The organism is Paenibacillus alkaliterrae (assembly GCF_021532375.1).
Lineage (GTDB): Bacteria > Bacillota > Bacilli > Paenibacillales > Paenibacillaceae > Pristimantibacillus > Pristimantibacillus alkaliterrae.
The window spans coordinates 1-57671 of record NZ_JAKGAP010000044.1 but is presented as its reverse complement, the minus strand read 5'-3'; the positions used below and the strand labels follow the sequence as shown (position 1 = coordinate 57671).

The window sequence follows — 57671 nt, the reverse complement described above, 5'->3', positions numbered from 1 at the left end:
CCGTTCATTGACGGCGCCCCAGTTGGATACGACAAACCCTTCATGCCCCCACTCCTCCTTCAAAATTTCCGTTAAAAGACGGTTGTTCTCGGAAGCAAATGCGCCGTTCACTTGATTATACGCGGACATGACCGTCCAAGGCTGCGCCTTGACGACAGCGCCCTCGAAGCTGGCCAAATAAATTTCGCGCAGCGTTCGCTCATCAACGACGGCATTAACCGTCATCCGGCGATGCTCCTGGTTGTTAACGGCAAAATGCTTAAGCGAGGTGCCGACGCCTTGGCTTTGTACGCCGTTAATATGAGCTGCCGCCATTTCGGATGACAAATACGGATCCTCGGAGAAGTATTCAAAGTTTCGACCGCATAGCGGAGAACGTTTGATGTTCGCTCCAGGCCCTAGAAGGACGGATACGTCCTCCGCTTGGCATTCCTCGCCGAGGGCAACGCCGACCTGATAAACGAGATCCGCGTCCCACGAGCATGCAAGACCTGCCGCGGATGGAAAGCAGGTTGCCGGAACGCTGTCGAGCAGTCCGAGATGGTCGCCGCTTCCGCTTTGTTTGCGCAGGCCATGCGGACCGTCCGTGACCATCACGGACGGAATGCCCAGTCGTTCCACGCCTTAGGGGCGTCCGGAGAAGCTCAACGAGTTTGCGAAGGATATACCGGAAAACTTAGGGGTGCTGTCCAAAAGCAGCTATCTGAGAAGTCAAAAAAATTTAGCGATAGCCGGCATCACGCTTGCGACGCGGGCGGCAATGGAGGGCGGCCTTCATTCGGAGGTGGCCTATACGATGAGCGATCTGTACATCCAGCATCTGGAGGAGCTGAAGGATATTCAAAGCGTAGTGAAGCATCGCACCGAGGCGATGCATGCTTTCGCGGAGAGAGTACGGCAAAACCGCGCGGGCCGTTACTCGAATAAGATCATGGCATGCCAGACGTACATTTTTAACCACATTTATGAGGAGATATCGGCTGCGGAGCTGGCGGAGAAGGTCGGGTTAAACGCCAATTATTTATCGCAATTGTTCAAGAAGGAAGTCGGCATGCCCATTCATGCTTACATCGTAAGAGAGAAGATAGAGGAAGCGAAGAAGCTGTTATCGGACCCCGCTCTTACCTTATCCGAAATTTGCGCATGGCTTAACTTTTACGACCAGAGCCATTTTACGAAAATATTTCGGAAGCTGACCGGCGTAACGCCGAAGCAGTTTCGATTGTACCCGAACGGGTAACGGTATGGAATGGAAAGTAACGCATGAATAGGGCCTGGCTTTCCAAGCTTTACGATTATAAGCATCAAGGTGAATGGAGAAATTCTACCTCGATTTGAACAACTTCCGAACGGCTGCCGGTCCGAACCGGCGGTCCCCAGGTGCCAAAGCCGGACGATACGATGGCATGCAGCCCGCCTTTTTTTAAATAACCCCAATCCAGCTCGAACAATCTTCTCGTAATGAGATGATTAGGCATCATTTGGCCGCGATGCGTATGGCCGGAAACGGAAATGTCGATGCCGTTCTCCGCAGCCTTTGCGATGTCTGAAGGCTGATGATCCAGCATGATGAGCGGAAGGGACCTGTCAAGCGGCGCAATAAGCTCATCAATGGGCAGCCTTTGATCGTTAGCGAAGCCGCCAGAGGCTTTGTCCTTGCGTCCAATTAAATAAAAGCTATCGCGGATAAGCGCCGTTTCGTCCATAAGGACACGAATGCCGATGGCATCCATGGCAGCTATGAATTGCGGAACCTTCCTGCCGATATATTCATGGTTGCCCGTAACCGCATAAACCCCGAGAGGCGCCTTTAGCCTGCCAAGGACATCAGACATGTTTTTGTGTAGAAAGGGCTCGATATCATCATCCAAAATATCGCCCGGCAGCAAAATAAGATCCGGCTTAATTTGTTCAACTTTATCGACTAACCGCTTCAGATGCTTGTTGCCGACGATCGTGCCCAGATGAAGGTCGGAGGCCATAGCGATGCGCAGCTTACTCATTTGTCCTGCTTGCTTAGCGACTTGCACGCGGTAGGTTCGGATGATTGGACTCCACGCATTCCAGGTTCCCCGCAGCAGCAGAATCGCCAGCAGAAGAAGTGCTGCGCTCCCTACCCCGACAATATAAATAGTTTTCTCCGCGCCTGCTGCCTTCAGAATAAGAGCAATAAGATTAGCAGCCGGCAAAACAAGCACTGCATACTCCAGTAAGGCAAACCAATACGAGCCAATCAGCTTAAGCGCTTCCGCCAGCGGTCTTAACGGTGTTCCGTAGGCTGCGCGGCCTATCAAATACGCATAGGCAATGACGCTCACAGCTATCGCGTACACTCCCGCGCTGCTCCAATGAAATAGTGTAGAAAGCAGCAGCCAGCCGTTCCATCCAATATAGAAGGAAATGCCGCTGTATACGAGCAGAATAGTAAAGAAAATGGCTATAAACCGCGGTTTCATTTATCAACGCTCCCTGACTTATCATTTTCTTACAGTTAGCTGAAACTACTATATCATAATGAGAATATCACATCCAAATGTAAGCGATTAGTAGGAATAGATTGCTATTCTCGAGCCAGTTATTTACCATAAGAAAGACAGGGAATCTTATTACGTGTCTTCATCCTATTATCCGTGTTATGGGGCTGGACCGTCGACAAACGTACGCCTGATTTTTATGACTGGCTGGGAAGCTGCCATATGCTTGGTCGGGGTCTCTATCATGCTTTGGGCTCCAAGGTCGTAATTATTGTAAAATAGGAGGAATGGGTGAATGACAAATCAGGTTATGGCTGAGAAGCAATATGGGCTAGCGGTTCGATTTATGAAGGAGAACGCGAGAGCTATTGAAAGGGCGCTGTATGAATTCGAATACGAAGCTGGCTCCTCCGATGAGGTTCTGCGACAGCTTGCTGCTTATCAGAACGCGGATGGCGGTTTCGGACATGGGCTGGAGCCTGACATAAGGCTCGCCGCATCCTCTGTGCTGGCTACTACGGTCGCACTTCACCATTTGATTGGGGTGAAGGCAGCCAGACAGTCGCCGATTGTGCAAGGTGCGATTCGTTATTTAATCGAGAATTACAACACCACGCAAAATACTGGCTGGGATATCGTGCCGCCGGATGTAGAAACGGCGCCGCGGGCTCCTTGGTGGAACTATAATGCATCACATGACGGCTGGGGCAATCCCGCGATCGAGATCGTCGGTTTCTTTTATGCCTATTCGGAGCTTGTGCCTGCGGCTTTGCTCGATGAGCTCACACAGCATGCGATTACTCACATTAATAAGAAATCCACGAGGAAGGATTTTCACGAGCTGCTCTGCTGCTTGCGCTTCGCAGAGCTTGTGCCAAATTCCGTGCTGCACGCGGTCAAAGAGGCATTGGATGAAATGGTTAACAATTGCGTATCGACCGATCCAAGCCAGTGGGAAGGCTACTGTCTGACGCCTGTGCAAGTTGCCGAGTCGCCAGAATCCCTCTATTATAATCAGCTGAAGGAAAGCGGGGAGCAGTATATGGGTCATCTGCTGACCAAGCAGCAGGAGGATGGCTCCTGGTCTCCGCCTTGGAACTGGGGACAATTCGAAGAGGTATGGCCGCAGGCTGAGCAGGAGTGGAAAGGCGTGCTCACCTTAGAGGCGTTGCGCAGGCTGAAGGCCTATGGCATCGTTTCGTCTTAGAAAAGATTAAATCGGTAATCATGAATCAAATGAAATGGAGCGAACAAGAAGATGAAATCGCTAGTAAATTTATCGCAGACCGATAGAAGAAATAAGCAAATGGCTGGGGCATTCGTCCGTAACAAAAAGAAGGAAGGAGCCGTTTGTCCCCATTTGAGCTGGCGAGCGTAAGTGGACCAGTCGATTGCCCTGATTTTTTTACATATTTTGTAATACCGTTATAATCAAACTGACGTTTAGACTCTGTTGAGCAGTTTGCGATAACCGTAGAACCTGCAATGGATAGATTTTGGAGAGTGATATGTCGTCCTTTATTTCTCTTTCCGATAATACTACCGATATTATAAAATGGACTATCAGATCGGATGAGGAGCTCGGTTGCTATCCAACTCATATCATCTGAATCTCTGCGCAAATATTTACTTAAAGAGGATCCAATTCCTTTTGCCTTAGTATTTATGGTATCAATGAAACCCAACCTTTTTTCCATTGCGGTATGCATTGGCTACTTCCTTTATTACCTTATCAATAACTTCTTCCTTGTTTTCTTGGTTTGGCGACGCATATGAAGCATCATTTGACGATACCCAAATTACACCCTCAACCTTCTCGTGCAGAGACATCATGACCTCTGGACCTGTTTCAATCTCTTGAATGATAGAAAATTTCTCCGAAGCTGTATATTTTTTTTACCCATGAAAAATGCTCACCTTACAGTATGAGGTTTATATTATTTTATCTGTCTACTGTATGGGGAGCATATCACTTTTGGGAAAGCGCTTTTATGCGTGCTTCTATATTATTTAATATACGATAGTCTGGCAACAGCATCATGCTGATGAATCGATTCCTCGTTTTTGCATGCTACCGTGAAGGATTGAATATATGGTATTTCAATCAAATCGGCCGCGACAAGTCGAACCATATCCTCGACAAATCGCGGATTCTCATAAGCGCATTCAGTTACTGCTTTCTCGTCTGGGCGCTTGAGAACAGGGTACAGCAAACTGCTTGCATTTGACTCGGCGGCATTCAGCAGTTTAACTTTCCAATCGTCGGAGAGGCGCAACGGATCAGCGATCTCGGCAGTCATGGTTATATATCCTCGTTGATTGTGTGCACTATATTCGCTGATCTCCTTAGAGCAAGGGCAAAGTGTCGTAATGGCCGCGGTTAGTTCGACTTTTACTTTACATTCTCCCGAAACATCATACGTGACAGAAATAGCTGTATCAGCATACATAAGCCCTGTCTTCTTAAGGCTAGGGGATGAACGTTCAAAAAACCATGGAAACGAGACCTCCAATTGCGAATGTTCTTGATTCATTATTTTCGCCAAATCCGATGTGAACTCGCATAGGTCAGGAATTTCAGTTGTCAAACCTTTACGGTAATATATGTCCAGTTGCTCCGTTAATCGACTCATATTGATTCCTTTAGAATTCCGTCTCAAACTCGTCGTCAGGCGAAAATGGCCCGTTGTCGTCTGAAGCGATGGTTCCATATTGGAGAGGACAGCAATCGGATGCTTAATATTGCTGATGCCCACAGCATCGATGTCAAATAAATAATCGCGTGTTTGGTTCTGTAGATCTGTCATACTGGCTTTATCAATCGGCTTAGAGCCGTGAACGGGAGGTACGGAACCAAATAAAACCAACCGTTCCTCCTTAGTAGGCATTGCAGGAAGGGAAATCATGTCTATGCTCCTTATCAGATGTATCGGCAATTAATAGTAATGATTACTATTTAAACTTAATTATACGCCTCAGCTCCTTATGTGTCAAAAGCAAGAATCAATTGAATATGAAGAATGCATTTGACGCTTTAAGTGTAACCTGCTATATTTTTTAATTGTAATAATTACGAATAAATTTAAAAATCCGTATTTATTCCTATATCCTTTACCGGAGCCCAAAATCTATGTGAATATTTATGGCTGATCATTGCAACTTTGGGAAGGATGGTATGAGGAGCCGTATGCCTTAATTGGGCACGTACGGATCTATGAGGGGCGTGAGCCGTGAGGCTCACGTCTACTCGACCAGAGTGAAATCTGACTGAATGGCTTTAAAATACAAATTCCTGTCACCATCGTCGTCATACGCAACCGAACGAACAAAAAGGATTGGCTCGCGATTTTGTGTACGGACCGCTCATTGCCTGAAGACGAGATCATTAGAATCTACGGCATTCGATGGGACATCGAAGTGTTCTTCAAGTGCGCTAAATCCTTGTTGCGTCTGCAAAAAGAGTTCCAAGGTCGATCGTATGATTTGCTAGTTAGCCGTACGACGATTGTCTTTTCTCGGTACATTCATCGACAAAGCAAAGATCAGCGCACATTAGGCGGCTTGTTCTATTTACTTTGTGATGAAGTCAGCCAATTAGATTGGGCTATCGCCTTAAAGCAACTCATCGAACTAATAGACGATTTTGAAGGAAAGGTGTGTTTGCATGACGTGGTATGAACAAAGCTTTGGCGTGGATTATTTGACGGTTTATAAACATCGGGATGCTGAGCAGGCGAAGAGAGAAGTGGGCCACATGATAGAATGGCTTCAACTACCGAGTCAGGCTAAGATTCTTGATTTATGCTGCGGAATGGGGCGTCATTCGATAAGTCTGGCAGACTTCGGGTTTGATGTGACGGGCGTGGATTTATCTGAGATCCTTTTGACGAAGGCAAGAGAGAGCGATGCTCAATCACGAATTAATTGGCTGCAAGGCGATATGTGACGTGTTCCATTGGAGAACGAATACTTTGACGCTGTTGTTAATCTTTTCAGTTCATTCGGCTACTTCGAGAAAGAATCGGACAACAAGCAAGTACTATTAGAAATTGAGAGACTGTTGAAGCCGCAGGGGAGATGGATTATTGATTATTTAAATCCTGAGTTTGTTATTAATGACGGAAGAGAATCTGCCGCCTCGCATCTATATGGAGCAAGTTCAGCTATTCCAGTATTCTGATTTTGAACGTATGCTGCATCATACTTCGCTTGTTGCAGACCAGGTTGTAGGTGATTATAAAGGCTCGCCCTATGACGCATCTTCTTCTCCGCGTATGATTCTACTTGGCCGTAAAATTTGATTATGTGCGTGCACATATTCAACTTTGAATCAATAAAAGATGAATATGTGCGCACCTCATTTTGGTGTTGACAAGAAAATGACAGGCAAGTATATTGTTAAATAGTAATTATTACGATTAAAGGCCGTTTTTTCTTTTCTTTTAATCGTAATGTTTACGTATTATAAAAGGGGAGGGGAGCATACAATCTTGGGATGAACGATAGGCCAGATATTGGGGAAACGGGAGAAGTGAATTTGGAGGTCATTCTAAGCTTGAAGCCTCAGCTCGTGTTTGCCTATACCAACCGCCCTGATCACACGCTTGAAGATAAGCTGGAGCCTGCAGGGATACAGGTCATTCGAATGAACAATTATCTTCCTGATCAAATGGACAGGGAGACGGAGCTGCTGGGTAAAATATTTCAGAAAGAAGACCAAGAACCAGATTTTTATCCTGGAAGCATGAAATTGAACAATTGCTCTCTGACCGTGTGAAAGAGATTCCAAATGCAGAGAAAAAGAGTGTCCTTGCTTTATCTGTCGGATTCCTGAATTCAAGCGGTGGATATCGAATCTTCCCGAGTCAGTCAAAGGATGGAGGGGCCGGAGTTGGAGAAGGCTATGCCACGGTACTTGCAGGGGGGGAATAGATGCGGGAGATCTTCAGTGGAATTCAACAGAGGAGTCCACCACAAACACTTCTGGAACACCTGAAGAGGTATTTAACGAAGAAAATATTGAAACGGTTTACAGTGTGAAGGTTGACATTATGTAAGGGCCAGCCGGCCTGAAGATTACATCCATGCATCCTGTCTAATCCTGAGAGGAGTATATCAACATGTATTATGGCGTTCGTTTTGACATGGATTATAAGGGACTATGGAATGAGGGGATGAAGGACTGGGATGGACAGATTCCGCCGAGGATGATCGATGATTCGCTCGAAGAATCATTCTGGGAATCATTCCTTGCGGGAAAATCTAAACCGGATGATTGGATAACGGGCATCCGGGAACAACTGCTGTCTCTGATTACAGAGGAGGATCATGTGCTGGAAATTGGTCCCGGCTGGGGCAATTATACCTTTGATGTAGCAGCAATTGCCCGTACGCTGACCTGTGTGGACAGTTCTAAGAGTGTACTTCGCTACTTGTCCACGCAAGCGTTGGAGAGAGGTTATGGAAATTTGTCATTTGAGCATGCGAAGTGGGAGGAGCGTGCTTCGGATTCCGTTTATGATGTGGTCTTCGGTGTCAATTGCTACTACCGGATGCAAGACATTGATAAAGCGCTCATCCATATGAATCAGTCAGCAAAGAGGCTGGCTGTAATCGGTATGACGAGCGGTCCTGAGAAACCGCATTATTGGGATATTCATCAGGAGCTGGGCTGCTCGGTTAAGTTTCATCGAAGGGATTATATTTATTTGACCAATCTGTTATATCAGCTGGGAATTGATGTGAATTGCAAAATATTGAATTTGCAGAAAACCTATGCCTATAAGAATGAAGAAGAACTGATTCAAGATAACTTGAATGCAATTATGGACAAAAACTATGATCGAAATAAAGCGATTGATATACTCAACCGATATGTCAATCGAGAGAACGGGAAAATTGAATATACTCATGCATTCAAGGCAGCGATCCTATACTGGAAGCCGATCAAATGATACTGAGCCGTATTCGAGATCACTCGCTGTGGTTCCCTCTCGTTCTGTTCTTGCTTGCATCGGCGCTCATTGCAACCATTACGCTTGCGGTTATGCTGGGACCTGTACCGATAGCTCCCAAAACAGTGTGGCTGATTGCATTCTCTCATCTTCCTGTCACCGATCACTTGATAGCTGAAACTTGGACGAAGGCAGAAGGACATATTATATGGAATATTCGTTTTCCCCGCGTTCTTCTGGGGATGATTGTCGGGGGCGGATTAGCTGTCGTTGGCGCAGCTATTCAAGCGCTTATTCGCAATTCACTGGCAGACCCTTACATTCTGGGCGTATCCTCTGGTGCTTCCGTTGCCGCTACTCTTGTCATTATTTTTGGTGCTTTTTCCTTCTTTGGTGCTTATTCGCTCTCCTTGTCCGCCTTTCTAGGGGCGCTTGCAGCTATGGGGCTAGTCTTTCTGCTTGCTCGAGTTGGGGGGAGGATCTCTACCGCTCGTCTGCTGCTGTCGGGCATAGCGGTTTCTATGATAATGTCTGCCGCTACAAGCTTTATTGTGACGATGGCTCCTGATGAACAAGGCATTAGGACTGCCATGTACTGGATGCTAGGAAGTTTGACAGGCGCCAAATGGAGCTATCTTACTATACCGGCATGGATCGTCGTCACAGGAACGATTCTTCTTATTATGAATTATCGCTCAATGAATTCGCTCTTGATGGGTGAAGAGGCAGCTGTGACATTAGGAGTAAATATGAATACCTTTCGAATATTCCTTGTATTGACGACTGCGCTACTAACAGGAACAATCGTCGCGGTCAGCGGATCAATTGGATTCGTAGGATTAATGATTCCGCATATTGTCCGCTTAATGGTAGGTTCTGATCATCGCAGGGTTCTTCCGGTCAGTTTATTCGCAGGTGCAATTTTTGTTATCTGGACAGATGTGGCAGCCAGATTGCTGCTGGCACCGGAGGAATTGCCGATTGGGATTGTAACCGCACTTTTTGGAGGTCCTTTCTTCATCTGGCTGCTCCGCAAAAGCTCCTATTCGTTCGAAGGAGGTGCAAAATGAACGTAGATGTAAGCAAGCTGAGCTATAAAATTGATCAACAATCTATTCTTCATTCCATCTTCTTGCAAGTGCGCAAGGGCGAGCTTGTCGGCTTGGTTGGGCCCAATGGAAGCGGCAAATCGACGCTTCTCAAAAATATGTACCGCGTCCTGCAGCCCGATGAGGGTATGATTTCGATTGATGGTTATCTATTAAGTGAAATGACTTACAAGGAATCTGCACGAAAGGTATCCGTCGTTAGCCAGGAAACGGCAGCAGCATTCGATTTCAAGGTACGGGAGATCGTCCTCATGGGTCGTCATCCGCACCAATCCATGTTTAGAGCAGATACGGCAGGTGACCTTTCCATCGTTCAGCAGGCGCTTGCCAAGGTGGGGATGGCGAAGGCTGCTGAGAGGAGCTTCCATACGCTGTCTGGCGGCGAGAAGCAGCGTGTGCTTATCGCTCGTGCTTTGGCACAGCAGGCAAGCTTTCTTATTCTAGATGAACCGACTAATCATCTGGATATTCGGTATCAACTGCAAATCATGGATTTGGTGAAAAACCTTAAGCTTACTGCGATTGCTGCTTTGCATGACTTGAATATTGCCGCATGCTACTGTGATCGTATTTATATGCTAAAAGAAGGCTATGTCGTAGCTTCTGGAAAACCAGAAGATGTACTGACGACAGAGAGACTGCTCGAAGTATTTGGCGTGCAAGCCGTTGTGTCCCCGCATCCAATAACAGGCAGACTTAGCATAGCCTATATATCAGAGCTGTTTCACGATGCTGTGTCAGTCGATAAAAGGGCAGAGAAGAGGGAAGAAACTAGTGACGCGAACGCAATGCACCTTCTGTCAATACAGCTATGAAGAATGGTACGGGGATTCCCGAAACGGCGTTCCTTCAGGAACCGCGATCACGGAGCTAGCTGAAGGATAACGGACTCATCGCAGTAGAATTGATTATCCCGCCTGTAGCTGATGAATGGCGTTTCGTACAGAGAAAAAGAATTGTTCCTAGCAAGCTCGCAGTTAAGACAGTAGAAGGAGAAACTTCGCTGTCACGTCAGCTGTTCCGCTATTCAGCTGCATTTGCAACGTTTGAAGGTACTAAATTCACGATTATTGCTGCTCGCAAATAATTAGTTTGGCATATGTCTATGCAAGATATCATGCACATTATAGATCATGAGGAGAATGAACAATGTTTAATTGGTTGCGCAGTTTGAGCCGCAGGAAAAAAAGTAAAGTAAGCGTACTGCTATTGGTGTTCGTTTTCATGCTTTCTGCATGTGGAGGCGAATCTTCATCTGAAGCTGAAAATCATGCTCCGGACAAAGAAAATACGTCAGAGACTGAACGTAAAGCGGTGGAAATTGACAATCTCGGGGTCAAGCATGTATACGCGGAACCTCCCAAAAGAGTAGTTACGTTAAACCAGCATGCAACGGAGGTCATGCTTAAGCTGGGATTAGAGAAGACGATGGTTGGAACGGCATATTTGGACGATGAGATTTTACCTGAATACAGCGAGGCCTATCAACAGGTGCCTGTCTTGTCCGACGAGTATCCATCTAAAGAGGTGTTCTTTGCTGCCTCGCCTGATTTTGCTTACGCAGGCTGGAAGAGCGCTTTTACCGAGAAATCACTCGGAACAAGGGATGAGCTGGAACAGGCTGGCATCCATACATATGTACAGCAATCCTCGAACATGCCATCGCCAACCTTGGAAGATGTATACGCAGACATTTTAAATATAGGGCGCATATTCCAAGTGGAAGAGAAGGCACAGGATGTAGTAGAAGGTATGAAGGAGCAGCTTTCAGAAATAAAAAGCAAGATTGGGGAGGTAGAAAAGGCCCCGGAAGTATTCGTCTATGACAGCGGAGAAGAGAAAGCTTTTACAGCAGCCAATACATATTTGACCCATTTATTGGATATGATTGGCGCACATAATATTTTTGATGATGTGGATAAGGGCTGGGTGGAAGTGAGCTGGGAAGAAGTCGTGAATCGGAATCCCGAGTTCATCGTCATTATGGATTACGGTAATACGACAGTGGAGCAAAAGAAGCAGCTATTGCTGAGCAAGCCTGAGCTTGCCGATGTTCCTGCTATAAAGAATGAGAGGTTCATCGTCCTTCCACTTTCAGCAGCGGCAGAAGGCATTCGGGCACCGATCGCGCTCCAGACGCTGGCTTCCGGATTATATCCGGAGCGGTAAAGAGCTAGAACGAATGAGTATAAAGATGCCGAGCGATTACTTATCGCCGGCATCTTTATAAATCTCGCGCATCACATGTCGAAGCTCCGGGATGATAATACGGGATGCAGCGAGTTTGACTGCACCACTGGAGCCTGGCATCGAGAATATTGCTTTATCCGCATACACCCCGCCTATTGCACGGCTTAGTATCGCTGCCGTTCCTATATCTTCAGCAAAGCTTAAATATCGGAACAGCTCTCCGAATCCATGCATCTCTTTGGTCAACAAATTCTTAACGGCCTCATAGGTCGTATCCCGCTTGGCAATTCCTGTACCGCCATTTAGCAGAATCGCCTCCACGGCAGAATCATCCACCCCTCTTCGTATAGCAGATTGAATTTTTATATAATCATCTTTTACGATTTCATAAGCTGAAATGCTGTAATCTGCTGCTTCTAGAAGCTCACGAAGCAAGGCTCCGCTCGAATCTGTCTGTTTGGTCCGAGTATCAGATACGGTAATAATCATACAGCGGACAGAAGAAGGAGATTCCTTGCGATGCTGCTCTACCGAATTCATCATTCTTTTCATTCTCCTTTGCCCTCTAGGCGGTTCTCCAACACTTTATTTAATGCTTGCCAGCCCATAAGCGCACAGTTATGACGGGCCCTTAGAGTATGAACACCAGCCAATGACAATGCATCATGCAACAGATCAGCTGCAGGCTCGGGAGGTGCCGCCCCCTCCTTAATCATTTTGGTGAAAGTCCCAATCAATTGTTGTGCTGTCAAGGTCGACTGTCCTTTGACGGCTGTTGTCATCATTGAACAGGATGCCATACTGATGGAGCAGCCTTCTCCTTCGAATGTAATATCGGAAATGGTATCGTTTTGAATATTAACATACAGCACCATAACATCACCGCAAGTCGGGTTTTTGTAGGGCAGTCTGATCGTTCCTTCCCCATCTAGCTTACGCTTGTTTCTAGGGGTCTTGTAATGATCTAATACGAGCTGTTGGTACAGTTTATCAAGCATAGTGTCCACCCCTTGTTTAATGAAGAAAAGACAAAGGCCCAATACCTGTTACAGGTACCGGGTCTCATGGCTAGAGCCTTTATTTCACGGCGGTCGCTACACATCCGGCAAACTGTTTGTTAAACCATTCCGTATCCAGATTTCTGCCAATGATGACGAACTCGCTGAGCCGCTTCTCATCGGATCTCCAATCTCTATCCGGATAGGAGCTGAAGAGCATATGAATTCCTTGGAATACGATACGCTGCTTAACGCCTTGTATATTCAGAACTCCTTTATAACGGAAAGTGTCCGTTCCGTGATCCTCCAGCCATTCCTGAAGGAATGTTTCCAACTTCTCCATATCAAGAGGCTGTTCCTCGCGGAAGAAGATGGAGAATACATCATCATCGTGATCATGATGCTCTTCGGTCAGGAAGCCTGGTTCAATTTCGAGCTTTTTCGCCAAGTCAAAAGCGTCAATACCTAGAATTTTGTTGATATCAATCTGAGATTGACGGGTATGATGCAGTTTGGCTGCAGGGTTCATAGCGATGAGACGCTGTTCCAGCTTTTTAAGATCTTCAGGGGAAACCAGGTCCGTTTTGTTTAGCAACAGGACATCAGCGAAGGCAACTTGCTCTTGCGCTTCATGCCCGTCATCCAGATGCTGATCTGCATGCTTGGCATCTACAACCGTTACAATGGCATCCAGCTTATAAAATTCTGCCATTTCTTCATCGACAAAGAAGGTTTGAGCGACAGGTGCCGGATCAGCTAGACCGGTTGTTTCAATTAATACACGATCAAAGTTAGCTTTGGCGGAGTTGCCGGAGCCCTTTTTGGCATCCATCAGCTCACCAAGAATACGAATCAGATCACCTCGAACGGTACAGCAGATGCAGCCGTTATTCATTTCAAAAATCTCTTCGTCGACACCTACGACCAGCTGATTGTCGATGCCTACCTCTCCGAATTCATTCACGATGACGGCAATTTTCTGACCATGGTCAGCTGTGAGCACATTATTGAGAAGAGTCGTTTTGCCTGCTCCCAAAAATCCAGTTAATACGGTGACGGGTATTCGATTATCGACTTGACCAATTGGTTGCGACATGGGGGGGAACACTCCTTTTCGACTTTTAATTGTAATCATTACTATTAATGAGTATAGAAGGTTGTTTTTCATTTGTCAAAATAGGATGAATTAATGAAGAAGCCGTTCCCATTCCCCACAATGTAATAATTACGATTAGTTGCATGATTAGCATACTACAGATGCTAATCTGAGGTAAAGACTATGTATTGACAGAAAGCTGGATAGAGCGTATATTTTTTGAATAAGTTAATAGTAATAATTACGTTTAATAAAGAGGAGAAATGATTAATGAACCACCCTATACCTATATATCTGCTGTCCGGCTTTCTGGGAAGCGGTAAGACGACCTTGTTGAAGCAGCTGCTTGATGACCTGAAAGAAAAAGGCAAGAAGCCAGCCGTCATTATGAATGAAATAGGGGATGTGAATATAGACGGTCACCTTGTTGATGCCAATATACCTATGGAAGAAATGCTGAGCGGATGCATCTGCTGCACAATCAGCGGCGATCTGGGTATGACCATTCTGAATTTATGTCGTGACCATCAACCTGATGTTATTGTAATTGAATCTACCGGTGTTGCAAATCCAATTGAGATTATAAATAGCGTGACTGAAGCGTCGCTGCTTGTCAAAGTACAGCTGGAGTCGCTGATTACGGTAGTTGACGGTTTTTATCTGAATGAATTAATCAGTAAAACAAGAGGCAAAACGCTTCGATTGATGGAGGACCAAATTCGGTGCGCAGGCTTGCTCCTGATTAATAAAGCAGACAAACTTGAAAAGCGTCAAATGATTGAGTTGGAACAATATGTTCGACATTTGAATCCTTATTCCCCGATTATAGAAACCGTGCATTGCCAAGGGGCGCTGGGTTTGCTTAGACGGATGGATAATCCATTCCAAATGATAAATGCGGACAAGCAAGAACACTTGAATGACAAGAGCTGCTCCGGTGAGTATAATGCCCATAATCATAACTGTTCTCATCACGACCACGATGACCATCATGAACATCACGTCCACCATGATCATCATGATCACTTAGAATCCCATACGCATTATCATTCTTATGACCATGTAATGGTATATACCCATTACTATAGCGGGCCCATGCAAAGGGAATCATTCGAGGAAATGATAAGAACGTTGCCTGTTGAAGTGTATAGAGCGAAGGGGCTAGTTCGTTTTCTGGATGGAAAGCTTTATTTATTTCAATATGCGTATCGAGAGCTTGAACTTTTAGCAATAGCGCCGCAAGCAAGTGTGCCTGAGGTAGCTGTGTTCATTGGCGAGAATTTCTCCAGAGCAGAAGTTGAATCAGCTGCCGCCGGGGTGTGCGGTTGACGAACGGAGAAAAGGCTGATAAAGTATACAAAGCGTAATGATTACTATTTAAAACTCGTGGAGCGTTTAAGAAATCAGATGGTTTTTGATTATTCATAGTAATAATTACGATTTACACGGAATACTTTGAGAGGCGTGAGGTATTGTGAACAGTCGGAGAGGTGAATTTGTTCAAGCCATGGCTAGACATGGTCTTCGAATAACGGAACAACGCAAAATGTTGGCTCAATTATTCGCTGAAGCTCACGGATTCCTATCAGCCAAAGAGTTGTATCAGAGAATGGCTATTACCTATAAAGGCCTTAGCTTTGATACCGTATACCGCAATATTAAGCTGCTGACAGAATTAGGCGTACTAGAAATGTTTCAATTTGAAGAAGGAAATAAATTCAGGATAGGATGCTTCGATCACCGCCATCATCATCATCATATGATCTGTCTCTCCTGCAGCAACGTATATCCGCTCGATTATTGTCCAATGCAAAACCTGGAGATTCCAGAATCTTTTCAAGTAGTGAAACACAGCTTCGAAATCTATGGCTACTGTGTTAGTTGTCAAAGGGATGAAGAGATAACACCAATAAGAAGTATGCTAAGTCCTTATCTTAAGGAGGAACAACCTTGCTGCTAGCTTCAATGAGCGGAGTCGATTTTGGTTATAACGAAGTACCTTGTCTGGAAAATGCAAGCTTGGAGCTCTACTCTGGTGAATTTGTTGCGGTAACAGGTCCAAACGGCGCCTCCAAAACAACCTTGCTAAAGCTTGCGCTGGGTCTTCTTGAGCCATGGCGGGGAGATATTTATTTATCCAAGCATAACGACCAGAACAAAAAACTGGTTATTGGCTATGTTCCACAGCAGATTGCAGCTTTCAACAGCGGGTTTCCTAGTACGATATTAGAATTCGTACGATCAGGCACCTATGTGAGAGGCTCATGGCTGCGTCGGCTGCGAGCAGAGGATCACATGCTGGCTGAACAGGTGCTTAAGCAAGTCGGGATGTGGGAGCATCGCAATCGTAAAATCGGTGAATTATCCGGGGGGCAGAAGCAGCGAATTTGTATTGCACGCGCATTAGCTCAGCAGCCAGACCTGCTCATTATGGACGAACCGACTACCGGTATGGACAGCGGCAGCAGATTGGGATTCTACAATCTTATGCATCATCATGTAAAGGCACATGGACGCACCATTGTCATGGTTACACATGGGCTATCAGAAGTAGAGTCTTATCTCGATCGTATTATTGAACTAGAGAGAAAGGAGAATGGAGGGTGGAAATGCTGCACTACGACTTCATGCAGAGGGCATTTTGCGCCGGTAGTATAATCGCGCTTGTCGCTTCAGTTCTGGGAGTCTACCTCATGCTAAGACGTCAAGCACTAATGGCAGATATGCTTTCTCATGTGTCGCTTGCAGGTGTTGCAGGAGGGGCATATCTGCATATGAATCCAACACTCACCGGAGTTGCAGTTGCAGTAGCAGGAGCGGTTGCTGTTGAGTATGTTCGAAGATCGTACAAGACCTACAGCGAGATTTCTGTGGCCATTATTATGATTGGCGGATTATCAACCGCAGTTGTGCTTATGAACTTGAATAAGGGAATTAACAAAAGCTTCTCTTCTTATTTATTCGGTTCCGTAGTAGCTGTTAATCAAACGGAATTGTTTCTTATGCTTGGGGTAGCAGGCATAGGAGCTTTATTTTTTATCCTTTTTCGCAGGCCTTTGTATCAGATGATCTTTGACGAAGATACGGCAAAGACCAATGGTATTCCAGTAGAGTGGATTTCTTTGCTGTTCAGTGTATTGACGGGCATGATTGTGGCTGCAGCAATGCCTATAGTGGGCGTATTGTTAGTATCCTCACTTATTGTGCTTCCAGCGGCACTTGCCATTCGTATCGCTCCAAGCTTTACAGCTTCATTGTATATTGCAATGGTGATCGGCTTGATTGGTGTGCTGTCCGGCCTAACGGCATCCTATGAACTAAGTACGCCGCCTGGAGGTACCATAGCATTAATGCTTCTCATTATATTAATAATCGGTGTAGGTTTGAAAAACACGGCAACAAAGCTCAGTAAATTACGAAACAAGTCGAAACTTGATTCTACGGAAGCGTCTGTCAGCTCAGACGCAATTCCTCGTTTTACACATTCATCATTCAATCATCCAACAGGGGGACAAGAAAATGAAAGTTTGGTCTAGCAAATGGGTACACCTGACAACTGTAACGGCAGCAGTGGCAATGATCGTTGCAGGCTGCGGCAATAATAATCAGGCAGTTAGCGGAAATACGAACGGTGAGAGCAGTGGGAAAATAAAAGTAGTTGCGAGTTTTTATCCAATGTACGAGTTCAGCAAACAAGTAGGAGGAGAGTATGCTGATGTAGTGGCATTGGTGCCAGCAGGTGTGGAACCCCACGACTGGGAGCCAAGCGCGAAGGATATGGCTGACATTAAGGACGCAGATGTGTTCGTCTATAACGGAATGGTTGAAGGCTGGGCGGAGCAGTCACTGGAGAGCGCGCCGAACGACAAGCGAATTGTGGTGGAAGCCATTAAAGGCATTGAATTAATGGAAGGCGAAGATGAGCATGAGCACGAAGGGGAAGAACATGCGGAGGAAGAGCATGAAGAGGAAGGCCACGAGGATGAAGAGCATGGGCTCGATCCGCACGTATGGTTAAGTCCCGTGCTTGCGCAGCAGGAGGTACGGAATATTCAAGAGGCATTTGAAAAGGCAGATCCCGAGCATAAGGAAGAATACAAAAAGAATGCAGACGCCTTTATTGAGAAGCTGAAGACACTGGACGAGTCTTATAAATCAGAGCTGCAAGATGTGAAGCGAAATGAATTTATTACTCAGCATGCTGCATTTGGCTACTTGGCTAAGGAATACGGGCTCATTCAAGTGCCAATTGCAGGTCTATCGCCTGAACAAGAGCCGTCACCAGAGCAAATGGCAGAAGTAGTAGAGTTTGCTAAGGAGCATGATGTGAAGATTATTTTCTTCGAGACACTTGTTGATCCCAAAATCGCTCAGACGATCGCAGATGAAATATCGGCTCAGACCGCTGTCTTGAATCCGATTGAAGGACTGACAGAAGAAGAAATAAAAGATAATGTCGATTACATTACAATCATGGAGCGTAATTTGGAAGGTCTAAAGAAGGCTCTTAGCGAGTAGTTTGGTCCTATCGGAAGGGGAGATTGAAAGTTGGGCACTTGGAACTTAACAGGTACGAAGCATCATCTCCTGCTGTGCAATGGAGGAAGCTGCATGCTTCAAGGCGCTGAAGGGCTGACTCAAGCAATACGGGAAGAGATTTCTCTTCATCACGCAGATTCCGAAATTCACACCACTCGCACGCTGTGTAACGGAAGATGCGAAGATGCTTGCACGGTCGTTCAATATCCTGCGGGGCTGTGGTATAAGAATCTAACGCCTTCGCTAGGGAGGCAGCTTGTGCGTGAATTGCTGAATGTGGAGTCAACGCTGCAACGAAATCTTTCTTATGTTTGCGAGCAAGATCAGCTTGTTGCTACGGGACTTGCAGCTTTAGGTACTAATAAACAGCCTCACAGAGCTTCTGCAAAGAGTCAATAAGTTAAAAAATACACTATGGATTGGCAGATTGATAAATGAAGTACCAGCAAATTGGACTGTCCTTAAGTTGCCTAAAGGCGACGAGGGATAGTCTCTTTTGTTTACACAAAGACAAACAGAACGACACCATGAAATGGTTATCGTTTTTCCTCACTATACGTTCCCTATGCCTTAAGCTCTGACGAGGATGAGGAGGTGGATAGCGATGGCAATGGATCCGGACAAGGCAAAGCCGACCGTCAGCCTGCTCAGCTTCTCCCTCCGTTAACGCTGGGACAAATGCTGCCCGTTAAACAAGCAAAAGTGCGCGAGCTGCGCACGCTGCCTCCGGCACGGTATACGGAAGCGACGCTATTGACCCAAATGAAAAAGCACAGCTTGGGCACGCCGGCAACGCGGGCCGACATTATAGAGAAGCTGCTGGGGACGGACACGATGACGCGATCGCAAAATAGGCTGATGCCGACCGGCAAAGGCAAGCAGCTCGTCGAATTGGTCGTGAATGCCATAAGTAGATGGAAATTCGCGACGGAAAAGCGGGCAAATTCGCGCAATGCAAGCCGTGCAATGTAATTGAAATGTTCGGGGACAAACAGGGCGGCAGAGCGAACGATAAGCAGAATAAGAAGTTAATCGAGCAGTACAGCGATAATGCTTCGTTATCCAATAGCTTAGCCGATAAGCTGAAAGCAGCGCTGGAGAAAAATTCCAATCATTAACTCTATGAAAAGAAAAGAGAAGCAAGGCCACCGCGGCTGCTTGTCGTTTTTAGTATATAACTAAGTAACACAATAAAGGCTCCTAACCTCGGTCATTCATCCAAGAGACAGGTAGTGCACAGTCATATGCTATGGATGAAGCTTCAGGAGAGGGGATTAACGGCATTGAGCGAACATAAGGGAAGGCAGCTTGCGAGCAAATGGACGAAAACGGCGGTTCTACTGTCGCACTCCAGCATTGCCCCGCATATACCTCCAACAAAGAGATTTACAAATAATAATTTAAAAAGCATGCTGGATACGCATCAAATGGTTGTCGTGAAGCCGGTGGTGGGTGCTGGCGGGCATGGTGTTATAAAGGTTACTAGCAGCTCGGACGGGTACGCTTATACTTATTATTCGCACACGAAACGGTTTGCTAGTTTTGCAGCGTTAATAGGCGCACTCAATAAACAACGCAAAGGTCGGGCTTATCTCATTCAAAAAGGGATTTATTTAGCCACGGTTGATGGCAGGCCGATAGATTACCGTGTGAAGTATGTGAAAACGGCGACCGGCTGGGTATATCGCTCGATGGTAGGCAGAATTGCCAGACAAGGGCTGTTCGTCACGAATTTGTGCCGCGGGGGTAAGATGGTTACGGCAGCGCAAGGCATTAGCCGCTCTTTGACTTCGGGTCAAGTAGCCGCAAAAAAATCCAAAATGAGAGAATTGACGGTGTTGTCGACCGAATTATTGGAGAGCAGATTTCCGGGTATCGGTCAGCTAGGCTTTGATTATGGCATTGATAAGCAAGGGCATATTTGGATTTTCGAAGTAAATACTCGTCCGCAATGAGCCCCTTTCGGGGGCTTTTTTCATTCCGGTTACGATTGGATCAATATATTCCATTAATAGATTTATAGATTCTAATTAAAGTTTTTTATTGCTTTTTGTTCCTAAGGGGGTTGTGGATAACTGTATCCACATTATCCACCCTGGTAATCCTACCCATTTGATGAATATACACATGCTGTTCACACCGTATCCACAGTGCCATGTGTATAACTGGGACTGTTGTCCATTCTTATAGTGCCATGCTACTATGAAAAAGCAATAATCAATGAATGGAAGAAAGGGTGTGTAGTATGGAGCTACTATCTGACGAAATGCTGGTAGACACTTATTATGCAGCTATTCAATTTGAATTAGAGCCAGAATTTATTCGAATGCTTGCGATTGAATTGAAGCGCAGACGTGTCAATCCCGAAGCCTACCAAATTACCGCATAAAGCATGTTATAAACCGTTAGCAAGCGATTGCTAATCCCACTCCTTAACCGCAGCCTCAGTTATTTGCTCACAGGTCGAACAATAAAGCAGGTGTTTGCAGACATGATTATTTTGCATATTAGCGTCGTCTTGGCGCTGTTCAAACTCGATCTGCTCGTAAGGAGCGTAAGGTCCTGCATAATCCGACATTCGGCCGCCATCCATAACTGTTCCGCCACAGAAGGAGCAGCTGCCATGCAGCGATTGAATTCCGTTACAAACCGGACAAAACATAAGGGTATCCTCCTCGGCCCGCCATGCATATGAATGCAGTAGGTGAATGCAATGGCTTTGCCTAGGTTAGGATACCCTTATATTTATTTTTTAAAATTATTTCTATAGCTTCATATTGCTGCTGTGTCCGGGAGAAAGCTTCGCGCTCGGATCGACGTATACCTTCGCATTGTTAATGGCCGTTGGCGCTTCACCGAAGCCGACAGCAATAAGCTTCAGCTTGCCGGGATAGGTCGTAATATCGCCCGCCGCAAAGATTCCTTCAATGTTCGTTGCCATACGCGTATCAACGGCAATGGAGCCGCCTTGAATATCGATCCCCCAATCGGCTATGGGACCAAGCGATGAAATGAAGCCAAAGTTGACGATGACGGCATCTGCCTCAAGCTCTGACGTTTCCTTCGTTTTGACATCGCTTAACGTTACTTTGTTAATGAACTCATCGCCATGAAGAGCCGTAATTTCTTTCGGAGTCAGAACGTTTACCTTTGAATTCATAAGGTTCTCTACGCTATGCTCATGTGCCCGGAATTTATCCCGACGGTGAATGAGAGTTACGTTTTCGGCTATCGGCTCCAGCATTAGCGACCAATCGACCGCTGAGTCGCCTCCGCCGCTTATTAAAACCTTTTGCCCGGCAAACTGCTGCAAATCACCGACAAAATAATGAAGATTCTTCTTTTCGTACTTAGCTGCTTCCGGCAATTCCAGACGGCGGGGCTCGAAGGCGCCAACCCCAGCCGTTATAATGACGGCTTTCGCGTAATGAACGGATTTGTCCGTTTTAATTTCAAAGAGGCGCTCGTCATGCTTGATGACATTTGTGACCTTCTCCTCCAAACATATTTCCGGCTTGAAATGCTCGAGCTGCTCCTTCAAACGATCGACTAATTCCTGTGCGGTAACTTTAGGAAAACCGGCGACGTCGTAAATATATTTTTCAGGATAAAGCGCTGCAAGCTGTCCTCCCAGTTGGGGCATGCTCTCGATAAGCTTGACCGATGCTTGGCGCATTCCGCCATAGAATGCAGCGAACAAGCCTGCAGGACCTCCTCCGATAATGACGATATCGACAGGGTTCAACGATGTTTCAGGGTTAGACAATGCTGCCACCTCCACGTAATAAGCTTTACGGTTTTAATTATAAACTTTCATGCCAGAAGAAGGAAATAATTAATTTGTATAGACTTCTAAACAATTTCGTATAATTTGCCCTTGAACTTTCCGTGAAAACTATGTAATATTTCTGATGTATGTTGCGAGTGAATCATTGATAAAACGGCTTCAAAAGGACACACTGAACTTATCATCATTATTTTTCGGTTTAGCTTGTGTAATATTTCACAATATAAATAGACATTAGGAATGGATGGGATTATTCGATGAGTAACATACCTAAAATTGTTATTCTTGGGGCAGGCTACGGTGGAATTTTAACCGCACTTCGCTTGCAAAAAGAATTGAACTACAATGAAGCGGACGTAACGTTGGTTAATAAACATGACTATCATTATATTACGACACATCTTCACATGCCGGCTGCCGGTACAGACAATCCGGAAAATGCCCGCGTCAGCATCTCCAGGCTGATCGATGAATTTAAAATCGATTTCGTTAAATCGACAGTCGTGCAAATTCGCCCGCAGGATAAGAAGGTTATTCTTGAGGACGGTACGCTGTCTTACGATTATTTGGTAATCGGCCTAGGCGGCGAGCCGGAAACATTCGGGATCCCGGGTCTTGGCGAGCATGCGATGAACATTCGCAGCATAAACTCGGTTCGTCTGATCCGCGAACATATTGAATACCAATTCGCCCGTTACAAGCGCGAGCCGCATCGCACCGACTATTTGACTTTCATAGTCGGCGGAGCAGGCTTCACGGGTATCGAATTCGTTGGAGAGCTTTCCGATCGTATTCCGGAGCTTTGCAAGCAGTTCGACGTAGATCCGGCGCTCGTCAAAATTTATAATATTGAAGCTGCGCCTACCGCGCTTCCCGGCTTCGATCCTGAGCTTGTGGAATACGGCATGGACGTCTTGACGAAGAAGGGCGTTACGTTCCGCATTGGCACGGCTATTAAGGAATGCTCGCCAGAAGGCGTAGTTGTCGGCGAAGGCGAGGAAATCAAATCTTCAACGGTTATTTGGACAGGAGGAATTCGCGGAAACCGCCTGATCGAAGAAGCCGGCTTCGAAACGATGCGCGGCCGCGTAAAGGTTGATGAATTCCTACGTTCGCCTGGCAATGAGAACATATACATCGTCGGCGATAACTCGCTGATGTTCAACCCGGAAGGCCGTCCCTATCCGCCGACTGCCCAAATCGCCATGCAGCAAGGCGTCGTTTGCGCGCATAACCTTGTCGCTTCGATCCGCAATCAGCCGCTGAAGGGCTTTACATTCAGCAACAAAGGTACAGTGGCATCGCTCGGCAAAGGCGAAGCAATCGGTATCGCTTTTGGCAAGAAGTACAAGGGCCGCACAGCAGCATGGCTGAAAAAATTGATCGACCTCCGTTACCTGTTTATTATCGGTGGCATCCCGCTCGTTCTTCGTAAAGGAAAATTTCTATAATGAGACACTGCAGCGTACAAGTCCGCGGCTTGCTAACGAGAGATGAGCTTGACCGTTACAACGCGTTGATGGAAGTCGGTTCATTTCTGGAATCGCAAAATCGGTATGACTTGGCTTATACGGTGCAAAAAGAAGTGGACCTGCTCATTCAGCCTGCGATTGAGCGGTTGAAGGATAAAGGTCGCGAACGCGACAGAGCTACCCAAGAGTATTTGGAAGCGAAGCGGCTCGGTTTAGATGAGGAAGACGATTAGGTCATAATAAAACGGGAAAACCGTCTCGAAAATAGAAAAAGGCTTTCGCTTAGCGGCGTTTTATACGCTGCTCATCTGCGAAAGCCTTTTTCTCCTATTATGAAAGTTACAATTATATTTGCAGCATGGCAGCAAACTTCTCTTCATTAAGCAGGTTGCCCACGTAGAAGTCTCCGAAATCTGCGTAGCGGGCGCTGACTTCGTCAAAGCGCATTTCATAGATCAGCTTTTTGAATTGAAGCGCGTCGTCCGCGAACAGTGTAACGCCCCATTCCCAGTTGTCGAAACCAACGGAGCCGGTAATGATTTGTTTCACCTTGCCGGCGTACTGGCGACCGATCATGCCATGGCTCCGCATTAAGGATTTACGCTCGTCCATCGCAAGCATGTACCAGTTATCATTGCCGTCGCGGCGCTTGTTCATTGGATAGAAACAAATGTGACCCGCTTTCGGCAACGTTGGCTTCAATCTGGCGATAATGTCCGGATTTTGCAGCGGATCGGAGCCCGGCTGCGCCATGTAGTTGCTCAGCTCCACAATGCTTACGTACGAATGTACCGGGTAAGTGAAGCTGGCGAATGTCGTTTTGTTGAACGCCGTTTCGATCGCGCTGAGCTCCTCCAAGCTTTCGCGCAAATGCATGAACACGAAATCAGCTTTCTGGCCGACGATGGAATATACCGCCGTACTGCCTTGTTTATTTTCCTCCGTCTTCGTCCATTGCTGCAAGAAAGATTGCAGCTCATCCAGTGCACGGCTGCGCTCGCTTTCATCGGCCAAGCGCCATGCCGTCCAATCTATGCTGCGAAAATCATGCAGGGCATACCAGCCCTCCAGCGTTTGTGCTGCTTCACTCATTTGGATAAATGCTCCTTTCAAGCTTCTTGATGATGCTGAGATCATTGTATCGCAATGTGACTAAGCGGAGCAAATGGCGGTCTTGTGACATTTATCCCTAGCGGATTGACTTCCATAGCACCATTATTTAAACTAAGAAACGAGAGTCTGAAAGGAGAAGTTAGGATGCTGCAATTAATGATAGCGACGGTGCTGTTTCTGGTCATGATGTTCGGCATTGGATTTATTTTGAATATGCTGCTCAAAACAACATGGTTTCCGATATATTTATTTATAATTGTACTTATTCCGCTTGGCATATGGGCTCCTTGGGATGATTCGGCAACAGCTACGATCGAAAACTTCGCTCACTATACGATAGTCGATTACATACCGGTCATCGGCGCGCTTGCCGGCGCATACGTAAGCGGCTGGGCCATTCAAGCGCTGCGCAAGGGCGGCTACAAAATGTTCTAATAAAGAAATCCCTCATTCGGGGGATTTTTCTATTTTTCGACTCGTCCGGGAGCGGCGTTTTTATGCTAAAATGATAGAGAGAAAGCTAGGGATGGAGTCGATGCAATGCGCATCAATAATATATTGCAATATACAGAGCATCATCGCTACTACATATTCCGCGATTTTTCGCTAAGCAGCCTTGACTATAAAATGTTGTCGCTAATCTATCAGCCGATGATTGGCGCTTTTGCCGTCGCATTCTATCAACAGCTGTATCACGGAATAGCGGAGGGATGTTCCGGTTATTCGTCTTTAGAACCGCAGCGCAAGCTGTTTCTTGGACTTGGGCTGGAGATGAATGAGAAGAGCCGAAAGCATTTGATAGAGCAAGCGTCTAAGCTTGAAGCGGTCGGCTTGCTGCAGACGTCGCGGTTAGGCTTGCCGGACAATGCGGATGTCATATATGAGTACGAGCTGTCGCAGCCGCTTTCACCGGCCGAGTTTTTCCGAAATATGCATTTGACGATGCTGCTGAGGGATAAGGTAGGCAAATATGCCGTAATCTCGCTTCGGGAATCTTTTGGCGCTGTCGAGCCGGACGAGCTGGCAGGCGCCGGGCTGAACAAAGAGAATATTTCGGTGCCTTTTTACGAGCTGTTTAAGCTAAATATGCAGTCGGTTGACGAAGAGCTTGAACAAGCGCTGACCGAGGTTGCTCCGTCGCGGCAAGCCGCAGCGCGGCCGGCGCTGTCTACCGCGGGTATTCCATATGGAGAAATTATATTGAGATTTCCGCGTAATTCGGCGAACCGCCGATTCGTTGAACGGCTGAGAGGCGACGAGGAGCAGCTGGCACAGGTTAATTATGTCGCTTACAAATACAGCCTGACCGTTGCGGACATTTGCAGGCTTCTCGATGAGGACGGCATTTTCGGCGATAGCGGCGCTTTGAACGTTGACGAGCTTCAGCTTCGGGCAAACCAGTTTTATCGTCAGGATAAGAAGCGGGAGGGCGACCGGCAGCGGACGATGGCTAAGACGCAAGTCATGGCAAACGAAGCTCCGGCCGAGTCGGATGAATTGACCGAGGAATATGAAGTGAAAGAGCAGCATTATTTGCAAGTGCCGAACCAACTGCTGGGACGCTGCGATATCCAGCAATATAATATGCTTATGCGGAATGAGCCTCATACGAGGTTTTTGCAGCGCTTTTTCCCCGGTGCGGTTCCGGATTGGATTGAACGCGTGTTTGAGCGGATCGATTTGAATTATAAGCTGGCGGCACCGGTTATTAACGTACTTATTCATTATGTTATCGGAACGAATGATGCACAGCGTGTGACGAAGACGTTTCTCGATGCAGTGGCGTCGAACATGCTTGTGAAGCAAATAGATAGTTTCGAGAAGGCTGTCCATTATGTAAGAGAGCAAGCGCAGGTTGAGCAGGACAAGGAACGGCGGAAGGAAGCGGCATCTGGCTACAGCGGTTCGGGCGGCAGCGCTTATGGCGGAAACAAGGGGACTGGACGCAGCCGCGGCACATCGCGCAAGCCTTCGATTCCGATCGTGCAGGACGGTCAATCTGGCTCCGCGGTATCGGCCGATGAGCTTGAGGAGCTGCGTAAGCTGGCACGCAAATTAGACGGGAATAAATGAGGAGGGGTGAGCAGACAATGGAATCATTGGGGGAAATGCTGAAGGCATGGCCGACAGGACGGGCGATAACGGAGCAGGCGGAACAGAAGCTGACGGAGCTGCTCGCAGAGCCGCTTGTCGGAAAACTGCGCGAGAAATATCCGGAGCTGGACGAACACACGATTAAGATTAATCTTAGTCGCGTTTATCAGTACGTTACCGAATATCGCAGCTGCTCCAATTGTCCCGGTCTTGAGAAATGCCCGAATGATTTTGAGGGTCACTATACGCTGCTTAGCTGCGATACGGTGAATGGCTATACGCAGCTGAATGATCGAAAGGCAGCGTGCAAGAGGTTTATTGCCCGTCAGAAGGAGGATCATATACGCAGCCGCATTCGCAGCTTCTATATCGACGAGAAGGCGCTGCAGCGCGGTTACTCCTCCGACGAAATTTTAACGAACGATTTGGAGAGGGCGAAGGCCGTCGGTCAAGTGCTGCGGTACATCGATCGGACGAAGGAGCATGGCTTGCAGGAGGAAGGTCTATATTTGGCCGGACGATTCGGAACGGGCAAAACATTTCTAATGTGCTACCTGCTCAATGAGCTGGCAAAGGCTGGGTATTCCGGCGTCATCGTCTATATGCCCGACTTTGTCGAGGATTTGAAATCGCTTATGCATGAGCCGGGCAAGCTGAAGGAAACGGTTGAGATGATGAAGGAAACCGATCTTCTGATCTTTGACGACATGGGGGCGGAAAATTTGAATCCCTGGGTTCGCGATCACGTGCTGGGCGCAATTCTCAATTACCGCATGCAGCGGAAGCCGACGTTCTATACGTCCAACTACGAGCTCGAGGCGCTCGAGCAGCATTTTAGCTTTACGAGCAAGGATGGCGACGAGCTCCATAAGGGGCAGCGAATTATGGACCGGATCCGGCCTTATGTAGAGGTCGTTATGGTAACGGGGGAAAATAAGCGCGGACGCAAATAGTCGATTAACCAACTTAAAAAAGAAGCTCCGTACCTGAGGCAAATGCCGCGGGGACGGAGCTTCTTTGATCGTATAAAAAAAAGAGCAGCAGGCTGCTCCTTTTCCGTTACGAGATAATGAATTTCACGATAACAGCTATGGCGAAAATAACGGTCATAAAACCGAGCATGCCGCCAAAGCCGAATACGACATCCATCAAGTCGTGGCGAGGTTCTTCATTATAATGCTCGCGCGGGTCTCTTACGTTCTCCATCGTTGGCGTCCTCCTTGAAAAAGACCGACTCTTTCTGCCACGGCCATAAGCGGCCGTCATCATGTAGTATCGGTTGAATCAACTGATAATAGTATACCCAAACTCCCGAACAGTTGTAAAGCAATACCGGTGACAATTATAAGACAAAATACAATCCAGGTATGCTAAAATGTGAACATAAAGTTATGGCAGTCGGAGGCGAAAGCATGGATCATCAGCATACGGATCGGCTGCAGGCCGAGCAGAAGCTTGCGGAAGCAAAAGAAACGATTCGGAACAAACTAGCTTTGCTCCCGGATCAATCAGGCTGTTATTTAATGAAAAACAGCGAAGGCGCCATTATATATGTCGGCAAAGCGAAGGTGCTCAAAAATCGGGTGCGTTCTTATTTTAACGGAAGCCACAACGGAAAAACTCAACGGCTCGTATCCGAAATCCGTGATTTTGAGTTTATCGTCACCTCGAGCAATATGGAGGCGCTCATCCTCGAATGCAATCTGATCAAGCAGCATCATCCCAGGTATAACGTGCTGCTTAAGGATGATAAAACCTTTCCTTATATTAAAATAACGAACGAGAAGCATCCGAAGCTGGAAATTACGCGCCGCATCGTGAAGGATAAGGGCAAATATTTTGGTCCGTATCCGAACGCGTACGCGGCCCAGCAGACGAAGAAGCTGCTTGACCGTCTTTATCCGCTGCGCAAATGCAAGACGTTGCCGGAAAAAGTGTGCCTCTATTATCATTTAGGCCAATGCATCGCGCCATGCGAATTCAACGTGGAGCAGTCGGAGTATGACCGGATGATACAAGAAATTACCCGTTTCCTGAATGGGGGGCAGGATGTCGTAAAAGCAGAGCTGAAGCGCAAAATGGAAGAGGCGGCCGAGCAGCTTGAATTCGAGCGGGCCAAAGAGTTTCGCGATCAACTCATTGCTGTCGACGAAGTAATGGAGAAACAAAAAATTACGATGTCGGATGCGATGGATCGCGATATTTTCGGATATGCCGTCGATAAAGGCTGGATGTGCGTTCAAATTTTATACATGCGGCAAGGGAAGCTGATTGAGCGCCGCGGAACGACTTTTCCTTATTACGGGGAAGAGTATGATGACTTTATGACGTTCGTTACGCAGTATTACAGCGATAATCCGGCACTGCCTAAGCAAATTTTGCTTCCGCAGCCACCGGAGCTGGATCAAGTACGGGGACAGAAGGATGTACCCGAGCAGACGGAGAACGAAGAGCAGGAAGGCTCGCGGGCGGACGAGGTTATCGCTTCGCTCCACAGCTGGCTGAAAGTAAAAGTACTTATGCCGCAGCGCGGACGCAAGAGCGAGGTCGTGTCGATGGCTGCGGATAACGCCAGGGTCATGCTGGACGAGAAATTCCGCCTGATCGAGCGGGACGAGGAGCGCAGCGTGAAGGCATCGGAATCGTTAGCCGATTGGCTCGGACTAGATCAGGTACGCCGGATAGAAGCGTTTGATAACTCGAATATTCAAGGGACGAATCCGGTATCCGCAATGGTTGTCTTCACGGACGGTAAACCGGATCGCAAAGAATACCGCAAATACAAGGTCAAAACCGTGCAGGGACCGGACGATTACGAAACGATGCGCGAGGTCGTACGCCGCCGTTATGAGCGGGTACTGAAGGAGGACTTGACGCCGCCGGACCTTATTGTCGTCGATGGCGGCAAAGGACAGATTTCGGCTGCGCTGGATGTATTGGAAAATGAACTCGGCCTTTATATCCCCGTATGCGGGCTCGTGAAGGATGCGAAGCATAAGACGGCGCAGCTCATGACCGGCGATCCTGCGGAAATTGTACCGCTGCCGCGGGACAGTCAGGAGTTTTATTTGCTTCAGCGCATCCAGGACGAGGTTCACCGCTTTGCAATCACGTTCCATCGCGAGCAGCGCGGCAAGTCGATGATTGAATCCAAGCTTGACTCCATTCCGGGCATTGGGGAGAAACGTCGCAAGCTGCTGCTTAAGCATTTTGGCTCTATCAAAAAAATAAAAGAGGCCTCAGTCGAAGACTTTCGGCCTCTGTCGATCGGTGATAAATTAGCTTCGCAAATTATCGCCGCTCTAGGGGAGGAGTCGTCCTAACGGACGGCCCTTCTCTTTTTTGTTGCTCAAATACCTGATGACGCAGGCGATCAGCACGGGAAGAACGGTGAAGAAAATGGCCGAGACGATGTTCGGCGCCGTTCCGATTGTCAAGAGGGACATGCCCACCGCTGCGCTGTTGAAGATCGCATGCGTGAACATAGCCGTAATGAAGCCGTATCTGACAAATATAAAGCTGAACACCAGCCCCACAATCATGAGCTCAATCAGCCGGGTCGATGACGGATAGAACGGATACATGACATGTCCGAGCGCCCAGAAAAACGTTGGCAGCAGAGCTGCTGCGAACGTGTTCTTGAACCATTTGCGGAACAATCCGATCCCAAAAAATCGGAAGACGGCTTCTTCGGATATCGCTGCCGCCCAGGCCAGCACCGGCATCAGCCAGAGGATGCTCATGTTGTAAGGAGACTGCGTAGCATCGGTGGTACCCCAGGTGCCGATCGTAAATTCTAATCCAATAAATATAATCGATTGCAGGGCGAACAGGATTACTGCGAATAAATACGATAAGCCCATGCTGCGCCAAACGTAGCTGCCATAACCCTTCTCGCCAAAGCGCGGCCATAAGGAGCGCCCTTGCGCTTTCCATAGGCCGTCTCCGGCAACAATCGAAATATAGACAGCGGCTGCCATAGGAAATGTTAAGAAGACGGTAAAGACGGCCGTGATCAGCACGGTTTCGTCGGCACCGCCATTTTCGCCGAAGGAAGCTCTAATACCGTCCAAAATGTTCAGGTTCATAATAATATAAGTAACAAAATAAACGATGGTAAGGGCGATTCCATACTTGAATGAGGTGAATTTACGATAAAGCACCGCATACACAATCGCCAGCACGAACAGGACAAAGCTCATAAATAAATATCCGAAGCCGGTGAGGAAGCCGGCGATTTTATCCTGGCCTTTTACATATTTGATATAATCATTAGGCGCTATGAAAGCGGCCTTATATTTCGTAATGACGGTTTTGCCTCTCACAGACAGGGCATCCACATTTAGACTAAGCCTTGCATCCTTTACGGTAAAGCCTACGGGCCTCGCCTGCCATTCCCCGTTTTCCAGCAGCCTTCCTCCGCTTAATTCCTCCGCACGGAATTGCTGATTTAATAGAAAATCGACGATTTCTGCCGTCTTGTCTTCATCAGAAAGCGGCTGTCCGTCCAAGTGAAGGTTCCAAGCCACAACTTCTCCGCTTTGCATATGTACGTACGTATAACCGCTCCCGCCTTGGTCAAATTTTAGATCGACCTGGAACGTGTCTGTCGGGAACCTGGAGTCATATTGGTCGCTGTACGTCCCGGTCAATTCTTCCTTGGAAAGGTAGCCGTTCATGATTTTATCCGTCTGGTGTACCGCCTTCGCCTTCTTTACCTTGAGGCCGGTTTGCCGTTCAGCGAACGCAGCAGCCTTCTCCTCTGCAGCAGCTTTCTCAATTACATGGGGGTTATAATCGCCTGAATGAATGGAAGCGATCAAAGGTGCGACATCGATACTTAAGTAAATAATAAAGCAAGCCGCCGCTGCCCATAGAAAACGTTTCCATTCATTAGGCTTGATAGAATCAATCATGGGTTCACCTCAACTGTCTGAATTATGGATATCCTATCCCACTACCTTATCATAACAATCCCTGAATTATCCAATGAAAATGTTTGCTTCCGTTCATAATCATGCGAAATAACGATGTCCAACAAGCCTGATGCCCGCTGCTGTAAGCCGTTGCCCTTTTTTGCTCCAAAATCGTCCGTTTTGTGCGTAATGCAAGCTTTATACGGAGCACGCTTTGGGATTATAATCGTTAACGTCATACTAATTAAATAGCACAGCCGAATTTCCTTAGGAAAACGGGGGAACCATAAAGCTGTCTTAATCAATGAGCAAGTTGGACAAACCAGCTGTTCGCATTAAGCGGCATGGGGTGAATTTTAGCAAGAGAGCAAACGCTCTTTAAGCTAAATAGGGCTGCCTGGCCAGGCCCGAATCCGTCAGCTAACCTCGTAGGCGTACATGGAACAGGACTCATCGCATAGAGCACTTGAGTTTCCAGTGCTTTTTTTATGCTTATTAATGGCTGTGCAGCTATAAAACATACTAAAAAGAAGGTTGATCGATGAAAGTGAATTTTAATGTTCTGCAATGGTCGCCGCCGCGAATATTAGTCAGCGGATTCGCGTTGATTATATTTCTGGGAGCCTTCATGCTGACGATGCCGTTCGCAAGCGCAACGGGTGAGCGGTTGCCGTTTATCGATGCTCTGTTTACGGCTACTTCGGCTACGTGCGTAACAGGACTTGTCGTTGTCGATACAGGGACATATTTCTCATTATGGGGGCAAATTATTCTTATCGTGCTGATCCAGTTGGGCGGTCTGGGTTTCATGACGATGGCAACGTTAGTTGCGCTTATGCTTCGCAAGAAAATAACGTTGCGCGAGCGGCTTATTTTGCAGGAGGCCATGAATCAATCAAGCATGGAAGGAATCGTCAAGCTTATTCGACGCGTTATAATTTATTCCCTAACGATCGAATTCATCGGTGCGATTCTCTTAGCCTCCAGGTTTATGGCCGATATGCCGCTGGGCAAGGCTGTCTATTTCGGCATTTTTCACTCGATATCGTCTTTTAACAATGCCGGCTTTGACATATTCGGCGATTATCGAAGCCTGACGTTATACGTGTCTGATCCCGTCGTGAATATAACAGCAATTCTGCTTGTCGTGCTCGGCGGTCTCGGCTTCGTCGTTATGTCGGATCTGCTGGAGTTTCGTAAAAACCGCAAGCTGTCTTTGCATAGCAAAGTCGTGTTAACCATGACAGGTGCGCTTATCGGTGTCGGTACGCTTGTCATATTTATATTCGAGTTTTCTAATCATTTGACGTTAGGTTCGCTTGATTGGGGAGGAAAATTTTTATCATCCCTCTTCCAAGGCGTTATGCCCAGGACGGCTGGCTATAATTCGCTTGATTTGACGGTTCTTCGCCAAGCCACGCAATTTTTTATTATATTGCTCATGTTTATTGGCGCGTCGCCGGGCTCTACGGGAGGCGGGATAAAAACGACGACCTTCGCCGTGCTGATCGGTTCCGTCATTTCGATGATCAGGGGGCGCGAGGATATCGTGCTGTTCCGCTACAGATTAGGCAAGGATCGGATTTTCAAAGCGCTAACGATTACATTAATCGCTATGGCGCTTGTAGTTTCAGTTACGATGCTGCTGTCAATGATCGAGAATCAGCCCTTCATTAAATTGCTGTTCGAGGCAACGTCTGCTTTTGGCACAGTAGGGCTGTCGCTTGGTGTGACCCCTGAGCTGTCCAATGCGGGGAAAATAATTATCGCATTGACGATGTTTGCCGGAAGGCTTGGATTATTAACGCTTGCATACGCACTGGGGCCTCGTGCAGATAAAGATCTGTACCGGCATCCTGAAGGCAAAATTACGATTGGATAGGGGACTTTGCTAGTGGGGATAAAAAAGAATCAGTTTGTTATTGTAGGATTGGGAAGGTTCGGCTCGAGCGTGGGCCGGGAGCTCATAGAGCTCGGACATGAGGTGCTCGGCATCGATAAGGACGAGGAAGCCGTTCAAGATATGAGCAGCGAACTTACGTTTGCGGTATCTGCCGATTGTACGGATGAAGAAGCGCTTCGTTCGTTGGGCGTCCGCAACTTTGACTGCGGCATCGTCGCAATCGGCGACGATATTCAAGCCAGCATTTTAACGACGATCCTGCTTAAGGATCTGGGCGTTAAGAAGGTAGTAGCGAAGGCGATAAGCGAATTGCATGGCCGCGTGCTCGAGAAAATCGGCGTGGACCGAGTTGTGTATCCGGAGCGGGATATGGGCATTCGGGTTGCGCATCAGCTCGTATCGCCAAACCTGCTTGATTATATTGAATTATCGAAGGAATATACGATAGCGGAGCTGGCCGTGCCGCAATGCTTGAACGGAAAGTCGCTGCATGACCTTAATCCCCGTGCCCGATTTGGCTGCAGCATCGTTGCGATCAACAAGCCGGGCGGCATTATTATAGCTCCAACGGCGACGGATGTGCTTTCGGAACGCGATGTGATGGTCGTTATTGGGACTAATGATCAAATCGAAGATTTTGAAGCGGCAGTCATACGTTAGTGAACGCTTAGGACGGATTTCAAAGCGTAATATTGGAAATGATGAAGGACAGCAGCTGTTTTTAGAAGCTGCTGTCTTTTTGCATAGGAAATCGAGCCGCTAATTCGTTGATCCATAAACGCACGGAGGGACTTAAAGCAGCCGAGTCTGCATGAATAAGCGACGTTGTTCGTTTCGTATCCTCCAGCTCCCGGATCGGTACAACAAGGAGCTCATTATCCTCCAGCAGCTGATGGCGCATATAGGAATGCGGGAGAAGCGTCGCCGCTCTGCAAGTATTCAGCAAGCGCAGTATCGCTTCGAAGGAGTCGATCTCCATCCGGACGTCCGGCTGCAGATGATACTTATCGAACAGCTCGTCCGTCAGCAGCCTGTACCAGGTTCCTTTGGAAAATAAGATCATCGGCATCCCGGTCAAATCCTGGATGCCTAACGTTCCTTTGTCGGTGATAACCTGATTACGGGGCACAACAAGCGAAAGATGATCATCGAATAAAGGTATGCACCGCAGCGTTGAATCTTCTATGCTGGATGCGACGATGCCGATATCTGCTTTATGATCGCGGACTAATGATACGATCTCATGCGTTTTTCCGGTAATCGCTTTAATTTCGATTTCCGGACGGGCGGCGGTAAGCGTTTTTATAAGGTCAGGGAGCGTCGTTTGGAGCGTCGTTAAGCTGGCGCCTATCGTAAGCGCCGTGTAGCCCGCCGATGTAAACTCCGAGACCGATTGCAAGTATTTGCGATGGAGCTGGCGCAGCTCAATGGCGTATTCATAGGTTAGCTGGCCGATTCTCGTAATTTCGAGCCGTTTTCCGATCCGGCGGAATAAAGGAGCTCCTATTTCTTGCTCAAGCTTGGCTATTTTGCGCGATAGCGCGGGCTGAGACAGATTGAGCAGCGCGGAAGCTTTGTTCATGCTCGACTGCTCTACGATAACGGTGAACATTTGCATCTCTTCATTCATGGAAGGAGCTCCTTATGTTATTTTGTTATAAGAATTTATGAAAAATAAGCAATTCCATTATAAGCTGAAAAGGAGTAGGATGGGAAGTGTGGCTAATCTGTGTCGAGTTTTGTTGACGGGGGTACATGCTGGGGTTACAATGTAGAATGATTTGTTGAAAAAACGAAAGAGAGCACTCTCAGTATTGAAAGGAGAAGGAATGACATGAAAGGAAATTCGTATTTCTCGCGCAAGCTTCACTCGCTTCTCGGGATCATTCCGCTCGGCGGATTTATCGTCGTGCACGGATTGACTAACTACCAGGCGTTTGAGCGCGGACCCGAAGGCTTCGAGCAAGGCGTGCATCTTATTAACAGCTTGCCGCTTATACCTCTGCTCGAGATTTTCGGTATTTATCTCCCGTTATTGTTCCATGGCATTTACGGCTTATACGTCGCATACCAATCGAACTCTAATACGGGACGCTTTCAATACGGCCGGAACTGGGCGTTTACCGCACAGCGCGTAACAGGGGTAATGACCTTTGTATTCGTATTCTGGCATGTATATCAAACAAGGATGCAGATTTACCTCGGTAACATTACGCATGAGGAACTAGGGTCGACGATGAATCATATCGCAAGCAATCCGGTCTATTTCGTGCTTTACGTTATCGGTGTGCTTGCAGCAGTATTCCATTTCAGCAACGGCCTTTGGGCGTTTCTGATCAGTTGGGGAATTACGATCGGCCCTAAAGCACAACGCATTTCTTCTTATATTTGCATGGGTGTTTTTGTAATTCTTTCTGCGCTGTTCATTCTTTCGCTTATCGCTTTTAGCGGGGATGAATTTAAGGAAGCTGCGAGTGCTGCATTGGCATTTACGAATATCGGTTAGTTTGTAGACAAGGAGCGAAGCGTTATGGCTAAAAATAAAATTATTATCGTTGGCGGCGGTCTAGCCGGCTTGATGGCTACCATTAAAGCGGCAGAAGCAGGTGTGCACGTTGATCTGTTTTCTCTTGTGCCGGTCAAACGTTCCCATTCCGTATGCGCGCAGGGCGGTATTAATGGCGCAGTAAATACGAAAGGGGAAGGCGATTCCCCGTGGGAACATTTCGACGATACCGTATACGGCGGCGACTTTCTTGCGAATCAGCCGCCGGTCAAAGCAATGTGCGACGCTGCGCCGGGCATTATCCATTTGATGGACAGGATGGGCGTAATGTTCAGCCGTACGGCCGAGGGCTTGCTCGATTTCCGACGCTTCGGCGGCACGAAACATTCGCGTACGGCGTTCGCAGGCGCTACGACAGGTCAACAATTGCTTTATGCTTTGGATGAGCAAGTACGCCGCTGGGAAGCCGCCGGGCTAGTCAACAAATATGAGCACTGGGAATTCCTCGGCGCGGTCGTTGATGACGACGGCATTTGCCGCGGCGTATCGGCTCAGGATTTACGTTCGATGGAAGTACTCACGGTACGTGCGGATGCGGTTATTCTAGCATCAGGCGGTCCCGGCATCATCTTCGGCAAAACAACGAATTCCGTTATTAACACGGGTACGGCGGCAAGTGCGGTTTACCAGCAGGGCGTTAATTACGCCAACGGCGAGTTCATTCAAATTCACCCGACGGCGATTCCGGGCGACGACAAGCTCCGCTTGATGTCTGAATCAGCGCGCGGCGAGGGCGGCCGAATTTGGACCTATAAGGACGGCAAACCTTGGTACTTCCTGGAGGAAAAATATCCGGCGTACGGAAACCTTGTTCCCCGCGATATTGCGACTCGGGAAATTTTCAGCGTCTGCGTCGATCAGAAGCTCGGCATCAATCAAGAGAACATGGTTTACCTTGATCTGTCCCATAAGGATCCGAAGGAGCTTGACGTAAAGCTCGGCGGTATCATCGAAATTTATGAGAAGTTCATGGGTGACGATCCGCGTAAAATACCGATGAAAATCTTCCCTGCTGTTCACTACTCGATGGGCGGCATGTGGGTTGACTACAACCAAATGACGAACATTCCCGGTCTATTCGCAGCAGGCGAGTGCGAGTATCAATACCATGGCGCGAACCGTCTTGGCGCAAACTCCTTGCTTTCGGCTATTTACGGCGGCATGGTTGCCGGACCGAAAGCGGTCGAGTATATCAAGGGTCTCAAGAAATCGGCCGAAGACGTAGCCTCCTCCGTATTCGATCGCGAGACGAAGCGTCAAACCGATAAATACAACAGCATTCTCAAGATGAACGGAAATGAAAATGCGTATATCATTCACAAAGAGCTTGGCGAATGGATGACGAACAACATGACCGTTGTGCGCTTTAACGATAAGCTTGAAGCTACGATCCAGAAGATCAAAGAGCTGAAGCAGCGTTATTCGAATATCAACATTAACGATACAGCAAGCTGGAATAATGCCGGTGTCGCCTTCACTCGTCAATTGTGGAACATGCTTGAGCTATCCGAAGCGATGACTCTAGGCGCGCTAATGCGTAACGAAAGCCGCGGCGCACATTATAAGCCAGACTTCCCGGATCGTGATGATGACCAGTACATGAAGTCGACCATCGCGAAATGGACGAAGGAAGGTCCGCAAATATCGTACGAGGACATCGATGTGAGCTTGATCAAGCCTCGTAAGCGCGATTACTCCAGCGATAAGAAGAAAGGAGAATAACGGTGGCTCAAACAACTGTCGCAAACAAAACGGTTAAGTTTATCATTACGCGTCAAGATACTCCTGATTCGAAGCCATACACGGAAGAGTTCGAAATTCCTTATCGCGCAAATATGAACGTCATTAGCGGATTGATGGAAATTCAACGCAACCCGAAAAAAGTTGATGGCGCCAGTACGGCACCCGTATGCTGGGATTCGAACTGCTTGGAGGAAGTATGCGGAGCTTGCTCCATGGTCATTAATGGCAAACCCCGTCAAGCGTGCAGCGCGCTCGTCGATAAGCTGGAGCAGCCGATTCGACTTGAACCGATGCGCACGTTCCCGGTCGTTCGAGATCTTGTCATTAACCGCGAGCGTATGTTCGGCGCTTTGAAACGCGTGAAGGCATGGATTCCGATAGACGGAACTTATGATCTCGGACCTGGTCCGCGCATGGCCGAAACGAAGCGTCAATGGGCTTACGAGCTGTCCAAATGCATGACTTGCGGCGTTTGTCTGGAATCATGTCCGAATGTCAACGATCGCAACAGCTTCATCGGGCCGGCAGCGATTTCACAAGTCCGCTTGTTTAACGCTCACCCAACGGGAGAGATGAACCAAGAGGAGCGTCTGGATGCTCTTATGTCCGACGGCGGTATCGAAGGCTGCGGCAACTCGCAAAACTGCGTGCGCTCATGTCCGAAGGGTATTCCTCTTACGACATCGATTGCCGCGATCAATAAGGATACAACAAAGCACTTGTTCAAGAAATGGCTTGGCGTTTAGTAATAATATGACCTAACCGCCGGTTTGGAGCATAAGGGCTGCCTCGATAGTAGTGTAACTACTAAGGGGCAGTCCATTATTGATTTCATTCAATATTTTTTAATCAACAAAAAAAACCGCATCAGCGGTTTCTTGTCCTTACATCCATTGTTCTCCCCATTTTTGAATGGATTCAATAACGGGCTCAAGCTCTCGTCCTTTGCTCGTTAGCTCATATTCGATCCGTACGGGCATTTCAGGATATACTTGACGTTTTATGATCGTTATCGTTTCCAGCTCTTTCATCCGGTCCGTTAGCATTTTGTCGCTCATTTCGGGTATTTGTTCTTTAATCTCTTTGAACCGCTTTGGTCCCCCGAGCAATACCCGAATAATTCTGCCAGTCCATTTTTTACCTAATATGTCGGCTGCGGCTTCATACTTTGGGCACATTGTCGAATAATCCAACCGTATCACCCCGCTTTTTGTATTTCTATTGTAGCATATGAACAAACTAAAAGTAAGTTTATATCAATTTACAATCGTATAATAATTAAACCTAGAATGGTAAAAGCAAACGCTGTACATTGTACAAAGGATAGCTTTTCTTTATATACGGCAATCGCACCTGCTGCTACGACAAGACTGTTTGTTGCAAATATAGGGGCGGCCAAATTGGCCTGGCCGGCAGCAAGCGCCATCGCATAAAGCTGCAAGCCGCCATAAGAAAATAAACCGGCAATGATGCCCAGCCATAATCCGGTTCTTCTGGAGGAACGTGTAACGGCGCCTCCGTCAGGCATAAAAAACCAGCCCATAGACAAAGCGTAAGCAATGAACAGGATTGGAGCGCTGGGAAGTCCAAGCTCGTCCGTAACCTTAAGGCCGCCATTTCGAAGCGCGAATAGAACGATCGCAGCTCCGACAAGTACAAACCAACGCCTTTCCGTGATCGTAAGCGGTTCCTTCCGCTTGTGGGCAATGAATAGGACGGCAAGCAGCAGAAATGTAATGCCGACCGCTTCTGAAGCGCTCAAGGGTTCTTTATACCACCAGGTACCCAATGCGATGACCAATATGATATTCATATTCGTCAGAGGGGAAGTGAGGCTTGCCGGGCCGAAATTCAATGCTTTCATAAAGAGCGAATTTCCCCAGGCGGAGCCTGCGCCAATAACGAAACCGGCCATCCATACACGCGGGTCGGCAAGCTTCGGAAGCGTTCCTTCCAGCAGCGCATGTATGCCGAAGCCAAGCGTTCCGGAGGCATATAAGCCGAGCAGCAGCACACGGGTCGAGCCGCCGCGCATTTGCGATACTTTCATCCACCAACCGGCTAGTCCGAATAAAAACGCGCTGCTGATGGCCGTAATGAGCCACATTTCTGTCCACTCCTCAAAATTGTTACACAAATGAAATCATTCTGTTATCGTCTGATTACATTAGAGGGCTATTATAATAAACAAGACCCCCTTTTTAATATATCCTTTAGGACCTGCAGCGTGCAGGTCCACTTTTTTTGTCTAAAAAGGTCTTTTTATAACGGTACGATCACTTGCTGACGCTTGCGGTAAAACACCCACTGCGAAAATCCGATTTCCTTCAACCTCTTCCGAACAAGCTCCCATTCATCTCCAACCCTGCTTGGCACATGGGCATCGGAACCGAAGGTTACGTTAACGCCAAAGTGCAGCGCGCGCTCCAATATATCATCCGATGGATACCAACCGCCTACATCCTTCGTGCTGCCGGATGTATTGATTTCGATGGAAACGCCGCTTTCGGCAATGACCCGCAGCGTTTCATCGACATGTTCATGAGCCGGTATGCCGGAAAATGCAGGATAGTAGCCCTTCATGGCATCGATATGTCCAAGGATATCGAACATGCCGCTTCTTGCCGATTGCTGAATAAGATCGTAATAGCTTTTTTTCACAACGACATGCTGCTTCTCGTTTAAGCCCTTCCAGCGATTGCGGTTGAAAATGCTTACCCCGCTAACCTGATGCACGGAACCGATCAAATAATCGAAGGGGACTCCTTCATAAGCTTTCCGGTAGCTGTCTGCGTATTCAGGGAAAAAGTCGGATTCCATTCCGAGCAAAACCTCGATTTTCCCCTCGTATTTGGCCTTAAGCCGCAGCACCTCCTCCACATAGCCGGCGAAGTCGCTTCGAGCCATGGCAATGCCGGGTGAAGGCTGGTCTTCCTTGTGATAAAAGTAAGGGGAATGGTCGGAGATACCGATGACCTGAAGGCCGGTGTCAATGCCCGCAATAATGTAATCTTCGATCGTACCGTTAGCGTGTCCGCATCTTACATGATGGGTATGTAAGTCAAATTTCATCGGAAACTCTCCTTCTGCAAGCTTCTATTCGCTGCTTATAAACTGATGCTCGGGCATGCCTTTTAAGTCGCTTAGAAATTGCTGCATCGCCGTATTGATATAGCGGCCGGATTTGTAAACGACGCCTACGGGATGGGCCGTTTCCAATTCGTTGACCTTAATCATCTTTAAGGTGCCCAATTTAAGCTCATTCGAAATCGAAAGCTTAGATACGACGGCCGCTCCCAGATCGATCTCAACCATACGCTTTACTTCTTCGCTGCTTGACAGCTCCATGACAACATTCGGCTGGATATTGTATTTTCGGAATAGCTGATCGACAAATCTCCGGCCCAGCGTATCAGGAGCCAGCATAATCATCGGGATGTCCTTTAGTGTATCCACAGTCGTATGAGTCCATTTACTCATAGGATGAGATGGCGATACGACAAGCTCGAAGGTATCGTAATAAAGGACGGAGGATGTCACGTTAGCATTTTTTTCGGTTAAATATGTAATGCCGATGTCGACTGAGCCGTTCTCGACGCTAGTCATAACCTGGGATGAGGGCATGGTGTGTATCGTTGTTTTGATCAAAGGAAACAGGTTTTGAACGTATGACAGCACTCTTGGCAAAATCTGGATGGCGATCGAGGACGTTGTCCCGAGCAAAATATGCCCCTGAGGCGTCAAGTTCAAATCGGATAGCTTCTGCTTTAATTCTTCTATGATCGAGAGGATTTGTTCCGCATGTTCTAAAAAAACTTGTCCGTGATCGGTTAAGGTGACTGGTTGATTACGATCGATAAGGACCGTCTTGAACTCATCCTCCAGACTTTTGATTTGCGCCGATACGGCAGGCTGAGTCAGGTTGAGCAATTCACCGGCTTTTCGGAAGCTCATCGTTTTGGAAATCGTAAGGAGTGTTTCAAGCTGGCTGATGTTCACGTCAATCCCCCTTTCAAAATGACAGGTTACGCTAAATGATAATGATCTTATCTATTATAAAGGATATAGGTGCCCACAGCAAAATAAGGCAGCAAAAGCCAGGCCCCGATTGCCCTTGCGATTGCTGCCTGCCCGATAAAGGACGAGGTATGCGATTATAGCCATTCCTTCTTGCGGAATATGAAGAACATGCTAATGCCGAGCAGCAGCATAAATCCGAGCAGAACATAAGAGCCCATTCGGAAATGGAGACCCGGTATAAAATCAAAGTTCATCCCGTAAATGCCTGTAATAAAGGTGAGCGGCATGAAAATGGTCGTAATCGCGGTAAATACGCGCATAATTTCATTGGCACGGTTGGATACGCTGGACTGATAGGCTTCACGCAAGTTGCCCATGAGGTCCCGGTACGTATCGAAGGATTCGGCGATTTTCAACGCATTTTCGTAAATATCGCTAAAATATTTTTGCAACTGATCGTCAATGAGCTTTAAATCTTTTTTATTAAGGGTGGCTATGACGTCGCGCTGCGGTCCGAGCACCTTCCTTAACCACAATATTTCACCGCGCAATCCGATTATTTCGTTCAAATGCGATTTTTTGGTATGCATCAAAATATCCTCTTCGAGCGATTCAATCCGGTTGTCGATCCGATCTCCCACGAGGAAGTAGTTATCGACGACAATGTCAACAAGGTGATACAAGAAGTAATCGGGCCGGCTGACCTCCTGCTCCCATAGGAGCGGCTTAAGAGAGCGCAGCTCATTAATTTTCTGCTTCGTAACCGTTATAATATAGTGGCGGCCCAGAAAAATATTCAACGCGCGCAAAAATATTTCTTCATCATCAAATCGGATGCTGTTAATCACTATGAAATAATGGCTTTCGTATATTTCGATCTTCGGACGCTGCTCCTCTTCGCTGAGGCAGTCCTCTACGGCCAGATCATGCATGCTGAATAAGGGCTGGAGGATAGCTAAGTCCTCCACGTCGGCGTCGATCCAATAAAATCCTGCCGGAGCAGGGACGAGCGTTTGCGCAATATCTTCAACAGGGGTAAAAATGCCATTGTTAACAAGACGGATTTTCATCCGCAGCCACTCCTTTCTTTCATCAGAGGGAACTGCCGTTTGCACCTCTTTATTTATGGAATAGGCGGAATAATTATTGTCTAGTATACTCCCGCATCAGCTTTACATTCAAGCCTGAAAACAACGTTTAATGCCCATGTCTTCAGCATATGCAAAGTAGCTTCTTGACGCGAATAACAGAATGCATTAAAGTAAAAAATAATAATAACCGCGAAAAATTGAATAGACTACTTTCTTATCAAGAGCAGGCGGAGGGACTAGCCCGATGAAGCCCGGCAACCGGCGTATTAAGCACGGTGCTAATTCTTGCGGAAACGATTATGTTTCTGAGAGATGAGAGAGGCGGATGGCTTCTTTACCGAGCATACGACCTTTTCTCACAGCAGAAAGGGTCTTTTTCTTGTTCAAGCGGTCAACCTGCCTAAAGAGGAGTGAAAACAATGCCCATTAAAGTACCAGACAACTTACCGGCAAAAGAAATTTTAAGCAACGAAAATATTTTCGTCATGGACGAGAGCATTGCTTACCATCAGGATATCAGGCCCCTCAGAATAGCCATTCTGAATTTAATGCCTACCAAGGAAACGACGGAGACGCAGCTGCTCCGGCTTATCGGGAACACCCCCCTTCAAGTGGAGGTGGTGCTGCTGCACCCTAGAACGCATACGTCCAAAAACACATCCGCGGAGCATTTGGAGTCCTTTTATAAAACGTTCGATGATATTTCGCATGAATATTATGACGGGCTCATCATTACGGGAGCGCCAGTGGAGCATTTGCCTTTCGAGGAAGTGAACTATTGGGAAGAGCTGAAGGAAATTATGGATTGGAGCGCAAGGCGCGTAACATCTACCTTCCATATTTGTTGGGCGGCGCAGGCGGGACTTTACCACCACTTCGATGTACCCAAATATAGTCTGGACAGCAAAATGTTCGGCGTATTTCCGCATACGATCGAGAAACGAAACGTTAACCTGCTGCGCGGCTTCGACGAGATGTTTTTTGTGCCGCAATCCCGCCATACGGAGGTGCGCCGCGAGGATATCGAGTCGAATGAAGAGTTGGAAATTTTATCTGATTCGGCAGATTCGGGTGTCTATATCGTCGCCTCCAGGGACGGCCGTCAAATATTCGTAACCGGTCATTCGGAATATGATCCGACATCGCTGAAGTTCGAGTATGACCGCGATAAGGCAAAAGGACTTCGAATAGACGTTCCCAGGAACTATTTCCCGGGAGATAATCCGGCCGCATTGCCATTGTCGACATGGCGCGCCCATGCAAATTTACTTTTTTCGAATTGGCTAAACTACTATGTATATCAGCAAACGCCGTTTGATCTAGGGGCAGACATATAACACTAATCGAGGGAGTGCTACAATCATATGAAAATCGAAAGTCATTTGGCGCAAATCGGCTCAATCAAGGAGCCGGTTACGGGAGCGGTGAGCTTTCCCGTTTATCAGGCAACCGCATTTCGCCATCCCAAGCTGGGACAGAGTACAGGTTTTGATTATGCCCGCACGAAAAGCCCGACACGCTCGGTGCTTGAAGAAGCGGCGGCGCAATTAGAGGGGGGAGATGCAGCATTCGCATGCAGCTCCGGCATGGCCGCCTTGCAAACGATATTCACTCTGTTCAGCCAAGGCGATCATTTAATTGTATCGCTTGATCTGTACGGCGGCACTTACCGGCTGCTTGAGCGGATCATGTCGAGATTCGGCGTAACCGCCTCTTATGTGGATACGAATGATATCGATGCGATGACATCGCTTTTGACTCCTAGCACGAAGGCGGTCCTAATCGAAACGCCGACTAATCCTTTAATGATGATAACAGACTTGGAGCGCGTGTCCGCATGGGCGAAATCCAAAGGGCTGCTGACCATCGTTGATAATACGCTGTTAACGCCGTTCTTCCAGCGTCCGATAGAGCTTGGCGCCGACATCATCATCCATAGCGCCACGAAATATTTGGGCGGCCACAACGATGTTTTGGCCGGACTAATTGTCACGAAGGGAAAAGAGCTGTCCGCGGAAATAGCTTTCCTGCACAATTCCATTGGAGCCGTACTGGGACCGCAGGATTGCTGGCTTCTGATGAGAGGGATGAAGACGCTGGCCTTGCGCATGGAGCGTCATCAGTATAACGCAACGGCGATCGCTAATTATTTGTATGAGCACGAGGCAGTCGAGGATGTCTATTATCCGGCGCTGCCGCATCATCCGGGGCATGACATTCAGAATAAGCAGTCGTCCGGCAATACCGGTATTTTCTCCTTCCGTTTGAAGGATGCGCGTTACGTGGAACCGATTCTTCGCCACATTAAGCTGATCGCGTTCGCGGAAAGCCTTGGCGGCGTGGAATCGTTAATGACTTACCCGGCGGTACAAACGCATGCGGACATTCCGCTTGAAATTCGCCAGGCGATCGGCGTGGACGATCGTTTACTTCGTTTCTCGGTCGGCATCGAGCATGCCGACGATTTAATCGCGGATCTGGAGCAAGCGTTAGCCGCTGCCAAGCGCGAGATCGGGGAGGGACAATAGAAGATGACCGAAGATAACCGTAAAGGGAAAGCGTCTGACCGGCGTTTTGCTACGAAGCTGCTGCATTTCGGAGCAGAAATTGACGAGACTACAGGCGCTTCAAGCGTGCCCATATTCCAAGCTTCAACGTTTCATCATCACGATATTTTCAGCCCGCCGGAGTACGATTACAGCCGCTCCGGCAACCCTACCCGGCAGGCGCTTGAGAATTATATTGCGCTGCTTGAAGGCGGCTCGCGCGGCTTTGCGTTCGCTTCGGGGATGGCTGCTATCTCGACCGCCTTCCTGCTGCTGTCCGCGGGGGAGCATGTTATTGTAACGGAGGATGTTTATGGCGGCACTTACCGTCTTCTGACCTCGATTCTGGATCGGCTCGGGATCGAATCTACGTTTGTCGATATGACTAATTTTGAAGCGGTAAAGGCTGCCTTGAAGCCGAATACGAAGGCAGTCTTCATGGAAACACCGTCGAATCCGACACTAAAGATTACGAACATCGCAGAAACAACGTCATGGGCAAAGGATCACGGTTTGTTAACGATGCTCGACAACACCTTTATGACGCCGTATCATCAACGTCCGATAGAGCATGGCGTCGATATTGTGCTGCACAGCGCAACGAAATTTTTGAGCGGCCACAGCGATGTTCTGGCGGGATTGGCGGTAACTGCGGACGAAAGCCTCGGAAAACGGTTGAAGCAGCTTCAAAACGGGCTTGGCTCAGTGCTTAGCGCACAGGAATCATGGCTCCTTATGCGGGGCATGAAGACGCTGCAGGCAAGGATGGAGCATAGCGAGCGGAGCGCTCGCAGACTGGCGGAATGGTTGTCGAACCACGAGGACGTGACGAACGTATTTTATCCCGGTTTAGACGGTCATTCTGGTCGTACGATCCATGAGAAGCAGTCGTTGGGCTACGGCGCAGTTGTATCCTTCGATGTAGGGAGCGGCGAGCGGGCAAAGTCATTGCTTAGCAAGGTCCGGCTGCCTTTGGTGGCGGTGAGCCTTGGCGCAGTGGAAAGTATTCTTTCATACCCGGCCATGATGTCGCATGCGGCGATGCCAAAGGAAGTCCGTCATGCGCGCGGCATCACGGATGGTTTGGTTCGGTATTCGGTAGGCCTGGAGGATATTGAGGATTTACTCGAGGATCTGGATCAGGCGCTTCGCGGGTGACTTGCAAAGGCGATTTATGTTAGGATGAAGTGGTAGACAGCTCTACTAGAACGGAACTAAGGAGGTCTTGCGGAATGGGTACGTTAGACCGTATTTTGGATAAAGCACTGCGGGGGGAACGGATCGGTCTTGAAGAGGGCATGGAATTGCTCGCTTCGGATCAAATCGAGAAGATGGGCCATGTCGCCAATCAGATTATGCTTAGGCATCATCCTGAGCCGATTACGACCTTCGTGGTAGGACGAAATGTCAATTATACGAATGTTTGCGATGTGTATTGCAGGTTTTGTGCATTTTATCGCGCTCCGGGCTCCAAGGAAGGTTATGTGCTGCCGGATGAGACGATCTTAAATAAAATTCAGGAAACGGTGAACGTAGGCGGTACCGAAATATTGATGCAAGGCGGCACGAATCCGGATTTGCCGTTCACGTACTATTTGGATCTGCTGCGCAAAATTAAACAGCAATTTCCAAGCATAACGATGCATTCCTTCTCGCCTGCCGAAATTCAGAAAATGAAGGTCGTATCCGACGGGCTTTCACTTGATGAGGTAATCAAGCAGCTGCATGAGGCGGGACTGGATTCGCTGCCTGGCGGCGGCGCGGAAATATTGGATGACCGCACGCGCCGCAAAATCAGCCGATTGAAGGGCTCTTGGACGGATTGGATGGATGTCATGAAATCCGCTCACCGTCACGGCATGAATACAACGGCGACAATGGTATACGGATTAGGAGAGACCGTAGAAGAACGCGCGCTTCATATGCAACGCATTCGCGATGCCCAAGATGAATGCATGGCGAACAAATATGACTCAACCGGCTTCTTGGCGTTTATTTCTTGGCCGTTTCAGCCTGATAATACGAATTTGAAGCTGGAGAAGGCGAAGCCGGAGGAATATTTGCGCATCGTCGCGGCCAGCCGCATTATGCTTGACAATATACCGAACTTCCAGTCATCGTGGGTGACGATGGGGCCGGAGATGGGTAAGCTGTCTCTTTCCTACGGCTGCAACGATTTCGGAAGCACGATGATCGAAGAGAACGTCGTATCTGCGGCGGGTACGACGCACAAAGTAAACATTGAACTTATTCTTCAGCTTATCCGCGAATGCGGCAAAATTCCTGCGCAGCGGGACACAAAATATAACATCTTAAAGGTGTACAATGATGCCGATAAGGCTGATCTCGATTTTGTGATGCAAAATTAAGTTTGTTCAAGCAACTGCAACACTTATCTATCAATAATCCATGGCTGGCCCCTTACATTCCAATCTCTTCATCGTATATCCCCGTTCGCGGCACCATATACTGATAAGGAAGGAAAGGGGTGAGCTTATGGAGCTGTTTACGATTTCTTTACCTGAAAACCTCCGGCATTCGGTGGATAAGCTAACAAAATGGTTGACGGAAGAAGCGAACGTCGATTTACATAAGGGCTCAATTACAGAACAACCGGCATTGGCTCAATTTCAAAACGTATCCGGGCTGGATATTCAATGCCAAGCCGTTTTACCTCATTTTCAGCTGAAAGATCATGGTCCTGTGCTCTATAAGGCAGCGTCAAAGGCAATTGCTAAATTTGTGGTAAGCGAGATGGAGGCGGGCCTGCTCTCTTCCATCATTCGCAGGAAATACCGAAATCATTCGGGGGCGGATTCACATGAGCTCGAACGATACTGCCATGACCTGCTTCATGGAAAAGAGTGGGACGGATTAGGTACGAAATATTTGGATGCAGACCGACTGAGACGTAAGGCAAAGGTAGCGGTTGAGGTCGAGGAGTATTTACAGAGCCATACGGAGCTCAATGTTGCAGGATTTACAAACTTTCGGTTAAAGCCTTACCGCAAAGAACTAGCGGAGGTCGTGGAGTACGCATTAGATGAATATGTGCTGGATAAACAATACCAGGAGTTTATTTCCCTGTTGAAATATTTTGTTTTTCTCCAAGATACGAAGATTCAAATGGTTCACTTGCTTCATAAAGGAGGGCACGACTTTATTCTCTATGATGAGGCCTTTCAGCCGCTTGACCCGAATCCGCCATCGGATCGGATAGTCGCAGAAATGCTTGAATCGGAAATGAATATTGAGGATATGGTCATTAGCTCGCTTATTTCAGTATCACCGAAGCATATTACGATTCATACGAGACAGGCCGACATGCAAGTGATACGCACGATCGAGACGATATTTGACCAGCGCGTCACGGTTTGCGAGCGCTGCGTTTCCTGCAGCAGCAGTCTGGATGAGCTTGTTCAGCCTTAAGTGAAATTGGTCAAAATGGTCATTTGCAGCCATAGTCTTGACCGAAGCTGCAACTGGAGCTATAATGATTGACATATACGATGTAATCGGCTATGACAAAGACATGTGTCTGCTTTGATGCTCGGCTCAGAGAGAGGAAACTTGGCTGTGATTTCCTTCCATAGCGTATGCAGATGTACCCCTTTGAAGCTGTACGGTTGAACCCGGGGCTTTCTTTTCACGAGATCGCAATGGCAGTAAGCTGTACCGGAATTCTCCGTTATCAGAGCATACAAGGACTGCAAAGAGCAAGCATTTGGCTGAACGGCGCAGTCGAAGCAGGGTGGAACCACGAGCTTACAAGCACTCGTCCCTTTAGGGATGCGTGCTTTTTTTGCGTTCTTTTATGCTTGCGGCGCAGGAATGGAATGGATTCGCGTATAGACAAACAGGAGGATGAATGAACATGGCTATTCAAGTCACTTTGCCAGACGGCGCAGTTAGGGAGTATGCGGCAGGCACAACAATTGAAGAAGTAGCGGGCTCGATCAGTACCGGTCTTCGAAAAAATGCGATTGCCGGTAAAATAAACGGGAAGGTAGTCGATGTTTATACGCCAATTGACGCTGATGCAGCGATCGAGATCGTTACGGTGGAATCGGCTGACGGTCTTGAGGTATATCGTCATAGTACGGCCCACTTATTGGCGCAAGCGATTAAACGTCTATACGGCAACACGAATGTAAAGCTTGGAATCGGTCCGGTAATTGAGGACGGCTTCTATTACGATATCGATATGGAGCAATCATTAACGCCTGAGGATCTCGTGAAGATCGAGAAAGAAATGGATAAGATTACGCAGCAAAATCTGGATATCCGACGCCGCGAGGTAAGCCGCGAGGAAGCGCTGGCAATCTTTAAGGAGCTGGATGACAACCTGAAGCTTGAGCTGATTCGCGATCTTCCTGAGGATTCCGTCATTACGATGTATGATCAGGGCGAGTTTTTTGACCTTTGCCGCGGTCCGCACTTACCATCCACAGGTCGGATCAAAGCTTTTAAGCTGCTGAGCGTTGCAGGAGCGTATTGGCGCGGCGATTCGAAGAACAAAATGCTTCAGCGCATTTACGGCACGGCATTTCCGAAGAAAGCCCAGCTTGACGAGCATTTGCATTTCTTGGAGGAAGCGAAGAAGCGGGATCACAGGAAGCTTGGCCGCGAGCTGAAAATGTTTACATTCTCGCGCGAGGTTGGTCAAGGCTTGCCGTTATGGCTGCCGAACGGCTCCAAGCTGCGCAGGACGATGGAACGCTACATCGTTGATCTTGAGGAAAGACTCGGTTATGAGCATGTCTATACGCCTGTGCTGGCAAATGTGGAGCTTTACAAAACATCCGGCCACTGGGAGCACTACAGCGAGGATATGTTTCCGAAAATGATTATGGACAACGAGGAGCTGGTTCTCCGTCCGATGAACTGTCCTCACCATATGATGGTATTCAAGAGCGATATGCGCAGCTATCGCGACCTGCCGGTACGGATTGCCGAGCTCGGCACGATGCATCGCTATGAAATGTCGGGCGCGCTCACTGGCTTGCACCGCGTTCGTGCAATGACGCTGAACGATGCTCATATCTTCTGCCGTCCCGACCAGATTAAGGATGAATTCGCGCGCGTTGTGAATTTGATCCGCAAAGTATACGAGGATTTCGGAATCAAGGATTATCGTTTCCGTCTGTCCTATCGCGATCCTCAGGATACCGAGAAGTATTTCCAAAACGACGAAATGTGGGAAATGTCACAGCGTATGCTGCGCGAGGTTGTTGAAGAACTTGAGCTTCCTTTCTTCGAAGCCGAAGGCGAAGCGGCTTTCTACGGGCCTAAGCTTGACGTTCAAATCAAAACGGCGCTCGGCAAGGAAGAGACTTTGTCTACTGCGCAGCTTGATTTCCTGCTTCCGGAGCGCTTCGAGCTTGAATATATCGGCGATGACGGCAAAAAGCATCGTCCGGTCGTTATCCACCGCGGCATCATAAGCACGATGGAGAGAATGACTGCATTTTTGCTTGAAAACTTTGCAGGTGCTTTGCCATTATGGTTATCGCCGGTACAGGCGAAAGTCATTCCCGTATCGACGGCATATGAGGCTTACGCGCGTAAAGTGGCTGACGAGCTTCAAGTGAGCGGCATCCGTGTAGAGAGCGACCTGCGCAATGAGAAGCTCGGCTACAAAATTCGCGAGGCACAGCTGGAGAAGGCGCCTTACATGCTTGTCGTAGGCGAGAATGAAATGAATGCAGAAGCCGTTTCGGTTCGGAAACGCGGCGAAGGCGATATTGGAGCGATGCCTGTAAAGGAGCTCATTGCTTTGCTGCTGAAACAAATCACAGAAAAAGAACAATAGAAATCGGCGCATAAAGCTTGTGCCATCGGGGCATTATTCTTCTGAGGAGGAAGTAGCCCAGATGGTAACAAGCTTTTTTGTAATGAAAAAAGGTATAACTGTTTTGCTGCTCCTAACGGTTATCGTCATCGCTTTAAATATAACGGATTGCTTAGCCACAGCCACAGCTGCAGCAGCTCCGAAGCAAGAAAAGACCGATACCGTCGAGGTGATCGCCACCGGCTACACAGCCGGCGTCGAATCGACGGGCAAGCGTCCCGGACATCCGCAATACGGAATTACGTTTTCGGGAGTAAAGGTGCGAAGGGATCAAGTATCGACGATAGCGGCCGATACAAAGCTGTTTCCGATCGGCACCTTGCTTTATATTCCCGGCTACGGCTATGGTGTCGTAGCTGACACTGGCTCAGCTATAAAAGGAAATCGCATCGATTTATATTTTGAAACCATAAAGCAGGTTTATGAGCAGTGGGGCAAACGGACGGTACACGTTGAGGTTTTACGCAAAGGAACGGGTAAGCTGTCACAAGCGTGGCTGAACAAAATAAACCAGGCAATCGAAGCCGGAAAACCGATCCCTCAGACGTACCTGGAATCGTAAACGGTCGTATAATTAGCCATTACAAAGCCATACTATCAATGAACGGGGAGGTGAATCTAATGGCTAAAAACAAAAACAACAAAGCCGCTCAAAACAATCAAAACAACCAAAATAATCAGTTCAACGCTGAATTCGCTGAAGAGTTCAACCAGAACAATGCCGCAGGCAAACAAGCTGCAAATACGGCTCAGCAAAACGCTCAAAAGTAAAAACCATTTTATCTGCATGAATAGCATTGACGCAAAGAGGGACCTATTGGTTCCTCTTTTTTAATTTTCGAAAGCTTCAACCGTTAAAAAACAGTTTTCAAACCAGTTTTAGATAGCTTATGTAAGCCCGGAAGTTTATTCGCTCCGCCACGGCTCCGGAAACGATCGATATGACTGCGATGCTGTCAAAACGGCCCATATGGTGTCAAGCCCCTAGAGACTGATTCGATTTCAATCGACCGTCCCTTTTGCGAATGGTTGACGTCCGTTATACTTGATTTATCAAACATCGAATGGAAGCATAAGGAGCTGGAGCGGCTTGAATGGAAATTTCGCAAATCGGTTGTTCACCGGATTAGTCATTATTTCGGTCGGTGTATTATTTTTGCTTCGGCAAACGGGTCATGTCACCTTTGATATAGGAGAGGTCATTTCCAGCTTTTGGCCAGTCATACTTCTTGTCGTCGGTATTCGCGGGCTGCTGTCAGGAAGGTCGCATGGATCCGGTTCAGGCTGGTGGGGTGCGATCGTGCTGCTCGCAGGCGTTTTATTCCTGGGACGAAATCTCGAATGGTTTTCATGGTCGATCGGCGACATCATTTCTTATATTTGGCCTGTTGCCGTTATTTTAGTCGGCATCAATCTCATTTGGCGTCCCAAATCACGCCGCAATCAACCTCCTGCGGATGATTGGAAATCCTACCGTCCGTTTCTGGATCAAGGATCGGTGCCTCCCGCGCCGCCATTGCATCCTGACCCGACCCAGACGCCGATTTATTTGAAAAAAGAGAAAAGCGAAGCGGAGAAGTATCATCACAAGGAGCATGTGGAATGGTGGAATCAAAGCGATTCCAATGTACAGACGCGATCGGGTTTTATCGGCGATATTCATATCGGGCACGATTATTGGGACTTGAAGCCGCTTAACGTATCCCATTTTATCGGCGATACTGTACTTGACTTGACGAAGGCACAGGTTGCGCCGGGAGAAACAAAGATATGCATTTCATCTTTTATTGGCGATGTGAAGGTGTACGTGCCTAATGATTTTGAGGTCGGGGTGCAGGTCGTATCCAGCGCTTTTATCGGCGACGTGAAGGTGCTCGGCCGCAAGGAAGGCGGCATGTTCAATAACATCAATATACAATCTCCTCTTTATGCCGAATCGGACAAAAAGATTAAGCTCATCGTCAGCACCTTTATCGGCGATGTCCGTGTTACGAAGGTAGGGTGAGTGGGCATGATGGTTCGATTATTAAGGAGCGGCAAATGGGAATTGATCGGGATGTTCGTTATCGCGTCGGTCGTATCGCTCGTGCTCGCAGGCACCGCTTGGATTGGTTTAATGCATGAAACCGGACAGACGGAAGTGCGCCTTTGGGCCGCCTCCGTCTTCCTGCTTGTAAGTGCGGGCTTCGGCTACTGGGCGGCGCAGCGAATCGGACGCCGGATCGATACGCTGCACCTTTCCTTGAAGCAAGCGTCCAATGGCAACTTTAGCGTGCGTATAACAGAAGGCGGCCATAATTCCTTTATTGAGGTTTATCGCGAATTCAATGAGCTCGCGGAGCAAATGGAAGAGAAGATGAAATGGCTGCAAATGAGGGGCGAGGAGTATGTCATGACGGAATCGGCCTCTAATGAAGCAGCTGTGCTGGAGGAGCGGAAGCGGCTGGCCAGGGATTTGCACGACACGGTGAGTCAGCAGTTGTTCGCGATCCATATGTGCGCCTCCTCGCTTCCTAAGCTTCAGCAGGTTGACAGCGAACGAGCCGATTCGGTGCTGGAGCAGCTTGTTCAAATGTCTAATTTGGCGCAGAAGCAGATGCGGAATTTCATTGCCCAATTACGGCCGATGGAGCTGGAGGGGCGGACGCTTTATGAAGCGCTGGATAAATGGTTTCCGGATTATTGCCGGCAGAACAATCTTCAAGGAGAGTTGGAATGGCGTCTGAAGGAGCGATTGTCCGAGGCGAAGGAGCATCAGCTCTTTCTGATTGCGCAGGAAGCGATGGCCAACATCGTAAAGCATGCAAGAGCCAGCGGCTGCACGCTGACGCTTTCCGAGAACGAACGGCAGATTGTCATGATTTTGCAGGATGACGGCGCCGGCTTTAAGGCAGATGAGGTGAAGCGCGGGTCCTACGGGCTATCGACCATGCAGGAGAGGGCGCAAAAGCTGGGCGGTGCGGCGGAAATTTGGAGCAAGCCGGGAGGCGGTACCAGAGTGAAGGTAACGATTCCAAAAATGTTGCGGGGAGAGCAGGAACAATGAGCGGAACGGATTTAATAAAAGTCATGATCGTGGATGATCACGATATGGTAAGAACGGGCTTGCGCACCTATTTGATGCTTGAGCCGAAATTTCTCGTTATGGCTGAAGCTGGCAATGGACAGGCGGCAATCGAGATGCTGGCAACGTTTGCCTCTGAGAAGCGCCCCGATATTATTTTGATGGATTTGATGATGCCCGGGATGAACGGAATTGATGCGACGAGAGCGATCATGGCTAAGTACCCGAATATGAAAATCGTTATGTTGACCAGCTTTCTGGAGGATGATAAGGTTTACGGAGCTATAGAAGCGGGGGCGGTCAGCTATGTACTCAAAACGGTTTCCGCGGAAGAGCTGATATACGCAATACGCGGCGCTTTTAAAGGCATGCCGGTCATGACGGCGGATGTCTCTCAAGCTCTAACGAGGGGCTTGCGTCAGCGTACAGCCCAATCTGGAGACGAAGGTTTGACGGAGCGGGAGAAGGAAGTGCTGCTGCTCATCGCCGACGGCCAATCCAATAAAGAAATTGCCGAGGAGCTCCATATAAGCGTAAAAACGGTCAAAACACATGTGAGCAATCTCTTAATGAAATGCGAGTTGGAGGATCGAACGCAGCTGGCGGTGCTGGCTCATCGCAAAGGCTGGGCGAATCGTACATAATCAAGAAACGGCCGGGTATACTACGTACTAGCAAATAACTTGATCGCAAGCATAAAGGAGTAACCGCCATGATACCTATTTCGTCCGTGCTAGAGTCACGGGAACAGCACTTTATTGATACGTTGCAGCTGCTGGAGACGCAGCATTTCACACTGGGCGGCAACTGGGATTATGATAAAGGCTTTTTTGACAGGCCTCTTGATGAAGCGCATAAGGTATGGCTGCGTATCCCCTTCGAGGTCACAAACGGCAATATCGATAACGAAGCAACGGATAACGAAGCGTTAATAAGGCTCGGGACACCGTATGTGCTTAAGCACGAATATCGGGAAGGGAATGATCCGGAAGCATCAGTTCGCGTAGCGGGGGCGTTATTCGATCAATTTCAATCGCCCTCCAATGCGGACGCCGAGGTTGAGCCTCATTGGATCGAGGAAGCCAAACAAGCGCTGAATGCGACGGAGCAGCTTTTTCCAAGCTGATTTCGCCAAATAAGTAGTTAAGAAATGTTCCCAAATTCGATTTGGGACGTTTTTTTATTTCTGTTTAAATTCCTTTTAAGTTTGTTTTAAGGTAGAATGTGCATGATAGAACTAAATTAACTTATACGCAATCGGAGATTATGCTTCGAATGCCTTATGGAATAAGTTTCAAGGAGGAGAACGTACATGGACGATCAAAACAACAAAAAGGGGTTCGACGATTTTTTCCGCAAATCCGGGGAAGGTCAAGACGCATCTGAACAGGAGAGCAACGACGCAAGCTCTCGGTATGAAGCTTCTCCTGAATCGCAAGAGCAATCCTCGAAGCCATCTTACTACTATTCTTACGGTCCGTTTAAACCTAACTCGCAGGATGAGACCGCGGGCATAGGCCGATCAAGCTCACAGGAGCAGCCTAAAATCATTCAGGATCAGCCATACGGAACGATAGCTCATGAAAATTCATCTGCCGCGTATCCTCGCGAGCCGGAGAGAGAGAACCGTTATCTGTCGGAAGAAGCGGCTCATCCTAGGCCGCAGCAATCCCAAGTCCGGTCTTTTATGCCATCGAAGCAGTCCGCGAAGGGCTCGTGGCAGGTCAGGGAGCCGCGCCGTACTTCCTTTAAAGCCATTTTCGCTTCGTTTCTTGCGGGTGTTGTCTTGGTTGGCGGGCTTATGTATACGGCAGATACGCGTAATTGGTTTACCAGAGCCGAACAAGTGACGACCTCTCAGACGGAATCATCGGGTACAGTGGGATCCACTTCTTCCGCTGCGGGCGGCAGCTCCTCCGCTGCCACGGTTGCGGCTAGACCGGATAATATTGCCCAATTATTCGAAACGGCAAGTCCGGCTGTCGTCAAAATCGAAACCTTCGTAAACGCGGCAAAACGCAGCAGCGGAAGCAGTTTGCTGGATGATCCGTTTTTCCGGCAATTTTTCGGCGATGATTATCCTGGCACTGCGCAGCCTGACCAAGGCCAGCAAAATCAAGAAGGGCAAATGCAGCAAACGGGCATCGGCACAGGATTTTTCTTCGAATCGACGGGCTATATTTTGACGAATCAGCATGTTGTCGGCGAATCCGATGAAATCAAGGTTATCGTTCAAGGGTATGAAAAACCGTTCACCGCTGAATTGCTGGGCTCCAGCTTTGAATTGGATTTGGCTGTACTTAAAGTAACGGGCGACAAGGCGTTCCCGACGCTTCCGCTAGGCAACTCGGATAGCATTGACATAGGTGACTGGGTCATCGCTATCGGGAATCCGTACGGCTTCGACCATACCGTAACGGTTGGGGTACTGAGCGCAAAGGAACGCCCGATCGACATTCAAGATACGCAGGGCGAGCGTAATTACAAGCACCTGCTTCAAACGGATGCCTCCATTAACCCTGGCAACTCCGGCGGTCCACTGCTTAACGTGAACGGAGAGGTAATCGGCATCAACACGGCCGTAAGCTCGCAGGCGCAGGGCATCGGTTTCGCGATTCCGACGAGCACGATCCAAGAAGTGCTGGATAATCTGAAAAATAACAAAGCCATTCCGAAGCCTGCGGCTCCGTTTATCGGTGCAGAGCTTCAGGATGTAACGGAGGACATTGCGAAGCAGCTAGGCATGGAGAAGGTTGAAGGCTCCATCGTTCGCAATGTATACTATAATTCACCAGCCTATTTGGCCGAGCTTCAGCAGTTTGATGTTATCGTAGGCATTGACGGCAATAAGTATAGTAATACGCAGGCTTTAATTGACGCAATTCAAGCGAAAAAAGTCGGCGACAAGGTACAACTGAACGTCGTTCGTAAAGGAACGGCAATGGACCTGGAAGTCGAAATCGGCGATAAAAATACGTTTGGCGCTGAATAATTGATAGAGCGGCGGATTGATCGTTAGAAACAAGCGCAGAGTGTCAGCAGGCTCTGCGTTTTTTGTGTGCGCCACGCATGGCGATTAACTAGGTGGTGAAAGTCCACTGTGGGGGCTTGTAGTTGCCAACCACTAGCCAAGAGCAAGGGTGTC

General features: G+C 47.9%; 59 protein-coding genes, 4 pseudogenes and 2 riboswitches (1 of these 65 running past the window's edge). Of the genes and pseudogenes, 45 read left to right on the top strand and 18 right to left on the bottom strand.

All coding sequences use genetic code 11. From position 1 onward, the window contains the following. Nucleotides 1-624: pseudogene (locus tag L1N85_RS18205) on the bottom strand (beta-glucosidase); its annotated part reaches 1563 nt to the left of the window's first position; the annotation flags it as partial. A 58-nt stretch (nt 625-682) separates the two neighbouring features. Here L1N85_RS18205 and L1N85_RS18200 point away from each other — a divergent pair. Beyond that, nucleotides 683-1240, top strand: coding sequence for a helix-turn-helix domain-containing protein (locus L1N85_RS18200; RefSeq protein WP_235240474.1), 558 nt, complete (start codon nt 683-685; stop codon nt 1238-1240). A 64-nt stretch (nt 1241-1304) separates the two neighbouring features. On the opposite strand, the gene L1N85_RS18195 is transcribed toward L1N85_RS18200, so the two are convergent. Then, on the bottom strand, nt 1305-2456 hold the full coding sequence (locus tag L1N85_RS18195) for a metallophosphoesterase (protein WP_235240473.1): 1152 nt from the start codon (nt 2454-2456) through the stop codon (nt 1305-1307). 156 nt (nt 2457-2612) lie between these two features. On the opposite strand from L1N85_RS18195, the pseudogene L1N85_RS18190 reads away from it, so the two are divergent. Both L1N85_RS18190 and L1N85_RS18185 read left to right on the top strand, forming a co-directional pair. Continuing rightward, nucleotides 2613-2742: pseudogene (locus tag L1N85_RS18190) on the top strand (YnfA family protein); the annotation flags it as partial. A 27-nt stretch (nt 2743-2769) separates the two neighbouring features. Then, complete coding sequence (locus tag L1N85_RS18185) at nt 2770-3681, top strand: hypothetical protein (RefSeq protein WP_235240472.1); 912 nt, start codon at nt 2770-2772, stop codon at nt 3679-3681. Nucleotides 3682-3706: 25 nt separating this feature from the next. Here the strand turns inward: L1N85_RS18185 and L1N85_RS18180 are convergent, their stop codons facing one another. Both L1N85_RS18180 and folE2 read right to left on the bottom strand, forming a co-directional pair. Then, nucleotides 3707-4183, bottom strand: coding sequence for a ParB N-terminal domain-containing protein (locus L1N85_RS18180; protein ID WP_235240471.1), 477 nt, complete (start codon nt 4181-4183; stop codon nt 3707-3709). Nucleotides 4184-4480: 297 nt separating this feature from the next. After that, nucleotides 4481-5380, bottom strand: coding sequence for a GTP cyclohydrolase FolE2 (gene folE2, locus L1N85_RS18175; RefSeq protein ID WP_235240470.1), 900 nt, complete (start codon nt 5378-5380; stop codon nt 4481-4483). Nucleotides 5381-5762: 382 nt separating this feature from the next. Between folE2 and L1N85_RS18170 the strand changes: the two are divergent. The 8 genes and pseudogenes from L1N85_RS18170 to L1N85_RS18140 form a co-directional block, all read left to right on the top strand. Then, a pseudogene (locus L1N85_RS18170) lies at nt 5763-6128 on the top strand (IS4 family transposase); the annotation flags it as partial. A gap of 10 nt (nt 6129-6138) precedes the next feature. Then, a pseudogene (locus tag L1N85_RS18165) lies at nt 6139-6775 on the top strand (class I SAM-dependent methyltransferase). Between the two features lie 194 nt (nt 6776-6969). After that, on the top strand, nt 6970-7251 hold the full coding sequence (locus tag L1N85_RS18160; RefSeq protein WP_235240469.1) for an ABC transporter substrate-binding protein: 282 nt from the start codon (nt 6970-6972) through the stop codon (nt 7249-7251). Nucleotides 7252-7594: 343 nt separating this feature from the next. After that, nucleotides 7595-8428, top strand: a complete 834-nt coding sequence (locus L1N85_RS18155; protein ID WP_235240468.1) for a class I SAM-dependent methyltransferase — start codon at nt 7595-7597, stop codon at nt 8426-8428. Next, nucleotides 8425-9498 (top strand): FecCD family ABC transporter permease, encoded by a 1074-nt coding sequence (locus L1N85_RS18150; protein ID WP_235240467.1) that lies wholly within the window; start codon nt 8425-8427, stop codon nt 9496-9498. Before L1N85_RS18155 ends, L1N85_RS18150 begins: the two co-directional genes overlap by 4 nt. Then, entirely contained in the window at nt 9495-10352 is an 858-nt protein-coding gene (locus L1N85_RS18145) for an ABC transporter ATP-binding protein (protein ID WP_235240466.1), read from the top strand. Before L1N85_RS18150 ends, L1N85_RS18145 begins: the two co-directional genes overlap by 4 nt. Continuing rightward, entirely contained in the window at nt 10312-10422 is a 111-nt protein-coding gene (locus tag L1N85_RS28005; RefSeq protein WP_407946502.1) for a rubredoxin, read from the top strand. The genes L1N85_RS18145 and L1N85_RS28005 overlap by 41 nt, the downstream gene beginning before the upstream one ends. A gap of 264 nt (nt 10423-10686) precedes the next feature. After that, nucleotides 10687-11706: an ABC transporter substrate-binding protein gene (locus tag L1N85_RS18140; protein WP_235240465.1), complete on the top strand. Its 1020-nt coding sequence runs from the start codon at nt 10687-10689 to the stop codon at nt 11704-11706. 36 nt (nt 11707-11742) lie between these two features. Here the strand turns inward: L1N85_RS18140 and L1N85_RS18135 are convergent, their stop codons facing one another. The 3 genes from L1N85_RS18135 to L1N85_RS18125 form a co-directional block, all read right to left on the bottom strand. Further along, nucleotides 11743-12267: a MogA/MoaB family molybdenum cofactor biosynthesis protein gene (locus L1N85_RS18135; RefSeq protein ID WP_235240482.1), complete on the bottom strand. Its 525-nt coding sequence runs from the start codon at nt 12265-12267 to the stop codon at nt 11743-11745. Between the two features lie 8 nt (nt 12268-12275). Further along, entirely contained in the window at nt 12276-12725 is a 450-nt protein-coding gene (sufU, locus tag L1N85_RS18130; RefSeq protein WP_235240464.1) for a Fe-S cluster assembly sulfur transfer protein SufU, read from the bottom strand. A 79-nt stretch (nt 12726-12804) separates the two neighbouring features. Next, nucleotides 12805-13821 (bottom strand): CobW family GTP-binding protein, encoded by a 1017-nt coding sequence (locus tag L1N85_RS18125; protein ID WP_235240463.1) that lies wholly within the window; start codon nt 13819-13821, stop codon nt 12805-12807. A gap of 270 nt (nt 13822-14091) precedes the next feature. Here L1N85_RS18125 and L1N85_RS18120 point away from each other — a divergent pair, with 270 nt between their 5' ends. From L1N85_RS18120 to sda, 10 genes are all read left to right on the top strand, one after another. Beyond that, nucleotides 14092-15150 (top strand): CobW family GTP-binding protein, encoded by a 1059-nt coding sequence (locus L1N85_RS18120; protein ID WP_235240462.1) that lies wholly within the window; start codon nt 14092-14094, stop codon nt 15148-15150. 145 nt (nt 15151-15295) lie between these two features. After that, nucleotides 15296-15781 carry a Fur family transcriptional regulator gene (locus L1N85_RS18115; protein WP_235240461.1) on the top strand — a complete coding sequence of 162 codons (486 nt, stop codon included), beginning with the start codon at nt 15296-15298 and terminating at the stop codon, nt 15779-15781. Next, nucleotides 15772-16479: a metal ABC transporter ATP-binding protein gene (locus L1N85_RS18110; protein WP_235240460.1), complete on the top strand. Its 708-nt coding sequence runs from the start codon at nt 15772-15774 to the stop codon at nt 16477-16479. The genes L1N85_RS18115 and L1N85_RS18110 overlap by 10 nt, the downstream gene beginning before the upstream one ends. Then, nucleotides 16425-17357: a metal ABC transporter permease gene (locus tag L1N85_RS18105; protein WP_235240459.1), complete on the top strand. Its 933-nt coding sequence runs from the start codon at nt 16425-16427 to the stop codon at nt 17355-17357. The genes L1N85_RS18110 and L1N85_RS18105 overlap by 55 nt, the downstream gene beginning before the upstream one ends. After that, nucleotides 17341-18339: a metal ABC transporter substrate-binding protein gene (locus tag L1N85_RS18100; protein ID WP_407946499.1), complete on the top strand. Its 999-nt coding sequence runs from the start codon at nt 17341-17343 to the stop codon at nt 18337-18339. The genes L1N85_RS18105 and L1N85_RS18100 overlap by 17 nt, the downstream gene beginning before the upstream one ends. Nucleotides 18340-18369: 30 nt before the next feature. After that, on the top strand, nt 18370-18759 hold the full coding sequence (locus tag L1N85_RS18095; protein ID WP_235240458.1) for a (2Fe-2S) ferredoxin domain-containing protein: 390 nt from the start codon (nt 18370-18372) through the stop codon (nt 18757-18759). Nucleotides 18760-18954: 195 nt separating this feature from the next. Further along, nucleotides 18955-19332, top strand: a complete 378-nt coding sequence (locus tag L1N85_RS18090) for a DNA topoisomerase (RefSeq protein ID WP_235240457.1) — start codon at nt 18955-18957, stop codon at nt 19330-19332. After that, a complete protein-coding gene (locus tag L1N85_RS18085) occupies nt 19275-19478 on the top strand; it encodes a hypothetical protein (protein WP_235240484.1) in 204 nt (67 codons plus the stop codon). The genes L1N85_RS18090 and L1N85_RS18085 overlap by 58 nt, the downstream gene beginning before the upstream one ends. A gap of 165 nt (nt 19479-19643) precedes the next feature. Next, entirely contained in the window at nt 19644-20315 is a 672-nt protein-coding gene (locus tag L1N85_RS18080) for a YheC/YheD family protein (RefSeq protein WP_235240456.1), read from the top strand. 290 nt (nt 20316-20605) lie between these two features. Beyond that, a complete protein-coding gene (sda, locus tag L1N85_RS18075; protein ID WP_235240455.1) occupies nt 20606-20749 on the top strand; it encodes a sporulation histidine kinase inhibitor Sda in 144 nt (47 codons plus the stop codon). 30 nt (nt 20750-20779) lie between these two features. On the opposite strand, the gene L1N85_RS18070 is transcribed toward sda, so the two are convergent. Both L1N85_RS18070 and L1N85_RS18065 read right to left on the bottom strand, forming a co-directional pair. After that, entirely contained in the window at nt 20780-21022 is a 243-nt protein-coding gene (locus tag L1N85_RS18070; RefSeq protein ID WP_235240454.1) for a hypothetical protein, read from the bottom strand. A 102-nt stretch (nt 21023-21124) separates the two neighbouring features. Continuing rightward, nucleotides 21125-22126 (bottom strand): NAD(P)/FAD-dependent oxidoreductase, encoded by a 1002-nt coding sequence (locus L1N85_RS18065; protein ID WP_235240453.1) that lies wholly within the window; start codon nt 22124-22126, stop codon nt 21125-21127. Nucleotides 22127-22404: 278 nt separating this feature from the next. Here L1N85_RS18065 and L1N85_RS18060 point away from each other — a divergent pair, with 278 nt between their 5' ends. After that, complete coding sequence (locus L1N85_RS18060) at nt 22405-23598, top strand: NAD(P)/FAD-dependent oxidoreductase (RefSeq protein WP_235240452.1); 1194 nt, start codon at nt 22405-22407, stop codon at nt 23596-23598. After that, nucleotides 23598-23852, top strand: coding sequence for a hypothetical protein (locus tag L1N85_RS18055; protein WP_235240451.1), 255 nt, complete (start codon nt 23598-23600; stop codon nt 23850-23852). The genes L1N85_RS18060 and L1N85_RS18055 overlap by 1 nt, the downstream gene beginning before the upstream one ends. A gap of 112 nt (nt 23853-23964) precedes the next feature. Here L1N85_RS18055 and hemQ read toward each other — a convergent pair whose 3' ends face one another. Further along, nucleotides 23965-24711: a hydrogen peroxide-dependent heme synthase gene (gene hemQ, locus L1N85_RS18050; RefSeq protein ID WP_235240450.1), complete on the bottom strand. Its 747-nt coding sequence runs from the start codon at nt 24709-24711 to the stop codon at nt 23965-23967. 165 nt (nt 24712-24876) lie between these two features. On the opposite strand from hemQ, the gene L1N85_RS18045 reads away from it, so the two are divergent. From L1N85_RS18045 to dnaI, 3 genes are all read left to right on the top strand, one after another. Beyond that, nucleotides 24877-25167 carry a YuiB family protein gene (locus tag L1N85_RS18045; protein ID WP_235240449.1) on the top strand — a complete coding sequence of 97 codons (291 nt, stop codon included), beginning with the start codon at nt 24877-24879 and terminating at the stop codon, nt 25165-25167. A 105-nt stretch (nt 25168-25272) separates the two neighbouring features. Next, nucleotides 25273-26805, top strand: a complete 1533-nt coding sequence (locus L1N85_RS18040; RefSeq protein ID WP_235240448.1) for a replication initiation and membrane attachment family protein — start codon at nt 25273-25275, stop codon at nt 26803-26805. Nucleotides 26806-26822: 17 nt separating this feature from the next. Continuing rightward, a complete protein-coding gene (dnaI, locus tag L1N85_RS18035) occupies nt 26823-27779 on the top strand; it encodes a primosomal protein DnaI (RefSeq protein ID WP_235240447.1) in 957 nt (318 codons plus the stop codon). 106 nt (nt 27780-27885) lie between these two features. Here the strand turns inward: dnaI and L1N85_RS18030 are convergent, their stop codons facing one another. Further along, entirely contained in the window at nt 27886-28032 is a 147-nt protein-coding gene (locus L1N85_RS18030) for a YqzM family protein (protein ID WP_235240446.1), read from the bottom strand. A gap of 206 nt (nt 28033-28238) precedes the next feature. Between L1N85_RS18030 and uvrC the strand changes: the two genes are divergently transcribed. Next, nucleotides 28239-30149 carry an excinuclease ABC subunit UvrC gene (gene uvrC / locus L1N85_RS18025; RefSeq protein WP_235240445.1) on the top strand — a complete coding sequence of 637 codons (1911 nt, stop codon included), beginning with the start codon at nt 28239-28241 and terminating at the stop codon, nt 30147-30149. Here the strand turns inward: uvrC and L1N85_RS18020 are convergent. Continuing rightward, complete coding sequence (locus tag L1N85_RS18020; protein WP_235240444.1) at nt 30129-31742, bottom strand: CPBP family intramembrane glutamic endopeptidase; 1614 nt, start codon at nt 31740-31742, stop codon at nt 30129-30131. The two genes, uvrC and L1N85_RS18020, sit on opposite strands and share 21 nt — an antisense overlap. Nucleotides 31743-31987: 245 nt before the next feature. Then, a riboswitch (cyclic di-AMP (ydaO/yuaA leader) is annotated at nt 31988-32192 on the top strand. Between the two features lie 91 nt (nt 32193-32283). Between L1N85_RS18020 and L1N85_RS18015 the strand changes: the two genes are divergently transcribed. Beyond that, entirely contained in the window at nt 32284-33624 is a 1341-nt protein-coding gene (locus L1N85_RS18015; protein ID WP_235240443.1) for a TrkH family potassium uptake protein, read from the top strand. Between the two features lie 18 nt (nt 33625-33642). Next, nucleotides 33643-34305, top strand: a complete 663-nt coding sequence (locus L1N85_RS18010; protein WP_235240480.1) for a potassium channel family protein — start codon at nt 33643-33645, stop codon at nt 34303-34305. Nucleotides 34306-34366: 61 nt separating this feature from the next. On the opposite strand, the gene L1N85_RS18005 is transcribed toward L1N85_RS18010, so the two are convergent. Further along, a complete protein-coding gene (locus L1N85_RS18005) occupies nt 34367-35275 on the bottom strand; it encodes a LysR family transcriptional regulator (protein WP_235240442.1) in 909 nt (302 codons plus the stop codon). 204 nt (nt 35276-35479) lie between these two features. On the opposite strand from L1N85_RS18005, the gene L1N85_RS18000 reads away from it, so the two are divergent. The 3 genes from L1N85_RS18000 to sdhB are packed head-to-tail and all read left to right on the top strand — an operon-like array spanning nt 35480 to nt 38700. Continuing rightward, nucleotides 35480-36151 (top strand): succinate dehydrogenase cytochrome b558 subunit, encoded by a 672-nt coding sequence (locus L1N85_RS18000; RefSeq protein WP_235240441.1) that lies wholly within the window; start codon nt 35480-35482, stop codon nt 36149-36151. 24 nt (nt 36152-36175) lie between these two features. Further along, on the top strand, nt 36176-37933 hold the full coding sequence (gene sdhA, locus L1N85_RS17995; protein WP_235240440.1) for a succinate dehydrogenase flavoprotein subunit: 1758 nt from the start codon (nt 36176-36178) through the stop codon (nt 37931-37933). A gap of 2 nt (nt 37934-37935) precedes the next feature. Then, on the top strand, nt 37936-38700 hold the full coding sequence (sdhB, locus tag L1N85_RS17990; RefSeq protein WP_235240439.1) for a succinate dehydrogenase iron-sulfur subunit: 765 nt from the start codon (nt 37936-37938) through the stop codon (nt 38698-38700). A gap of 138 nt (nt 38701-38838) precedes the next feature. Here sdhB and L1N85_RS17985 read toward each other — a convergent pair whose 3' ends face one another. The 5 genes from L1N85_RS17985 to corA all read right to left on the bottom strand — a co-directional run bounded on the left by L1N85_RS17985 (nt 38839) and on the right by corA (nt 43044). After that, entirely contained in the window at nt 38839-39147 is a 309-nt protein-coding gene (locus L1N85_RS17985) for a winged helix-turn-helix transcriptional regulator (protein ID WP_328285241.1), read from the bottom strand. Between the two features lie 68 nt (nt 39148-39215). Further along, nucleotides 39216-40061 (bottom strand): DMT family transporter, encoded by an 846-nt coding sequence (locus tag L1N85_RS17980; RefSeq protein ID WP_235240438.1) that lies wholly within the window; start codon nt 40059-40061, stop codon nt 39216-39218. A gap of 155 nt (nt 40062-40216) precedes the next feature. After that, nucleotides 40217-41026 (bottom strand): histidinol-phosphatase, encoded by an 810-nt coding sequence (locus tag L1N85_RS17975; RefSeq protein ID WP_235240437.1) that lies wholly within the window; start codon nt 41024-41026, stop codon nt 40217-40219. Nucleotides 41027-41050: 24 nt separating this feature from the next. Next, nucleotides 41051-41953: a LysR substrate-binding domain-containing protein gene (locus tag L1N85_RS17970; RefSeq protein WP_235240436.1), complete on the bottom strand. Its 903-nt coding sequence runs from the start codon at nt 41951-41953 to the stop codon at nt 41051-41053. A 155-nt stretch (nt 41954-42108) separates the two neighbouring features. Then, nucleotides 42109-43044 carry a magnesium/cobalt transporter CorA gene (gene corA / locus L1N85_RS17965; RefSeq protein WP_235240435.1) on the bottom strand — a complete coding sequence of 312 codons (936 nt, stop codon included), beginning with the start codon at nt 43042-43044 and terminating at the stop codon, nt 42109-42111. A gap of 232 nt (nt 43045-43276) precedes the next feature. Continuing rightward, nucleotides 43277-43384: riboswitch (SAM riboswitch) on the top strand. Between the two features lie 100 nt (nt 43385-43484). On the opposite strand from corA, the gene metA reads away from it, so the two are divergent. The 13 genes from metA to L1N85_RS17900 all read left to right on the top strand — a co-directional run bounded on the left by metA (nt 43485) and on the right by L1N85_RS17900 (nt 57518). Beyond that, nucleotides 43485-44402 (top strand): homoserine O-acetyltransferase MetA, encoded by a 918-nt coding sequence (gene metA / locus L1N85_RS17960; protein ID WP_235240434.1) that lies wholly within the window; start codon nt 43485-43487, stop codon nt 44400-44402. 27 nt (nt 44403-44429) lie between these two features. After that, complete coding sequence (locus L1N85_RS17955; protein WP_235240433.1) at nt 44430-45593, top strand: aminotransferase class I/II-fold pyridoxal phosphate-dependent enzyme; 1164 nt, start codon at nt 44430-44432, stop codon at nt 45591-45593. Nucleotides 45594-45596: 3 nt separating this feature from the next. Continuing rightward, complete coding sequence (locus tag L1N85_RS17950; protein WP_235240432.1) at nt 45597-46769, top strand: aminotransferase class I/II-fold pyridoxal phosphate-dependent enzyme; 1173 nt, start codon at nt 45597-45599, stop codon at nt 46767-46769. Between the two features lie 74 nt (nt 46770-46843). After that, entirely contained in the window at nt 46844-47980 is a 1137-nt protein-coding gene (gene mqnC, locus L1N85_RS17945; RefSeq protein WP_235240431.1) for a cyclic dehypoxanthinyl futalosine synthase, read from the top strand. A 127-nt stretch (nt 47981-48107) separates the two neighbouring features. Next, entirely contained in the window at nt 48108-49040 is a 933-nt protein-coding gene (locus L1N85_RS17940; protein WP_235240430.1) for a putative sporulation protein YtxC, read from the top strand. 445 nt (nt 49041-49485) lie between these two features. Further along, on the top strand, nt 49486-51423 hold the full coding sequence (thrS, locus tag L1N85_RS17935; RefSeq protein ID WP_235240429.1) for a threonine--tRNA ligase: 1938 nt from the start codon (nt 49486-49488) through the stop codon (nt 51421-51423). Nucleotides 51424-51484: 61 nt separating this feature from the next. Beyond that, complete coding sequence (locus tag L1N85_RS17930; protein WP_328285240.1) at nt 51485-52024, top strand: 3D domain-containing protein; 540 nt, start codon at nt 51485-51487, stop codon at nt 52022-52024. Nucleotides 52025-52083: 59 nt separating this feature from the next. After that, nucleotides 52084-52233, top strand: coding sequence for a hypothetical protein (locus tag L1N85_RS17925; RefSeq protein ID WP_235240428.1), 150 nt, complete (start codon nt 52084-52086; stop codon nt 52231-52233). Between the two features lie 319 nt (nt 52234-52552). Next, nucleotides 52553-53467, top strand: a complete 915-nt coding sequence (gene liaF, locus L1N85_RS17920; protein WP_235240427.1) for a cell wall-active antibiotics response protein LiaF — start codon at nt 52553-52555, stop codon at nt 53465-53467. 6 nt (nt 53468-53473) lie between these two features. After that, entirely contained in the window at nt 53474-54508 is a 1035-nt protein-coding gene (locus L1N85_RS17915; protein WP_235240426.1) for a sensor histidine kinase, read from the top strand. Then, nucleotides 54505-55170, top strand: a complete 666-nt coding sequence (locus tag L1N85_RS17910; protein WP_235240425.1) for a response regulator — start codon at nt 54505-54507, stop codon at nt 55168-55170. The genes L1N85_RS17915 and L1N85_RS17910 overlap by 4 nt, the downstream gene beginning before the upstream one ends. 68 nt (nt 55171-55238) lie before the next feature. After that, nucleotides 55239-55652, top strand: a complete 414-nt coding sequence (locus tag L1N85_RS17905) for a YugN family protein (protein ID WP_235240424.1) — start codon at nt 55239-55241, stop codon at nt 55650-55652. A gap of 186 nt (nt 55653-55838) precedes the next feature. After that, nucleotides 55839-57518, top strand: a complete 1680-nt coding sequence (locus tag L1N85_RS17900; protein ID WP_235240423.1) for a S1C family serine protease — start codon at nt 55839-55841, stop codon at nt 57516-57518. The last annotated feature ends 153 nt before the right edge of the window (nt 57519-57671 follow it).

Coding starts and splice junctions, on each gene's coding strand:
- L1N85_RS18020 (WP_235240444.1), bottom strand. CDS start 31,742: ATGATTGATTCTATCAAGCCTAATGAATGGAAACGTTTTCTATGGGCA.
- L1N85_RS18180 (WP_235240471.1), bottom strand. CDS start 4,183: ATGCATACCGCAATGGAAAAAAGGTTGGGTTTCATTGATACCATAAAT.
- L1N85_RS17940 (WP_235240430.1), top strand. CDS start 48,108: ATGGAGCTGTTTACGATTTCTTTACCTGAAAACCTCCGGCATTCGGTG.
- L1N85_RS18155 (WP_235240468.1), top strand. CDS start 7,595: ATGTATTATGGCGTTCGTTTTGACATGGATTATAAGGGACTATGGAAT.
- uvrC (WP_235240445.1), top strand. CDS start 28,239: ATGGATCATCAGCATACGGATCGGCTGCAGGCCGAGCAGAAGCTTGCG.
- L1N85_RS18015 (WP_235240443.1), top strand. CDS start 32,284: ATGAAAGTGAATTTTAATGTTCTGCAATGGTCGCCGCCGCGAATATTA.
- L1N85_RS18045 (WP_235240449.1), top strand. CDS start 24,877: ATGCTGCAATTAATGATAGCGACGGTGCTGTTTCTGGTCATGATGTTC.
- L1N85_RS17910 (WP_235240425.1), top strand. CDS start 54,505: ATGAGCGGAACGGATTTAATAAAAGTCATGATCGTGGATGATCACGAT.
- dnaI (WP_235240447.1), top strand. CDS start 26,823: ATGGAATCATTGGGGGAAATGCTGAAGGCATGGCCGACAGGACGGGCG.
- L1N85_RS17980 (WP_235240438.1), bottom strand. CDS start 40,061: ATGTGGCTCATTACGGCCATCAGCAGCGCGTTTTTATTCGGACTAGCC.
- L1N85_RS17905 (WP_235240424.1), top strand. CDS start 55,239: ATGATACCTATTTCGTCCGTGCTAGAGTCACGGGAACAGCACTTTATT.
- L1N85_RS18085 (WP_235240484.1), top strand. CDS start 19,275: ATGGAAATTCGCGACGGAAAAGCGGGCAAATTCGCGCAATGCAAGCCG.
- L1N85_RS18120 (WP_235240462.1), top strand. CDS start 14,092: ATGAACCACCCTATACCTATATATCTGCTGTCCGGCTTTCTGGGAAGC.
- L1N85_RS18135 (WP_235240482.1), bottom strand. CDS start 12,267: ATGAATTCGGTAGAGCAGCATCGCAAGGAATCTCCTTCTTCTGTCCGC.
- L1N85_RS18040 (WP_235240448.1), top strand. CDS start 25,273: ATGCGCATCAATAATATATTGCAATATACAGAGCATCATCGCTACTAC.
- L1N85_RS18195 (WP_235240473.1), bottom strand. CDS start 2,456: ATGAAACCGCGGTTTATAGCCATTTTCTTTACTATTCTGCTCGTATAC.
- L1N85_RS18000 (WP_235240441.1), top strand. CDS start 35,480: ATGAAAGGAAATTCGTATTTCTCGCGCAAGCTTCACTCGCTTCTCGGG.
- sda (WP_235240455.1), top strand. CDS start 20,606: ATGGAGCTACTATCTGACGAAATGCTGGTAGACACTTATTATGCAGCT.
- L1N85_RS17930 (WP_328285240.1), top strand. CDS start 51,485: ATGGTAACAAGCTTTTTTGTAATGAAAAAAGGTATAACTGTTTTGCTG.
- thrS (WP_235240429.1), top strand. CDS start 49,486: ATGGCTATTCAAGTCACTTTGCCAGACGGCGCAGTTAGGGAGTATGCG.
- L1N85_RS18125 (WP_235240463.1), bottom strand. CDS start 13,821: ATGTCGCAACCAATTGGTCAAGTCGATAATCGAATACCCGTCACCGTA.
- sdhA (WP_235240440.1), top strand. CDS start 36,176: ATGGCTAAAAATAAAATTATTATCGTTGGCGGCGGTCTAGCCGGCTTG.
- L1N85_RS17900 (WP_235240423.1), top strand. CDS start 55,839: ATGGACGATCAAAACAACAAAAAGGGGTTCGACGATTTTTTCCGCAAA.
- L1N85_RS18145 (WP_235240466.1), top strand. CDS start 9,495: ATGAACGTAGATGTAAGCAAGCTGAGCTATAAAATTGATCAACAATCT.
- L1N85_RS18185 (WP_235240472.1), top strand. CDS start 2,770: ATGACAAATCAGGTTATGGCTGAGAAGCAATATGGGCTAGCGGTTCGA.
- L1N85_RS18100 (WP_407946499.1), top strand. CDS start 17,341: ATGAAAGTTTGGTCTAGCAAATGGGTACACCTGACAACTGTAACGGCA.
- L1N85_RS17915 (WP_235240426.1), top strand. CDS start 53,474: ATGATGGTTCGATTATTAAGGAGCGGCAAATGGGAATTGATCGGGATG.
- L1N85_RS17950 (WP_235240432.1), top strand. CDS start 45,597: ATGACCGAAGATAACCGTAAAGGGAAAGCGTCTGACCGGCGTTTTGCT.
- mqnC (WP_235240431.1), top strand. CDS start 46,844: ATGGGTACGTTAGACCGTATTTTGGATAAAGCACTGCGGGGGGAACGG.
- L1N85_RS18070 (WP_235240454.1), bottom strand. CDS start 21,022: ATGTTTTGTCCGGTTTGTAACGGAATTCAATCGCTGCATGGCAGCTGC.
- folE2 (WP_235240470.1), bottom strand. CDS start 5,380: ATGATTTCCCTTCCTGCAATGCCTACTAAGGAGGAACGGTTGGTTTTA.
- metA (WP_235240434.1), top strand. CDS start 43,485: ATGCCCATTAAAGTACCAGACAACTTACCGGCAAAAGAAATTTTAAGC.
- L1N85_RS17955 (WP_235240433.1), top strand. CDS start 44,430: ATGAAAATCGAAAGTCATTTGGCGCAAATCGGCTCAATCAAGGAGCCG.
- hemQ (WP_235240450.1), bottom strand. CDS start 24,711: ATGAGTGAAGCAGCACAAACGCTGGAGGGCTGGTATGCCCTGCATGAT.
- corA (WP_235240435.1), bottom strand. CDS start 43,044: ATGAAAATCCGTCTTGTTAACAATGGCATTTTTACCCCTGTTGAAGAT.
- L1N85_RS18055 (WP_235240451.1), top strand. CDS start 23,598: ATGAGACACTGCAGCGTACAAGTCCGCGGCTTGCTAACGAGAGATGAG.
- sufU (WP_235240464.1), bottom strand. CDS start 12,725: ATGCTTGATAAACTGTACCAACAGCTCGTATTAGATCATTACAAGACC.
- L1N85_RS18060 (WP_235240452.1), top strand. CDS start 22,405: ATGAGTAACATACCTAAAATTGTTATTCTTGGGGCAGGCTACGGTGGA.
- L1N85_RS18030 (WP_235240446.1), bottom strand. CDS start 28,032: ATGGAGAACGTAAGAGACCCGCGCGAGCATTATAATGAAGAACCTCGC.
- L1N85_RS17975 (WP_235240437.1), bottom strand. CDS start 41,026: ATGAAATTTGACTTACATACCCATCATGTAAGATGCGGACACGCTAAC.
- L1N85_RS18140 (WP_235240465.1), top strand. CDS start 10,687: ATGTTTAATTGGTTGCGCAGTTTGAGCCGCAGGAAAAAAAGTAAAGTA.
- L1N85_RS17925 (WP_235240428.1), top strand. CDS start 52,084: ATGGCTAAAAACAAAAACAACAAAGCCGCTCAAAACAATCAAAACAAC.
- L1N85_RS18160 (WP_235240469.1), top strand. CDS start 6,970: ATGAACGATAGGCCAGATATTGGGGAAACGGGAGAAGTGAATTTGGAG.
- L1N85_RS18150 (WP_235240467.1), top strand. CDS start 8,425: ATGATACTGAGCCGTATTCGAGATCACTCGCTGTGGTTCCCTCTCGTT.
- L1N85_RS18005 (WP_235240442.1), bottom strand. CDS start 35,275: ATGAATGAAGAGATGCAAATGTTCACCGTTATCGTAGAGCAGTCGAGC.